54 protein-coding genes and 6 pseudogenes (2 of these 60 running past the window's edge) are annotated in these 57,671 nt (G+C 48.6%); 44 read left to right on the forward strand and 16 right to left on the reverse strand.

From position 1 onward, the window contains the following. The 3 genes and pseudogenes from etsA to D5398_RS16830 form a co-directional block, all read left to right on the forward strand. A protein-coding gene (gene etsA / locus D5398_RS16820; protein WP_120508652.1) for a macrolide efflux RND transporter periplasmic adaptor subunit EtsA crosses the window boundary here: on the forward strand, positions 1-590 show its 3' portion. Its footprint begins 598 nt before the window's first position; only the last 590 of its 1,188 coding nucleotides appear in the window; the start codon falls outside the window, past its left edge; the stop codon is at positions 588-590. After that, positions 587-2,044, forward strand: a pseudogene (locus tag D5398_RS16825) (ABC transporter permease); the annotation flags it as partial. The gene etsA and the pseudogene D5398_RS16825, both read left to right, overlap by 4 nt. Further along, positions 2,013-2,546: pseudogene (locus D5398_RS16830) on the forward strand (efflux RND transporter permease subunit); the annotation flags it as partial. The pseudogenes D5398_RS16825 and D5398_RS16830, both read left to right, overlap by 32 nt. Before the next feature lie 65 nt (positions 2,547-2,611). Here the strand turns inward: D5398_RS16830 and D5398_RS16835 are convergent. After that, positions 2,612-3,004, reverse strand: a complete 393-nt coding sequence (locus D5398_RS16835) for a nuclear transport factor 2 family protein (RefSeq protein ID WP_119825047.1) — start codon at positions 3,002-3,004, stop codon at positions 2,612-2,614. A 94-nt stretch (positions 3,005-3,098) separates the two neighbouring features. On the opposite strand from D5398_RS16835, the gene D5398_RS16840 reads away from it, so the two are divergent. Continuing rightward, entirely contained in the window at positions 3,099-3,857 is a 759-nt protein-coding gene (locus D5398_RS16840; protein ID WP_120508718.1) for an AraC family transcriptional regulator, read from the forward strand. Here the strand turns inward: D5398_RS16840 and D5398_RS16845 are convergent. Next, on the reverse strand, positions 3,849-4,883 hold the full coding sequence (locus D5398_RS16845) for a LacI family DNA-binding transcriptional regulator (RefSeq protein ID WP_120508653.1): 1,035 nt from the start codon (positions 4,881-4,883) through the stop codon (positions 3,849-3,851). The two genes, D5398_RS16840 and D5398_RS16845, sit on opposite strands and share 9 nt — an antisense overlap. Positions 4,884-5,232: 349 nt before the next feature. On the opposite strand from D5398_RS16845, the gene D5398_RS16850 reads away from it, so the two are divergent. From D5398_RS16850 to ssb, 7 genes are all read left to right on the forward strand, one after another. Continuing rightward, positions 5,233-5,553 (forward strand): PTS sugar transporter subunit IIB, encoded by a 321-nt coding sequence (locus D5398_RS16850; RefSeq protein ID WP_120132376.1) that lies wholly within the window; start codon positions 5,233-5,235, stop codon positions 5,551-5,553. A 125-nt stretch (positions 5,554-5,678) separates the two neighbouring features. Beyond that, the gene (gene chbC, locus D5398_RS16855) at positions 5,679-7,037 is read left to right on the forward strand and encodes a PTS N,N'-diacetylchitobiose transporter subunit IIC (RefSeq protein WP_120508654.1); all 1,359 of its coding nucleotides are present in this window, start codon (positions 5,679-5,681) and stop codon (positions 7,035-7,037) included. Positions 7,038-7,100: 63 nt separating this feature from the next. Then, positions 7,101-7,448, forward strand: coding sequence for a PTS N,N'-diacetylchitobiose transporter subunit IIA (gene chbA / locus D5398_RS16860; RefSeq protein WP_119825055.1), 348 nt, complete (start codon positions 7,101-7,103; stop codon positions 7,446-7,448). A gap of 14 nt (positions 7,449-7,462) precedes the next feature. After that, a complete protein-coding gene (gene chbR / locus D5398_RS16865; RefSeq protein WP_162940779.1) occupies positions 7,463-8,299 on the forward strand; it encodes a transcriptional regulator ChbR in 837 nt (278 codons plus the stop codon). Between the two features lie 65 nt (positions 8,300-8,364). Then, the gene (locus D5398_RS16870; protein WP_120508656.1) at positions 8,365-9,708 is read left to right on the forward strand and encodes a 6-phospho-beta-glucosidase; all 1,344 of its coding nucleotides are present in this window, start codon (positions 8,365-8,367) and stop codon (positions 9,706-9,708) included. A 44-nt stretch (positions 9,709-9,752) separates the two neighbouring features. Then, complete coding sequence (gene chbG / locus D5398_RS16875; RefSeq protein ID WP_120508657.1) at positions 9,753-10,511, forward strand: chitin disaccharide deacetylase; 759 nt, start codon at positions 9,753-9,755, stop codon at positions 10,509-10,511. Between the two features lie 1,450 nt (positions 10,512-11,961). Continuing rightward, complete coding sequence (ssb, locus tag D5398_RS16880) at positions 11,962-12,474, forward strand: single-stranded DNA-binding protein (RefSeq protein WP_120508658.1); 513 nt, start codon at positions 11,962-11,964, stop codon at positions 12,472-12,474. Positions 12,475-13,132: 658 nt separating this feature from the next. On the opposite strand, the gene D5398_RS16885 is transcribed toward ssb, so the two are convergent. Continuing rightward, the gene (locus tag D5398_RS16885; RefSeq protein WP_462938090.1) at positions 13,133-13,621 is read right to left on the reverse strand and encodes a transglycosylase SLT domain-containing protein; all 489 of its coding nucleotides are present in this window, start codon (positions 13,619-13,621) and stop codon (positions 13,133-13,135) included. A 466-nt stretch (positions 13,622-14,087) separates the two neighbouring features. Here D5398_RS16885 and traM point away from each other — a divergent pair, with 466 nt between their 5' ends. The 9 genes and pseudogenes from traM to D5398_RS16930 all read left to right on the forward strand — a co-directional run. Further along, positions 14,088-14,474, forward strand: a complete 387-nt coding sequence (gene traM / locus D5398_RS16890) for a conjugal transfer relaxosome DNA-binding protein TraM (RefSeq protein WP_120508660.1) — start codon at positions 14,088-14,090, stop codon at positions 14,472-14,474. Positions 14,475-14,658: 184 nt separating this feature from the next. Beyond that, positions 14,659-15,357 carry a hypothetical protein gene (locus D5398_RS16895; RefSeq protein WP_120508661.1) on the forward strand — a complete coding sequence of 233 codons (699 nt, stop codon included), beginning with the start codon at positions 14,659-14,661 and terminating at the stop codon, positions 15,355-15,357. A 125-nt stretch (positions 15,358-15,482) separates the two neighbouring features. Then, on the forward strand, positions 15,483-15,668 hold the full coding sequence (locus D5398_RS16900) for a TraY domain-containing protein (protein ID WP_120508662.1): 186 nt from the start codon (positions 15,483-15,485) through the stop codon (positions 15,666-15,668). A gap of 44 nt (positions 15,669-15,712) precedes the next feature. Beyond that, positions 15,713-16,078, forward strand: coding sequence for a type IV conjugative transfer system pilin TraA (gene traA / locus D5398_RS16905; RefSeq protein ID WP_120508663.1), 366 nt, complete (start codon positions 15,713-15,715; stop codon positions 16,076-16,078). A gap of 14 nt (positions 16,079-16,092) precedes the next feature. Then, positions 16,093-16,398 (forward strand): type IV conjugative transfer system protein TraL, encoded by a 306-nt coding sequence (traL, locus tag D5398_RS16910; RefSeq protein ID WP_415838496.1) that lies wholly within the window; start codon positions 16,093-16,095, stop codon positions 16,396-16,398. Between the two features lie 17 nt (positions 16,399-16,415). Next, positions 16,416-16,979 carry a type IV conjugative transfer system protein TraE gene (gene traE / locus D5398_RS16915; protein WP_120508665.1) on the forward strand — a complete coding sequence of 188 codons (564 nt, stop codon included), beginning with the start codon at positions 16,416-16,418 and terminating at the stop codon, positions 16,977-16,979. Continuing rightward, the gene (traK, locus tag D5398_RS16920; protein ID WP_120508666.1) at positions 16,969-17,703 is read left to right on the forward strand and encodes a type-F conjugative transfer system secretin TraK; all 735 of its coding nucleotides are present in this window, start codon (positions 16,969-16,971) and stop codon (positions 17,701-17,703) included. The genes traE and traK overlap by 11 nt, the downstream gene beginning before the upstream one ends. Continuing rightward, a complete protein-coding gene (locus D5398_RS16925) occupies positions 17,703-17,870 on the forward strand; it encodes a conjugal transfer protein TraB (RefSeq protein WP_244216777.1) in 168 nt (55 codons plus the stop codon). The genes traK and D5398_RS16925 overlap by 1 nt, the downstream gene beginning before the upstream one ends. Continuing rightward, positions 17,821-18,471 (forward strand): annotated as a pseudogene (locus tag D5398_RS16930) (ketose-bisphosphate aldolase); the annotation flags it as partial. The gene D5398_RS16925 and the pseudogene D5398_RS16930, both read left to right, overlap by 50 nt. Positions 18,472-18,971: 500 nt before the next feature. Here the strand turns inward: D5398_RS16930 and metK are convergent. Then, positions 18,972-20,117: a methionine adenosyltransferase gene (gene metK / locus D5398_RS16935; protein ID WP_120508668.1), complete on the reverse strand. Its 1,146-nt coding sequence runs from the start codon at positions 20,115-20,117 to the stop codon at positions 18,972-18,974. Between the two features lie 758 nt (positions 20,118-20,875). Between metK and D5398_RS16940 the strand changes: the two genes are divergently transcribed. Both D5398_RS16940 and D5398_RS16945 read left to right on the forward strand, forming a co-directional pair. Beyond that, the gene (locus D5398_RS16940; RefSeq protein ID WP_120508669.1) at positions 20,876-22,174 is read left to right on the forward strand and encodes an MFS transporter; all 1,299 of its coding nucleotides are present in this window, start codon (positions 20,876-20,878) and stop codon (positions 22,172-22,174) included. Between the two features lie 34 nt (positions 22,175-22,208). Then, entirely contained in the window at positions 22,209-22,478 is a 270-nt protein-coding gene (locus tag D5398_RS16945) for a metal-sensing transcriptional repressor (protein WP_120508670.1), read from the forward strand. A gap of 1,030 nt (positions 22,479-23,508) precedes the next feature. Here the strand turns inward: D5398_RS16945 and D5398_RS16955 are convergent. Beyond that, positions 23,509-24,345, reverse strand: a complete 837-nt coding sequence (locus tag D5398_RS16955) for a spermidine synthase (RefSeq protein ID WP_167467217.1) — start codon at positions 24,343-24,345, stop codon at positions 23,509-23,511. 309 nt (positions 24,346-24,654) lie between these two features. On the opposite strand from D5398_RS16955, the gene D5398_RS16960 reads away from it, so the two are divergent. Then, entirely contained in the window at positions 24,655-26,085 is a 1,431-nt protein-coding gene (locus tag D5398_RS16960) for a glycoside-pentoside-hexuronide (GPH):cation symporter (protein ID WP_120508672.1), read from the forward strand. A 14-nt stretch (positions 26,086-26,099) separates the two neighbouring features. Continuing rightward, positions 26,100-27,665, forward strand: a complete 1,566-nt coding sequence (locus D5398_RS16965; protein WP_120508673.1) for a glycoside hydrolase family 43 protein — start codon at positions 26,100-26,102, stop codon at positions 27,663-27,665. A 77-nt stretch (positions 27,666-27,742) separates the two neighbouring features. On the opposite strand, the gene D5398_RS16970 is transcribed toward D5398_RS16965, so the two are convergent. Further along, positions 27,743-28,540: a helix-turn-helix domain-containing protein gene (locus D5398_RS16970; protein ID WP_120508674.1), complete on the reverse strand. Its 798-nt coding sequence runs from the start codon at positions 28,538-28,540 to the stop codon at positions 27,743-27,745. A gap of 168 nt (positions 28,541-28,708) precedes the next feature. Here D5398_RS16970 and cfa (D5398_RS16975) point away from each other — a divergent pair, with 168 nt between their 5' ends. The 11 genes from cfa (D5398_RS16975) (at position 28,709) to D5398_RS17030 (ending at position 40,528) form a co-directional block, all read left to right on the forward strand. After that, positions 28,709-29,848, forward strand: coding sequence for a cyclopropane fatty acyl phospholipid synthase (gene cfa, locus D5398_RS16975; protein WP_238485433.1), 1,140 nt, complete (start codon positions 28,709-28,711; stop codon positions 29,846-29,848). Between the two features lie 85 nt (positions 29,849-29,933). Beyond that, complete coding sequence (locus D5398_RS16980; protein WP_120508676.1) at positions 29,934-30,359, forward strand: hypothetical protein; 426 nt, start codon at positions 29,934-29,936, stop codon at positions 30,357-30,359. 562 nt (positions 30,360-30,921) lie between these two features. Beyond that, a complete protein-coding gene (locus tag D5398_RS16990; RefSeq protein WP_120508719.1) occupies positions 30,922-31,353 on the forward strand; it encodes a PACE efflux transporter in 432 nt (143 codons plus the stop codon). Positions 31,354-31,469: 116 nt separating this feature from the next. Beyond that, positions 31,470-31,814, forward strand: a complete 345-nt coding sequence (locus D5398_RS16995) for a hypothetical protein (RefSeq protein ID WP_119823167.1) — start codon at positions 31,470-31,472, stop codon at positions 31,812-31,814. A 34-nt stretch (positions 31,815-31,848) separates the two neighbouring features. Further along, positions 31,849-32,991: a cyclopropane fatty acyl phospholipid synthase gene (gene cfa, locus D5398_RS17000; protein WP_120508678.1), complete on the forward strand. Its 1,143-nt coding sequence runs from the start codon at positions 31,849-31,851 to the stop codon at positions 32,989-32,991. A 416-nt stretch (positions 32,992-33,407) separates the two neighbouring features. Then, complete coding sequence (locus D5398_RS17005; RefSeq protein ID WP_120508679.1) at positions 33,408-34,073, forward strand: tetratricopeptide repeat protein; 666 nt, start codon at positions 33,408-33,410, stop codon at positions 34,071-34,073. Between the two features lie 571 nt (positions 34,074-34,644). Next, positions 34,645-35,253 (forward strand): helix-turn-helix domain-containing protein, encoded by a 609-nt coding sequence (locus D5398_RS17010; protein ID WP_162940780.1) that lies wholly within the window; start codon positions 34,645-34,647, stop codon positions 35,251-35,253. Between the two features lie 328 nt (positions 35,254-35,581). Beyond that, a complete protein-coding gene (locus D5398_RS17015; protein WP_120508681.1) occupies positions 35,582-36,328 on the forward strand; it encodes a fimbrial protein in 747 nt (248 codons plus the stop codon). A gap of 51 nt (positions 36,329-36,379) precedes the next feature. Beyond that, positions 36,380-36,883 carry a CS1 type fimbrial major subunit gene (locus D5398_RS17020; RefSeq protein ID WP_244216779.1) on the forward strand — a complete coding sequence of 168 codons (504 nt, stop codon included), beginning with the start codon at positions 36,380-36,382 and terminating at the stop codon, positions 36,881-36,883. Positions 36,884-37,004: 121 nt separating this feature from the next. Continuing rightward, positions 37,005-39,749 (forward strand): TcfC E-set like domain-containing protein, encoded by a 2,745-nt coding sequence (locus tag D5398_RS17025; RefSeq protein ID WP_162940781.1) that lies wholly within the window; start codon positions 37,005-37,007, stop codon positions 39,747-39,749. After that, positions 39,746-40,528, forward strand: coding sequence for a DsbA family protein (locus D5398_RS17030; RefSeq protein WP_120508683.1), 783 nt, complete (start codon positions 39,746-39,748; stop codon positions 40,526-40,528). Before D5398_RS17025 ends, D5398_RS17030 begins: the two co-directional genes overlap by 4 nt. A 185-nt stretch (positions 40,529-40,713) precedes the next feature. Here D5398_RS17030 and D5398_RS17035 read toward each other — a convergent pair whose 3' ends face one another. The 3 genes from D5398_RS17035 to D5398_RS17045 are packed head-to-tail and all read right to left on the reverse strand — an operon-like array spanning position 40,714 to position 43,507. After that, positions 40,714-41,427 carry a DUF554 domain-containing protein gene (locus D5398_RS17035; protein ID WP_120508684.1) on the reverse strand — a complete coding sequence of 238 codons (714 nt, stop codon included), beginning with the start codon at positions 41,425-41,427 and terminating at the stop codon, positions 40,714-40,716. Then, positions 41,424-42,011 carry a UbiX family flavin prenyltransferase gene (locus D5398_RS17040; RefSeq protein ID WP_120508685.1) on the reverse strand — a complete coding sequence of 196 codons (588 nt, stop codon included), beginning with the start codon at positions 42,009-42,011 and terminating at the stop codon, positions 41,424-41,426. The genes D5398_RS17035 and D5398_RS17040 overlap by 4 nt, the downstream gene beginning before the upstream one ends. Next, positions 42,011-43,507, reverse strand: coding sequence for a UbiD family decarboxylase (locus D5398_RS17045; protein ID WP_120508686.1), 1,497 nt, complete (start codon positions 43,505-43,507; stop codon positions 42,011-42,013). The genes D5398_RS17040 and D5398_RS17045 overlap by 1 nt, the downstream gene beginning before the upstream one ends. A 186-nt stretch (positions 43,508-43,693) precedes the next feature. Here D5398_RS17045 and D5398_RS17050 point away from each other — a divergent pair, with 186 nt between their 5' ends. Further along, positions 43,694-44,584: a LysR substrate-binding domain-containing protein gene (locus D5398_RS17050; protein ID WP_120508687.1), complete on the forward strand. Its 891-nt coding sequence runs from the start codon at positions 43,694-43,696 to the stop codon at positions 44,582-44,584. A 263-nt stretch (positions 44,585-44,847) separates the two neighbouring features. On the opposite strand, the gene D5398_RS17055 is transcribed toward D5398_RS17050, so the two are convergent. Next, positions 44,848-46,143 (reverse strand): porin, encoded by a 1,296-nt coding sequence (locus D5398_RS17055; protein ID WP_244216780.1) that lies wholly within the window; start codon positions 46,141-46,143, stop codon positions 44,848-44,850. Positions 46,144-46,821: 678 nt separating this feature from the next. On the opposite strand from D5398_RS17055, the gene D5398_RS17060 reads away from it, so the two are divergent. From D5398_RS17060 to D5398_RS17090, 7 genes and pseudogenes are all read left to right on the forward strand, one after another. After that, positions 46,822-47,283, forward strand: coding sequence for a PTS sugar transporter subunit IIA (locus D5398_RS17060; RefSeq protein ID WP_120508688.1), 462 nt, complete (start codon positions 46,822-46,824; stop codon positions 47,281-47,283). A 167-nt stretch (positions 47,284-47,450) separates the two neighbouring features. Beyond that, on the forward strand, positions 47,451-48,188 hold the full coding sequence (locus tag D5398_RS17065) for a (Fe-S)-binding protein (protein WP_120508689.1): 738 nt from the start codon (positions 47,451-47,453) through the stop codon (positions 48,186-48,188). Further along, positions 48,179-49,603: pseudogene (locus D5398_RS17070) on the forward strand (LutB/LldF family L-lactate oxidation iron-sulfur protein). Before D5398_RS17065 ends, D5398_RS17070 begins: the two are co-directional and overlap by 10 nt. Beyond that, a complete protein-coding gene (locus D5398_RS17075) occupies positions 49,596-50,285 on the forward strand; it encodes a LutC/YkgG family protein (protein ID WP_120508690.1) in 690 nt (229 codons plus the stop codon). Before D5398_RS17070 ends, D5398_RS17075 begins: the two are co-directional and overlap by 8 nt. 106 nt (positions 50,286-50,391) lie before the next feature. Then, positions 50,392-50,862: an ECs1072 family phage-associated protein gene (locus D5398_RS17080; protein ID WP_120508691.1), complete on the forward strand. Its 471-nt coding sequence runs from the start codon at positions 50,392-50,394 to the stop codon at positions 50,860-50,862. Between the two features lie 294 nt (positions 50,863-51,156). Beyond that, on the forward strand, positions 51,157-51,429 hold the full coding sequence (locus D5398_RS17085) for a hypothetical protein (protein WP_120508692.1): 273 nt from the start codon (positions 51,157-51,159) through the stop codon (positions 51,427-51,429). Positions 51,430-51,855: 426 nt separating this feature from the next. Continuing rightward, a pseudogene (locus tag D5398_RS17090) lies at positions 51,856-52,080 on the forward strand (IS110 family transposase); the annotation flags it as partial. Between the two features lie 67 nt (positions 52,081-52,147). On the opposite strand, the pseudogene D5398_RS17095 reads toward D5398_RS17090, so the two are convergent. Then, a pseudogene (locus D5398_RS17095) lies at positions 52,148-52,309 on the reverse strand (IS630 family transposase); the annotation flags it as partial. Between the two features lie 155 nt (positions 52,310-52,464). On the opposite strand from D5398_RS17095, the gene D5398_RS17100 reads away from it, so the two are divergent. Beyond that, positions 52,465-53,154 (forward strand): helix-turn-helix domain-containing protein, encoded by a 690-nt coding sequence (locus D5398_RS17100; RefSeq protein ID WP_119824764.1) that lies wholly within the window; start codon positions 52,465-52,467, stop codon positions 53,152-53,154. On the opposite strand, the gene D5398_RS17105 is transcribed toward D5398_RS17100, so the two are convergent. The 5 genes in view from D5398_RS17105 to D5398_RS17125 are tightly spaced (at most 17 nt apart) and all read right to left on the reverse strand, a layout consistent with a single transcriptional unit that may run on beyond the window. Continuing rightward, complete coding sequence (locus tag D5398_RS17105) at positions 53,137-53,733, reverse strand: bifunctional 4-hydroxy-2-oxoglutarate aldolase/2-dehydro-3-deoxy-phosphogluconate aldolase (protein ID WP_119824762.1); 597 nt, start codon at positions 53,731-53,733, stop codon at positions 53,137-53,139. The two genes, D5398_RS17100 and D5398_RS17105, sit on opposite strands and share 18 nt — an antisense overlap. Then, on the reverse strand, positions 53,723-54,616 hold the full coding sequence (locus D5398_RS17110; protein ID WP_095925583.1) for a 2-dehydro-3-deoxygalactonokinase: 894 nt from the start codon (positions 54,614-54,616) through the stop codon (positions 53,723-53,725). The genes D5398_RS17105 and D5398_RS17110 overlap by 11 nt, the downstream gene beginning before the upstream one ends. Continuing rightward, positions 54,613-55,509, reverse strand: coding sequence for a dihydrodipicolinate synthase family protein (locus D5398_RS17115; protein ID WP_120508693.1), 897 nt, complete (start codon positions 55,507-55,509; stop codon positions 54,613-54,615). The genes D5398_RS17110 and D5398_RS17115 overlap by 4 nt, the downstream gene beginning before the upstream one ends. Next, a complete protein-coding gene (locus tag D5398_RS17120) occupies positions 55,503-56,666 on the reverse strand; it encodes a mandelate racemase/muconate lactonizing enzyme family protein (protein ID WP_120508694.1) in 1,164 nt (387 codons plus the stop codon). Before D5398_RS17120 ends, D5398_RS17115 begins: the two co-directional genes overlap by 7 nt. A gap of 17 nt (positions 56,667-56,683) precedes the next feature. Next, positions 56,684-57,671 carry the 3' portion of an MFS transporter gene (locus D5398_RS17125; RefSeq protein WP_120508695.1) on the reverse strand. Its footprint extends 335 nt past the window's final position, so the window shows 988 of its 1,323 coding nt (coding positions 336-1,323); the start codon falls outside the window, past its right edge; its stop codon occupies positions 56,684-56,686.

Consider the following 57,671-nt stretch of genomic DNA (forward strand, 5'->3'; position numbering starts at 1 on the left):
CCCAGCAAGGGCAGACGGTGAACTCCAGCCAAAGTGCACCGACGATTATCAAGCTTGCCCGACTGGATGTGATGACCATTAAGGCTCAGATCTCTGAGGCCGATATCACCCGTATTTTCATTGGCCAAAAAGCGCGCTTCACCATTTTCTCGGAACCGGACAAAGAGTATGACGCGATACTGCGCACCGTTGAACTGGCGCCGGAATCGGTAATGAAAGACGACACCCTTGCCAGCAGCGGTTCGGCATCAGGCTCAGGCACCTCGAATGCGTCCGTCTACTACAACGCGCTGCTGGACGTGCCCAATCCGGAAAACCGGCTGCGAATTGCCATGACTGCTCAGGTCACGCTGCTTGCCGGCGAAGGTAAAAATACGCTTCTGGTGCCCATTCAGGCGGTGCATAAAGCAGACGGGAATGAGCAGCAGGTGCAGATTTTGACAAATAACGGCAAGCTTGAAACCCGACAGGTAAAAACCGGAATAACCAACAGCGTGGATATTGAGATCCTTGATGGCGTTAAAGTCGGGGAAAAGGTGGTGCTGTCGCAGCCAGGTGAAAAAGCACCCGGGGAAGGGTTCGTGCTGTGAGTAATATTATTGAGCTTAACGGTATTAACCGTACCTACCGTAATGGTGGCCAGACGCTTACCGTCCTCAAAGAGGTGAGTCTGACGATCGCAGCAGGTGAACTGGTGGCGATTATCGGCGCCTCGGGGTCGGGTAAATCGACCCTGATGAACATCATGGGTTGCCTTGATGTCCCCGACAGCGGGGATTATTACATTGGCGGGCAAAATGCCGCAAAGCTTTCACCGGATGAGCTTGCAAGAATACGCCGGGAACATATCGGTTTTATCTTCCAGCGCTATCATTTGATGCCAGACCTCAGCGCACTGGGCAATGTTGAGATCCCTGCCATTTACGCCAACAGCGGACGTGACCAGCGTCGGCTGCGAGCCGCAGCACTGCTGGGCAGGCTGGGGCTGGAAGGGCGGGAGCATCATAAACCCGGTGAACTATCCGGCGGTCAGCAACAGCGCGTCAGTATTGCCCGCTCGCTGATTAATGGCGGAGAGATCATTCTGGCGGACGAACCGACCGGTGCGCTGGATTCACAGTCAGGGCAGGAAGTGCTGGCCATCCTCAGCGAACTTCACCAGCGGGGTCATACCGTGGTGATAGTGACCCACGATATGAAGGTGGCGCAACATGCTCAGCGGATTATCGAACTGCGCGACGGCGAAATTATCTCAGACAGCGGCAGTCGCTTGACCACTACGGAAAAACTGCCGCCTCCCAACAGGACCCGGCAAAGTCGTTGGCAAAGTTTTCTCGATCGTACACGTGAATCGCTGGGAATGGCGCTGAAAGCGATGAACGCACATCGTTTACGCACAACCTTGACCATGACCGGAATTATTTTCGGCATCGCTGCCGTGGTCACAGTGGTGGCGCTCGGTGAAGGCGCGAAGCAGCGGACGCTGGAGAATATTAAAGATCTGGGCACCAACGTGGTGAGCATTTACCCCGGGAGCGATTTCTTCGACGACAGCGCCGAAAGCATTCGTACTCTGGTGCCTGCAGATGCTGCAGCACTGGCGAAGCAGGGGTTTATCGACAGCGTAAGCCCGGAAGTCAGTGTCTCAGACACCATTCGTTTTCGCGGAAAATCCGCAACCGCCTCAATCAATGGCGTTGGGCGAGATCACTTCCGCGTTAATGGCATCGAGATTTTGCAGGGGGCAACGTTCAGGGACGATCGTAACGCCCTGCAGGAAGTGATCATCGATGAAAACGCCCGCATAGCGTTATTTGATGAGGCGGGGTTAAAGGCGCTGGGGCAAATTGTATTCCTCGGTTCCGTTCCTGCTCGCGTTGTGGGCATCGCTAAGAGCAATAACCGTAGTTATGCACCTAACCGTATTACCGTGTGGATGCCCTACAGTACAGTAATGTACCGAATGGCAGGTACACCGGTACTGACCAGCATCAGCGTCCGGCTGAAGGACAATGTGGCTAACGAGGCCGCTGTCAGTGCGATATGAGCAACTCCCCCGTAATGAAGATCCGGCGTTTACCATTAAAACTGCCGTGGTGTCTGCCAGCTGGCCGGGGGCAAGCGTGGAGGATACGGTTAATCTGGTCACCGATACGCTGGAGAAAAAACTGCAGGAAACGCCTTATCTTGATTTTGTGCAAAGCGAAACGCACGCCGGGCAATCGGTCATTTTCATCAATCTTCGCGATGACACGCCGCCTTCAGAGGTCGCGGGTATCTGGTATCAAGTACGCAAAAAGATGCAGGATATCGCGCCGTCACTGCCCGCGGGTGTGCGGGGCCCATCGGTGGATGACGAATTTGATGACACCTTCGGCACCCTTTATGGCTTTACTGCAGAAGGTTTCACGCCGCGTGAGCTTCGTGACAAGGTCGATGATATCAGCCGCAGTCTGATGTCGCTGCCGGATATGGGAAAAACCAGCCTGCTGGGCGTCCAGGAGGAGAATATTGTTCTCGAATTTTCACCGGCACAGCTGGCGGGTAACGTATCAATTAAGCCTGGTTATCGGGTGGTGGTCCCCACCTCTAAGCAAAGAGTGGGGGACCGTTAATGTCTGCCCCCAAGATCGCGGTCGCCTGATGTGCCGTGAATCATCCGGGTGAGTTCTTCGCAGCGGATGATCTTTCCAGATGACAACGTGAAGCGGGCAAAAACTTCAAATTCACAGTGTTCACCCTGAATTTTTGCTGCCTTGACATGATGGTGTGTAAACACCGTCTGATCTTCCGTGACGGCAGACAGTACAGAGATGTTTATTTTTGTGGTGTGTGATTTAAGCAGCGCCATATGCTCAATAAATTTGCGGTAATCGAGCTGGTGACCATCGACCACCTGCTGATAGCCCGGATCAAAGTAAAGGGCAATTTCATGCTCGCTGTGTTCCGGGCTGCAGACCACGTTTTGCAGTGCATCAATGACTGTCTGAGTTGTCTTTTTCATCGGTTCCTCCATTTTGAGAGCAGAAAGAGTACGGGAAGAGTGGATGAGGCTATTATCCGTATCTGGACAAGATATACGGTTAATCGGCCATAAGATGAAGATTGAAAAATTCGACTACGACAGTCTGCATTCGACGCCCTGGCATAAACACGCATCCGGTCAGCTGTACTGGTTGAGTCATGGCATTCTTGTCATTGAAACGACGTCAGTACAGTGGACTGTCACACCGGGATCACTGGGATGGTTTCCCGCTGATGTCAGCCACAGGGCCTGGGTTCCGGCAGGCGTGAAAGGTCAAAGCCTTTACCTTGAACCAGGTTTCTGCTCATCGTTTCCCACTCATCCGGGGGTCTATGGGGCAGATGCCTTCGTGATGGCAATTTTGGAACGCCTGTGCCGGGAAGGTGATTTTTCTTCCCCTACGGAATATCAACGTCATCTTCTCAAATTATTAGGCTTTGAAATTGCCGGAGGTCCTGACTTGCCGCTTCAGTTGACGTTGCCCGTCGATCGCCGGGCTCGTAATGTCGCGAATGAATTACTGAAAAACCCGGCATGCGCGCTGGACCAGACACAGCTTGCCCAACAATGGGGGCTCAGCGTTCGCAGCCTGAGTCGTTTGTTTACTCAACAAACCGGCCTCAGTTTTAGCCAGTGGAGACAGCAGGCAAAAGTTGTCACTTCATTACAATGGGTGCTTGTCGGCTTGCCGGTTAGCGAGGTGGCGTTAAGAAGTGGTTACAGCAATGTCAGTGCTTATATCGACGTCTTCCGGCAACGCTTTGGAAAGACGCCGGGGCAGTTTCAAAATGCCCTCCTTCGCACGGAGAGTCGACAAAAGCCATCAGGCTGATTCCCTGATAACAAGCCGGTATCCCATATCCACAATCGGCTCTGCAACCGCGATGCCTTCAATCTTATCCGCCAGCATATCCGCAGCCCTGATGCCTAAATCCCATTTATCCACGCAGACGGTGGTAATGGCAGGGCGGTTGTGTGCAGCAAAATTCAGATCCGCAAAACCGATCACCGAGAAATCATCGGGGACTCGTAAGCCATGCGCTTCAGCTTCCATAATGGCGCCCTGGGCCAGGGTGTCGGAGCTGCAAATGATGGCGTCGAACCGGTGCCCGCTCTCAAGCAACTGGCGCAGTGCCTGGCGTCCGACTTCCATATTCGCGGGGCGTGAGACAATCACTTCTTTTATGTCGTGCTCAGGAATTACCCGCAATACGCTGATCGCCCCGTTTTTACGTACCATCGCGCGGCGATCTGAGGCGCAGATAAAGCCAAAATGCGTAAACCCTTTCGCGGCGAAGTATTCACCGATAGCATTGCCCACTTTTTCGTGCGAGAAGCCAATGAGCATATCAATCGGCGTCGGCGTCAGATCCCAAATCTCAACCACCGGAATATTGGCGTTCAGGATGATTCTTTTCAGCTCTGACGTGTGATGAATACCGGTCAGCACGATGCCATCCGGCCGGCGGGAAAGCAGCGTCGAGACAATATCGGTTTCGTCTTCCGGCTCGTAGCCGACAATACACAGCAACATGTGATAGCCGCGCGCCGCCAGCTGGTCACTGATCGCCTGTACGGTATCGACAAACATATTGTTGTTTATCTGCGGCACGACGACGGCAATGAGTTTGGTGCGGCTGGTCGCCAGTCCGCCTGCCAGCATATTCGGAATGTATCCGGTGCTGTTGACCGCTTCCATCACGCGGGCAATCGTTGCGGGGCGCACAACTTTAGGATTATTTAAGGCGCGGCTGACTGTCATCGGAGAAAGTCCGGCAGCCTGTGCGACATCTTCGAGCGTAGCCGTACGGGAACGGCCTTTTTGTGATTTTATTTTATTATTCAAAACGTTGTTCACTGATATCCGGGTGGCCGATACGAGAATGTTTGCGCAAACATTGTCAGTTTCTCATAACAGAACAGGCAAAGGTAGGGTTAAGTGTTAATTCATTGTTGCGTCGTGGCCCGACGAAATCTTATTTATTCCCGCGAATTATTTGCCCAAAACGTGAAGGGAGTCATAGGGGCTGGTCAAGGAGAGACAATTTCGGTTAGTTAAGAATTATCCCCTGCCAAAGCGATGCCGTATACTCGACTCAAGCAGAGACAACAGGTCAGATTCATCAGTGGGTTTTGGAAACATTCTGATGGGTTAACCAGGAACCGTTGTCTGCGCTGTAATTTATCCGGGATATGAGGGTTTCATCATGGAAAAGAAAGTCATTTATTTGTTTTGTTCCGCCGGAATGTCTACCTCGTTGCTGGTTTCTAAAATGAAAATCCAGGCCGAGAAATACGAAGTACCGGTCATTATCGAAGCATTTCCTGAAACACTGGCTGCCGAAAAAGGCTCTGCCGCCGATGTGGTTTTACTCGGGCCGCAAATTGCCTACATGCTCGACGAAATCAAAAAGGTATTGCCGGGTAAACCGGTTGAAGTGATCGATTCTGCCCTCTACGGCAAAATTGATGGATTAGGTGTACTGAAAGCAGCAGTGGCTGCGATCAAAAAAGCAGCAGCGCAGTAATCTTATTTTTCCTTATTGTTAAATTGAACGTCTTTATATTGAAATGTTTAAGTCAAAGAGAACTCCAGTCAAAGAGCGAATTTCATACCCTGGCCGCCGGATGGCGGCATTAAAGGAAAATACCAATGAGCAAAGCCATTGATTCACTTGAAAAGATACTTCTTCCTTTTGCCGTCAAAATAGGTAAGCAGCCGCATATTAATGCCATTAAAAATGGTTTTATAAAATTAATGCCGCTGACCCTGGCGGGCGCCATGTTCGTATTAATTAATAACGTATTCCTGAACTTCGGTGCCGGTTCTTTCTTTTATTCTTTAGGCGTGCGGTTGGATCCGTCAACCATTGAAACGCTGGCCGGATTAAAAACGATTGGTATTAATGTCTACAACGGCACATTGGGTATTATGTCGCTGATGGCGCCCTTCTTTATAGGGATGGCATTAGCGGAAGAGCGAAAAGTCGATTCGCTTTCCGCAGGCTTATTAGCCGTTGCTGCTTTCATGACCGTCACCCCTTATAGCGTGGGTGAAGCCTATGCGGTCGGTGCAAACTGGTTAGGTGGCGCGAATATTATTTCCGGCATGATAATCGGTCTGGTTGTCGCCGAAATGTTTACCTTTGTTATTCGCAGAAACTGGGTGATTACGTTACCCGCAAGCGTTCCCACGTCGGTTTCCCGTTCCTTCTCCGCATTAATTCCGGGCTTTATTATTCTGTTCTTCTTCGGGGTCATTTCCTGGTTGCTGGGACTGTACGGTCATAACTTCCACCAGATTATTATGGATTCTATTTCCAAACCTCTGGCGGCTATGGGCAGCGTAGTGGGCTGGGCGTATGTGATTTTCAACTCCCTCCTGTGGTTCTTCGGTGTGCATGGTTCACTGGCGCTGACCGCGCTGGACAACGGCATCATGACCCCGTGGGCGCTGGAAAACATCGCGTTGTATACCGAATACGGCTCTGTCAGTGCGGCGATTGATGCCGGTAAAACCTTCCACTTCTGGGCCAAACCGATGCTGGATTCTTATATCCTGCTGGGCGGTTCCGGGGCGACGCTGGGTCTGATTATCGCCATCTTTATCGCATCACGCCGTGCAGATCACCGCCAGGTGGCCAAGCTGGCACTGCCTTCCGGCATCTTCCAGATTAACGAGCCTATCCTGTTCGGTCTGCCGATTATTATGAACCCGGTGATGTTTATCCCGTTCGTACTGGTTCAGCCGATACTGGCCGCGATTACACTGGCGGCTTACAGCATGGGGATTATTCCACCGGTGACCAACCTTGCGCCGTGGACCATGCCGACCGGTCTGGGCGCATTCTTTAACAGTAACGGCAGCATCGCCGCCCTTTTCGTGGCCCTGTTCAACCTCGGTATCGCCACACTGGTTTATATGCCATTCGTTATCCTGTCGAACAAAGCGCAGGCGATTATCGAGGAAGAAGAAAGCGAAGAAGACATTGCCGCAGCACTGAAATTTTAATCTGAACGGGTAGCGGCAGGGCAATCTGCCTGCCGCTACCCGGCAAATCACGGAGAGATAAAGATGATGGATTTAGACAGCATTGTGGATACCGAAAGCGAAATGCAGGATCTCGAAGAAGTGGTGATGGGGTTAATCATTAACTCCGGACAAGCCCGCAGCCTGGCGTATTCAGCACTGAAAAAAGCCAAAGAAGGCGATTTTGAGCAGGCGCGTGCGGTCATGGCGCAATCGAGAATGGCGCTCAACGAAGCGCATCTGATACAGACCAAACTGATTGAAGAAGATCAGGGCGAAGGCAAAACCAAAGTCAGCCTGGTGCTGGTTCACGCGCAGGATCACCTGATGACGTCCATGCTGGCCCGTGAACTGATTGCAGAACTCATTGAGCTTCATGAGAAAATAAAATAACGTAGGGAACCATCATGCAGCCATCGGTACTGAGTATGGAAATCAAGACAGCGCGCGAAAATCAACTCTTCGACGGTCAGAATTTCCACATGTTTATCTACAATAAGGTAGAGAGCATCTCCGGGCTGCATGAGCACGACTACTACGAGTTCACCCTTGTCCTGACCGGCAGGTATTTCCAAAACGTTAACGGTAAACGGGTGTTGTTAGAACGTGGCGATTTCGTTTTCATCCCGCTGGGTTCCAATCATCAAAGCTTTTATGAATTCGGTGCCACGCGGATTTTAAATGTCGGGATCAGTAAGGCGTTTTTCGAACAGCATTATTTATCTTTATTACCTGCCCACTTTGTTGCCTCGCAGGTGTATCAGATAAAGACGGAATTCCTGACTTATATTGAGTCTGTCATTGCCTCACTGAATTTTCGTAACGGTGAGTTCAATGAATTTCTGGAAATGGTGACGTTTTATATCGTTAACCGGTTACGTCATCACCCGGAATCTGAAGTCACTCCTGATATTCCCGGCTGGCTGAAATCGGCCATTGAGAAAATGCATGATAAAGCGCGGTTTGGTGATAAAGCATTATCGAATATGGTCGAGCTTTCCGGAAAATCGCAGGAATACCTGACCCGCGCGACGCAGCGACATTACGGTAAAACGCCGATGCAGATTATTAATGAAATCCGCATTGATTTTGCCAAGAAACAGCTGGAGATCACCAACTACTCGGTCACGGATATTGCATTTGAATCCGGTTACAGCAGCCCGAGTATGTTTATTAAAAACTTTAAAAAGCTGACTTCTTTTACGCCGAACCATTACCGGAAGAAGTTATGCAGCATTAATTAATACCGGATCATTCAATAATATTTCTGTCTTAATTTGCAGTGCATGATTATTGCACGGGAGTTCCTATGAGTAAGAAACTGAAAGTCGTCACTATTGGTGGCGGGAGCAGCTATACCCCGGAATTACTGGAAGGCTTTATTAAGCGTTACGACGAGCTGCCAATTACTGAATTATGGCTGGTGGATGTCGAAGGCGGAAAAGAGAAGCAGGACATTATTTTTAACCTTTGCCAGCGTATGGTGGAACGCGCCGGTGTGCCGATTGTGATGCATAAAACGCTGAACCGCCGCGAAGCGCTGGTGGATGCCGATTTCGTCACCACGCAGCTGCGCGTCGGCCAGTTAAAAGCGCGTGAGCTCGATGAACGTATTCCGCTGAGCCACGGTTATCTGGGGCAGGAAACCAACGGGGCAGGTGGCTTGTTTAAAGGGCTGCGCACTATTCCGGTGATTTTTGACATCATTAAAGATGTCGAAGAGATCTGCCCGGACGCCTGGGTGATCAACTTCACCAACCCGGCCGGTATGGTCACTGAGGCGGTATTCCGTCACACCCAATTCAAAAAATTTATTGGCGTCTGCAACATTCCTGTCGGCATGAAAATGTTCATTCAGGATGTGCTGAAACTGACTCCGCAGGACGATTTGTCCATCGACCTGTTTGGTCTGAACCACATGGTGTTCATCAAAGATGTCATCGTGAACGGCGAATCACGCTTTGCTGAACTGCTCGACGGCGTGGCGTCGGGTACACTTACCGCCGGTTCGGTGAAAAACATCTTCGACCTGCCGTTCAGCGAAGGCCTGATCCGCTCGCTGAACCTGCTGCCGTGTTCTTACCTGCTGTACTACTTTAAGCAGAAAGAGATGCTGGCGATTGAAATGGGTGAATTCTACAAAGGCGGCGCGCGTGCCACCGTTGTGCAGAAAGTCGAGAAACAGCTGTTCGACTTGTACAAAAATCCAGACCTCAACGTGAAGCCCAAAGAGCTTGAGCTGCGCGGCGGAGCTTATTATTCCGATGCGGCCTGTGAAGTGATCAGCGCGATTTACAATGACAAGCAAACTGAGCAGTACGTCAACTTCCCGCACAACGGGCATATTGATAATATTCCGGCGGACTGGGCGGTCGAAATGACCTGTACTATCGGGCGTGACGGCGCGAAACCGCATCCGCGCATTACGCATTTCGATGAAAAAGTGTTGGGGCTTATCTACACCATCAAAGGTTTTGAGATTGCCGCGAGCAATGCTGCCATCAGCGGTGAGCTCAATGATGTGCTGCTGGCGATGAACCTCAGCCCGCTGATCCATTCCGATAAAGATGCCGAAATACTGGCGCGCGAAATGTTGCTGGCACATGAAAAACTGCTGCCGAATTTTGCAAAAACCATTGCCGCGTTAAAATAACCCGCCGCCTTCCCGTAAGGGAAGGCGCTCCGACAGGGGTGTTTATGGATAAATTACTGATTGTGAATGCGGACGATTTCGGGCTCTGCAAGGCGCAAAACTACGGGATCATTGAGGCGTTTACTCACGGCGTGGTGCGATCCACCACCGCGATGATGAATGCGCAGGGCATTGAACATGCTGCGGCACTCAGCAAAGCCTGTCCGCAGCTGGGCGTCGGGATGCACTTTGTATTGACGTTAGGCCGTCCGCTTTCGCCCATGCCAAACCTGACCCGTGAGGGCGAACTGGGGAAATGGATCTGGGAAATGGCCGAGGCCGGAACCTTGCCGCTGGATGAAATCGCCCATGAGCTGGAGTGTCAGTATGGTCGTTTTATCGAATTGTTTGGCAAAGCGCCGACACATATCGACAGTCATCACCACGTGCATATGTTCGCGGCAATTTTCCCGATAGTGGAAGCTTTTGCGAAAGAAAAGGGCATTCCGGTGCGTATTGACCGCGACGAAATCCGCAAAGGTGAAATTGCGCTGTGTGGCGTGAAAAGTACCGACGGTTTCGACAGCTCGTTCTATGGTGATGCGATTTCAGAAGCGCTGTTTCTGCATACTCTGGACAACGCGACACTGCGCGGCGACCGTTCTGTGGAAATCATGACGCATCCTTCATTTATTGATAACACGATTCTGGGGAGTAAATATTGCTATCCGCGTCTGGCGGAGCTGGATGTGCTGACCTCAGAAACGTTGAAGTACGCCATTACAGAACGCAGATTTCGCCTGGGATCGTTTAACGATTTATAGGTTGTCGTGCAGCAAGGCCGTCGTGGGCACATTGCTCAGCGCGGCCTTTTTTTAGCATCATCGCCGGTTCGGTACTTTCGGCATCTCGGATAAGTGGGGTATTTAACGTTCAGTAATTTGATGTGGACTCAGGCGGCCTTGCCGGCCGGATTGACCACGGGCTGCTCTGTGACTTCATTCCATTTTAATCCAAGGAAAAACCCTGCTGAACATCATCAGCACGTGAGTACTGCTTACTCGAGCGGCAGTGACAGTAATACTTTTTACTTAGGACCTATCCCAGAGTGAACTGAATCTTCTGAATATCTTCTGATACGGATAACAAAAGAAGGGGGCCGCGAAGGGCAAGACATCTTAAGGTGAGTTTTTGTGCCAGCGAGCGACAAATCTTAATCGTGTCTTGTTAACCGGTTACCTTCATTCACCCTGCCCACTAAAGCGGGTAGGGTCTGTTCCCTCTAACGTTCGTTCGCATGTATGCCTGGCAGCCACCCGTGGTATCGGTCTTTTTTTAGATGTCTTGGATGCGCGTAGCGAGCGGAAGGGGACTGAATTTTTAGTTAAGGCGATAACGTCATAATTGCCAGAGTTGTGATCAGGATCTGCACCAAAACTTTGAGTGCGAGCGTTTTATGATCAAGCATAGGTGCTTCTCTCGCTATAGAGATTCACTATAATAATAATGCAATCTGTACCCATTTAACCGTTCACTGACCTCCTACCCATGTCATCTCCCACCAGTGAACGGTTCTTTATCCTCGAGTCTGACATCCCCTTATCACCGGCACAACGCCGCGCTCTCGCGCGACTTGTCATTATGCTGCCGCCCGTTTGGTTTTCGTTCAACCTGCCTTTTCGCAGGTCCGGGCGGGTATGTTCTGTGCATCTTTTTCTTATTTACTGACGGTTTTTTCTCGCGTTGTCGTTTGTGGCTTCGCTATTTACGTCCTGGTGTCCCCTGACGGGACGGGCTGTCGTGCACCGAGCCAGCGCGCTGTCTTGGCCCTGCGGGCTTCCATCCCTGACGCCCTTAATGCTAGCAGCGGCCGATGGCCACGCCGCATTCACTGGCCTGCGCAGGGCTTCAGGCCGCTTTTGCGCAACCACGATTCGGTGCCGCTCGTCGTCGTTGCGAAGGTATCTGCTCCGTCCACCATGATGTGCTCTCCCGCTAAGTCCCTCTCGCCGGGGCTGAAGAAAACACAGTCGCGGTCTCCTCCTCCAGGGTATATGAACTCCCCCAAAACTTTTTGCAGGCAAAAACTTTTGTATCCGCCCTGGACGGTTTACCTCGTCCGTGTTTCAGGCGCCCACGCGGCGAAGGAACTCAGCAGGAGATATGACAAAACCGGGCTGGCCTGAAGCCGGATACCACAAAACTTCAACACCGCGGCTCCAGAATCTAACAGAAGATATGGGCTGCAAAACAGATGAATGAAGGAGATAAATCATGGCAGAACGTGGCGTAAACAAAGTGTTGTTGATCGGCAATCTGGGGAAAGCACCTGTCGTTCGCTACATGCCTAAGGGCGGGGCGGTCGCTAACCTTTCTCTGGTCACCTCTGAGCATTGGCGTGACAAAGCGACCGGTGAGCAAAAAGAGAAGACAGAATGGCACCGCGTGGTAGTGTTCGGCAAGCTGGCTGAGGTGGCCAGTGTCTACCTGACCAAGGGGGCAAAAGTGTATATCGAAGGGCAATTGCAAACACGCAAATGGCAGGATGAGCTCGGCGTCGAGCATGACACCACGGAAGTCATCGTCAAATCGCGCGGTACGCTGCAGGTGCTGAGCGATCTCCGACAGGGCGGCCGCCCGTCGGACAGTCAGGCATCCGCGCTGGCGACTCGGATGGCACAACCAGTGGCAAAAACCCCTCAGGCATCCAAAGGCAATCTTCCGGTGCAAACCACTCCCACAGGACAATCGCCGCATGCCGTAGATTTTGATGATCTACCGTTCTGATGCTGACACCTGGAGCCGTATGCCCCGCGAAAGCGGGGCATACGCTAACCGAGGAAGTGCGGAGACTCATCATTCTCCTGTTTTTGCAAAGGCGGATGACATGATATGACCAGTAGAGAAGTATTAACGATTGCCAGAATGCACGCGATGATACTGGCAGCAAACTGGAACAGTGCGCGGGGAGGCTCACCGCTGTGTCCAGGGATAGGGTGCTGGCCCGCCAACTGCAGTAGGATCTCGGGCCTAACAATGATTTCGTCGGCTGTGCGCTCGTCACCCAGACTGTCGCCGCGCGCCGCATACCCTGTCGTTAACGCACGTCTGATTTAAGAAGGCGTAGCAACGACCCATTTAAGTTACGCCGACAATTTCACGTTCCTCTCAGGAAGGGATAAATTTTACTGAACGGATTGTTGTCATTGCGGATCTCCATCGGAAAGGGTATTTGAATTTTGCATCCTGTTGTATTCGCGAAAAACTTCATCAAGTTCGTTAGTTTTGTTCGTTTAAGATGTCCGAAATATATTCAGACGTTTCTTTTAATTGTGGCTCCTGTTCGATAAAATTTTCCTTATTAGATGCGCCATGCTGTGACCTGTAGATGTCCGAGATCTGTGGGGGATTGATATAGTCCTCACCCTGAAGGACAGGGAGTATGTTAATGAGGCCCTAAATTTACTGGGGGCGATATGATACTTTTTTCATGCTTAATTACGGTATAAGTGGCATAGACTTTGGCCGCATAATTGAAGCGTATTTTGGCCTGCGCTCTATTCTTTTTAAATCCTGCGTTATAAGCACCGACAGAATTCCAATTCACCCCCCATCGGTTAAAGGCAATAGCCAGATAATAAGCGCCCGTGTAAATATTCAGACATTCGTTATTATATAAAGCATAGGGGGTGATCCCAAGCTGTGATAAAGAGAAAAAGTTATGAGAGTGGATCTGCATCTCACCGATGGCGTAATTATCCGGACCGACGAAATTAATGGCATGGGGCTTCATTGATGATTCGCGCAGCGCGATTGCACGAAGTAGATCAGGGTCAATATGGTAATCCCTGCCTGCCCTGTCAAAACAATCCGTGGCGTAGACGTTCATGCTGGTCAAAAAGGTAAAGCATAATAATACACAACGCATTCTTATTTTCCTTTCTTCAGGCTGTGCCTGATCCTTACAATTTTTCCCATGGGTTGCCAAGCGCGGTAATTCATAAATCCAACGAAGATGTCAAAAATTTTGGAATATATTTCCCAGCTCGAGTGGTTTCACACCCCACGCAAAATGATTATCTTAGTGGTTACTGCTAATTTTCAATGGGTTAATTATGAGATATTGCGCTCACTTGCATTGTGATACGTTATTCTGACTTGCCAGAGACTCTATGCCAAGTTGTGGCAGAGGCTAACAAGAGTTAGTGGTGAATCGAATTTTCAAAATCAGTAATTTGTGAAAGCTTGACTCTAGGGTTAAGTCATGTAATAACCCGTCCGTTGAGTTGTATTTAACGTGTAACTGTTTTCGAGTTGAACCTAGAGTCATATTCCAAGATGAAAGATAAGTAGCCTATTAAGGTCAGTGCAATTGATTTGAAATGAGGGGATATTTAATCATGGCCAGAATACAAGCGTATGTCAGCGATGAAGTGACCGAAAAGATAAACCTTATTGTCGAAAAGAGAAGAGCCGAAGGGGCAAGAGAGAAAGATGTTAGCTGTTCAAGTATCACGGCGATGTTAATTGAACTCGGCCTGAGGGTGTATGACGCGCAAATGACAAGGAAAGCCTCTGATTTTAATCAAATGGCGTATAACAAAATACTTCTTGAGAATGTTTTGAAAACACAATTTGCGATGTCGAAACTGCTTGGCATAAATTCGCTGAGCCCACATGTAGCGAATATTCCTAAATTCGAATATAGAACGATGGTGCCTAAAATTATTGATGATGTACATGAAATTATTTCTGGTTTATTTCCTGCCGAAGAGCTTGATGAATAGACCACCTACTGAACGAGTTTCTCCAAGCGCTCGGCAGAAATACATCGTCAAAAAAACTGGGCAGGGTCTTGGGTCACGGCTTCTGAATGACGTGTCGATAGGCTCACCCCATTTGATCAGGTCGAAAAACATGCTGCGTCCCTTATGTTTTGACACTCTCCTCTGATTGTAAAGGGCGGTTTTTATGTGTGCATATGCACGAGAACGGGATCACTCGTTATCATTTCACCAAACTGACTCACTGAATTGCCTGAAGGAAGCCATAAACTATTTATCTTATCCTGTTTGTATTCATAATAATAATGGCATGTTTGTCCTGCATAATGAGTATTTTGAAAACGAATTACTGAAAAATCACAATACCCCCGCTGAATGGTTTTCTCATCTGCCGCAGGAAATAAGTTATGCACTGTCCCGGGCAGAGCTGGAAACGTTAAGCCATATTGAAATGATGACGCTTTTAGATTCGGTGAATATCGTAGGCGAAAACTGGAGTGTGCATTTTCAGATACTTTCAGTTCACAGGGAGTTATTGTGCATGTGGCATTTTAATAAAATAAAACACCGGCAGAATGCGATCTGCTTAGGACGCTTTTCCTATAAGCGAATGGAAAGTTTGGTGATGGACTTTCGCGAACGCTGTGGTCTTAATCACTGGAATGTACATAATCTCCATGTGTCAGGTCTGAGTCACGAGTCTATCTCGAAAATTCTTTCTATCTCACCGGGGACATCAAGAAATATTATTTCAGATATCCATGCATCTTTTAATACCAATTTAAGGGATGAACTCATCATCTCAACCTTTGCGAGTGGGCAAAATATCACTATATCTAAAAATGTGGCGCAATTAATTAAAAAGCATGTAAGGAAGTTGTTATAAAACTCATGATGCCCTGTCATTGTCTTTTTACGAGCAGGATGGGATTATTTTGATAATGAGCAAGGGAAAGGGAGTGACAAAATTTGGTTCAGAGGAATTCGCGACCTGCATTAGGTAATGCGGTAATGGTCAGATTAGATGACGTTACCAATACCCGCCTTATTAATGCTAAAAATCGAAGTGGTCGAAGTAAGTCTAATGAGATGGCCCTCAGGCTTAAAGACCATCTGGAAAGGTTTCCTGATTTCTATAACTCGGAATATGCGGAGGAAATGCTAAATCCTAAACTCAACGGCCATCATGCTAAATAGATCATCCATTATCAATAATAATTCAGAGAGTTGAGGGCGTTATTATGAACACCTCTTTAAAGGTTCAAGCCACAGCGGTATCGGAAAACACACGTTATTCTTATCCCCGTTTATTTCTTCTGAAAAAATCACTTATTGCCATGAAAACCCTTCTGCCTGCCGCCGTTCTGGCAGCATTTTTTCCCGATGTGGTCATTGCGGCCGGTGCCGGTAAGGACTTAATGCAATCGGGTGATGCGTCCGTGAAGGCCACATTTGGCAGTGACTCAAGCATTGTTAAATGGGTCGTTCTGGCCGAGGTCCTGGTCGGTGCCATCATGTACATGATGACCAAAAACGTAAAATTCCTCGCGGGCTTTGCCATTTTGTCGGTCTTTATTGCTATCGGCATGTCCGTAGCCGGCTATTAGTGAGGAAAATGCGTATGACGGACGGCGAACTCAAAAAATACCGTTTCCCTGCGACATTGAGCAATCAGACTCGCTGGTTCGGACTCTATCTCGATGAGCTTTTACCCACCGCAACCTGTCTTGGTTGGGGGCTGCTTACCGGTAAACAACTTTTTGGTTTGGGGGCGGCAATATTGTCGTTCTGGGCAGTCAAAAGACTTAAAAAAGGGCGGGGCAGTACCTGGCTGCGCGATTTAATTTACTGGTATATGCCAACGGCCATGTTAAGAGGTGTATTCCACAGCGTCCCAGACTCCTGCTTTCGGCAATGGGTTAAGTAACTTTTCAAGGAGTGAACATGGAGCACCGTGCCCGCCTGAGTACACACCGCGTGTTAGCCATCGGGTTTACCTGTATGGGCGTATTTTTATTACTGAGCCTTGTGACAAACATTATTCAGGGGACAAATAACCATCGCTTGCAGAATGAACAAAAAGTCGCCGTAACGCCCATGTTATTTGATGCGCCGTTTGCGGTCTCTCAAAATCAGTCCGATGCGTCATATCTGCAACAACTGGCATTGTCCTTTATTGCCTTACGCCTGAATGTCACCCCGGAAACCGTGGAAGCGTCGCACGCCGTGTTATTGGCTTTCGTGAAACCCGCCGCCCAAAACGAACTGAAAGTGACACTCGCTGAAGATGCAAAGCGCATTAAAGCCAATAACGTCAACTCTGCGTTTTATCAAACCAGTGTAAAAGTGTTCCCTGCCAGCAATCGGGTCGATATCCGAGGGGAGCTTAAAACTTGGATTGGAAATTCCCAACCGTATACGGAGTTGAAACATTATGTTCTGGAACTTAAGCGTGAAGATGGGATCACTTGGCTGTCACGTTTTGGGGAGGTTGAACATGAAAAGTGATAAGTGGGGGCGGTGTGTCGCAGTGGCCTTGTCTCTTGGCCCTTGTGGTGCATTCTCTGCTGCGGTGAGCGTATCTCCCACTCTTGTGCCATTGAATAACGGGGGGCAGGTCAGTCTGGTTGTCAGTAATACCGATCCCAACCTGTTGCGCGTGGCAGGCGACCGCGTGATCGCCATTAACAGCCTGGACGGTGAACTGACCCGTGAAGAAAAAACTGACAGCGGTGGCGTGGTGCTCTCCACACTCAAGAAAAAACCTTTTACCTTCATAATTGAAACTCAGCGGGGACTCAACATCTCAATACAGGCTCGCCCTCACGCAGGGGCAGGCTGCACGATTGAGCTGGTCAATAAACGGGTTAGGGCAGAGGAGGACGCAAAAGTTTGGGAAGAGTCAGCACCCTATCAGTCCGTACTGGTTATGCTCAATAGAGCAGTACGCAATGGCTCCCTTGCACAAGGTTACCAGTCCGTTTCCGTCAGAAATGAAAGCATCTCAGTACCAGAGGGTTTGCAGGCGGTGCCTGAAAAAGCTTGGGTAGGCCATCATCTTAAAATCGTTCGCTACACGCTGACCAATTTGCTGCCCCATCCGAAACCCATTGAAGAAGATAATTTCTTTCAACCCACTACTCGCGCCGTGATGTTCGCCGAACCCATGGCGCAGATTTTGCCGGGTGGGCGCCTGCAACTCTATGTCACGAGCTCCGAGGAAACGGATTGATGAATATCAATAGCCTCGTTAAACGTAAACAACTTCTGTGGTTGAGCCTGGTAGCCGCAACGGTCGGTACAGCCATTGCCGCCGGATGGTATTTATCAGATATCGACAGACCCGTAAGCCGCTCATCAGCACAACTTGCCGTTGGCATTGCACCTGGATCATCATGAAGAGTTAGACGATATCCGCACAAAAGTCACGGCTGGGGTGCGCTCGGTAATGATCGATGGTTCACATTGCGCGTTTGAAGACAACATTCGCAAAGTGTCAGAGGTGGTGCGTTTATGCCAAAGATATGACGTCAGTGTGGAAGCCGAGCTGGGGCGACTCGGCGGCCAAGAGGACGACCTGAATGTCGACAGTGCAGACAGCTTCTTTACCGACCCCACTTCAGCGCGCCTTTTTGTCGAACGTACCGGGATTGATTCTTTGGCCGTGGCAATTGGCTCCGCGCATGGGCTATATCACGGGGAGCCGCATCTTGATTTTGCCCGTTTAGCACAAGTTCGTAAGGTCGTAGACGTTCCACTGGTATTACATGGCGCATCGGGTATTCCGGAACACATGGTACATGAGGCGATAGAACTCGGGATATGCAAAGTGAATGTGGCCACAGACCTGAAAATTGCTTTTGCCGATGCGGTAAAAGATTACTTTACTGAACATCCAGAGGCGAATGACCCTCGTAAATATATTACCCCGGGTAAGGAGGCGATGCGTAAAGTCGTTCTGGAAAAAATACGCATCTGCGGTAGCGAAGGCAAATTGTAGGCTGCATTCCCCCGTGATAAAAACGGTATTTTAAAAAGGGTCAACCTGGCTGGCGGATCCTTAAGGAAGCATATTTTCAGTCAACATTTTGCAAGTAAGGTTTTAATTCTGCCACTACCTCACGATGAGGAAGAAAAACATCATGATGAGTTTTGGCTTTAAAGGCGACTAAGACGGCGATAAAGGTGTTCGTCTTTGCCGCCTTAGCCGACGTAACCCCATCCCGATACTCAGAAATCAGCCCAGCGCTGCAATTTCTTTAATGAATAAATATTGCCACTGCACTGACGCGATTATTAACCCTCAAAACGTGTTGACGCTGAACGGTAGGGGAGTACTAGGTAGGGAGGGTGAATGAATCGCTTTTCTTCCTGTAACTCCCCATCACCTGACAATGTTTGTTAGAGTTTGTTAGATCTTAATGCCCTGCGGTCTTTACTCGCGGTGTGCTAAGGACTTCAGGGCACAGAAACGCAACTCAATATCGCGTGCCATTTTCTTCATAAGAAACAACGTAATAACTCGGCTTTGTCTGTCTGTTCCCAACTGAAGATGTCCCGTCCAAAATGTCCGTATGCCGCTGTTTGTTGATAAATAGGACGTAACAGGTTCAAGGCGCGGATCAATCCATAGGGGCGTAAATCGAAGAATTCACGAATCAGCATGATGAGCTTCTCATCGTCCAATTTTCCTGTGCCAAAGGTTTCCACCATAATGGAGGTGGGTTCAGCAACGCCTATCGCATAAGAAATCTGAATTTCACAGCGGTCGGCAAGGCCCGCGGCAACAATATTTTTCGCCACATAGCGCGCCACGTAAGCCGCTGACCTGTCTACTTTTGAAGGATCTTTTCCGGAGAATGCTCCACCGCCATGACGGGCCATGCCACCATAAGTATCCACAATGATTTTACGCCCGGTCAGACCGCAATCTCCCATCGGTCCCCCTATGACAAATCGCCCGGTGGGATTTATAAAGTACTTGGTACTTCGGGTAAGCCATTCCTCTGGCAACACAGGTTTGATGATTTCTTCCATTACGCCTTCGTGCAGGTCGGGCTGAGAAATACTTTCATTGTGTTGGGTGGAGATAACCACGGTATCAATACCTACGATCTTTCCGTTTTCATAAACAAAGGTGACCTGGCTTTTTGCATCCGGTCTTAACCAAGGTAAAACACCACTTTTACGGACCTGCGCCTGGCGGGCCATTAGTCGATGGGCGTAGGTAATAGGAGCAGGCATGAGCACATCCGTCTCATTAGAGGCATAACCGAACATCAGGCCTTGATCTCCAGCCCCTTGATTCCTGGCATTGTCATGATTTATGCCTTGGTTGATATCCGGTGACTGTTTCCCAATGGCGTTTAAGACGGCACAAGTATTTGCATCAAACCCTGTATCGGAATGGTTATAACCAATATTATTGATGGTTCGACGTACAATACTTTCAATATCAACCCAGGTGTCGGTGGTAATTTCCCCTCCTACTAACACCATACCTGTTTTTATCATCGTCTCGCAGGCGACATGCGCTTTGGGATCCTGCGCAATAATCGCATCGAGAATAGCATCAGATACCTGATCTGCTATTTTATCGGGATGTCCCTCTGATACTGACTCCGAGGTAAAAAGTTGTTGTGTCATATAAAGTCCTCAAATAATTAATTCATTTTCTAGATATAAAAACGAGACGACCCAACACGCTCTGTAGCCAGAATATATTCTTCTGACGAGAGTGCTCGCCATCTTTTAAGAGAAAATTTGGGATTATCAATAGCTTTTGATTCATGTCTGATGCCCGCTGTCTTTTCGGATATCAAGAAAAATGATGTTTAAGTGTCTTTTTTATCTATAGGTATCATGTTAGCAATATCAGTTTTGGGTTGTTTTGAGTTACCTGTTATAAATAAGTTAATAATTAGAAACTCCCATCAGGACAAGTATAAAATATTTACTGATTGCGCTCTCCGATATTCGTTCTAATTAATAGGTTGCGCATCTCATTTTAATAAGTCCATTTTATAAATGGGCGCGTATTTGTGTTGAGTATTACAAATAACGTTCATGAAGTATGGTGAGAAGCTGCCAAAGTGTATCTATTAAGAGACATATTAAGCGACGTAAGCTTTGAGAGCATGAAAATGCAGCTAATGAGTCGGTCATATCAGTATGATTATTGAACGTTGGGGGGTATCTAACCAACCCCTGTTACCTGGCCTCCTCACTGAACAGTGGTCTCGCTAAATGTTAAGAATATCCTTCGTGATGCGCATTATCCGGACATATGAAATCAGCTTCCTATCCTCCCCCTTAGGATATCGCTTGCCAGAGTCTTTCCCCTTCCTTATGCTTTTCATATCCCCCCAGGGGGGATGTTGTCTGCTCATAATTGAGGAAAACGCATGCTAAGTATTCTTTATCATCGTGTGTATCGTCACCTGTTTCTGGCACAGGTTATCGCCCTTATCGGCACGGGGTTAGCTACTGTCGCATTGGGGTTATTAGCTTACAATCTGGCAGGAGAAAGAGCGGGCGCCGTATTGGGAACTGCCCTGGCAATCAAAATGAGTGCTTATATTTTGGTTGCGCCCATCTCCGCCGCTTTTGTGGACAAATTTCCCCGCCGCACCTTGCTGGTCACGTTAGACTTGATTCGAGCCGCGGTCGCAATTTCACTGCCTTTTGTCACTCAGATCTGGGAAATCTATATTCTGATTTTTATTCTTCAGTCGGCATCGGCAGCATTTACACCGACCTTTCAGGCCACCATTCCAGACATTTTGCCAAATGAACGTGAGTACACGCAGGCGCTCTCACTATCCCGTCTCGCCTATGATCTGGAAAGTGTCATCAGTCCCATGCTTGCCGCCGCACTATTGACCCTCATGAGCTTTCATAATCTGTTTGCGGGAACCGCCATTGGCTTCCTCGCATCTGCCGCCCTTGTTGTCTCAGTCACGTTGCCCAGAATGCAGGTGTCAGCTGTGAAACGATGTATTTACGAGAGAACGACCCGGGGCATGCGCATTTTCCTTAAAACGCCACGATTACGGGGATTATTGGCGCTGAATATGGCGGTTGCAGCAGCGAGCGCCATGGTCATTGTTAACACCGTCGTACTGATTCAAGCAGATTTCGGCCTTACACAGCGTTCAACGGCGATCGCGCTGGCCGTTTTTGGCCTGGGTTCAATTATCGCGGCATTACTGTTACCACGCTTACTCGATAATATGAGTGACCGAACACCTATGCTGGTGGGGACAGTCATCCTGGTGGCGGGACTTGGATTAGGTGTCTTACTCACTAGCTACACGATGCTTCTTGCTCTTTGGTTTTTGCTGGGCGTGGGCTATTCCTTATCTCAGACACCCAGCGGACGTCTTTTACGGCGCTCTTCCACTTCGGAAGACCGGCCGGCGTTATTTGCAGCCCAGTTCGCATTATCACACTCGTGCTGGCTGCTGACATATCCGCTGGCCGGATGGATTGGGGCCGAATTTAGTATCCAGGCTTCATTTATTGCATTATCCCTGGTCGCCGTTACTTCACTACTTATTGCGGTTATCATTTGGCGACCAGAGCATGAAATTGCCTCGCAATTACACAGCCATAGAGACCCCGAAACCCACCAGCAAAAGTTTCATGAACATAACTTTGTCATTGATGATGAACATACGTCATGGCCAAAGTCATTGAAATAAAACCCTTAATCTCTCAGACCAAACAGGATCCCGTATGACTGTACATACGTCCCACCCCGATATCATTAAACGACTTAAGCGTGCCGCAGGCCATCTGAAAAGCACCATTCAAATGCTCGAGGATGAAAAACCCTGTTTGGACATTGCCCAACAGTTGCATGCCGTAGAAAAAGCGATAACGAATGCGAAACGTACATTAATACATGATCATCTGGACCACTGTCTTGAAACAGTGCTCCATACCGATCATCCCGAACAGGATGGCGCGCTGAGTGAATTTAAAACGATCACGAAATATCTTTAACACCAGTGAGATGCCCCTGACTTCGCTTCGGGGAATGCCGGCGGTGACGGGTATCTGGTGGTGGTGCAAGACGGAATGGACAATTTCACTTCTAAGGGTAGGCAGCAAAGGCATTTTGGGAACTGGGTACGATAAGCGCGAGCTTAACCCTTCAATATGGCAGGGTGGCCCCTTACATTTTGTTCGCTTTTAGTGCAGTATCTTGAGCTTAAACCCTTTGTTGAAGTGTTCGGTTAAAGGAGGCGGTCTTATGAAAGTGTCTCACATCATTGCTGCATCAGTGGCTTTAGGTTCGCTTAATGCCCATGCCTTCCAGTCCCGGATTACTCAGGATTCAACATTGTCTTCTGCTCAAGTCAGAAATGTTGAAGACCGTATCACCAGCGAATTCTATAGTGTAAAACATGCGGACTCTCAGTTAAGTCCCTTGGGGACATGTGCAGCCACACCCGTACCCGGGTGCAACTGTCCTTTCTGCACTCAGCTACGAGCAGTAAAATAGTCACATCTCGCGCGCGGACGGAAATCGGTATTTTTGCGTAAGTTGCGGGTTGAGAACCGTAAAAGGGGAGTCTTTGCTTCAGCAGTTAGCATGTGCTATCTGACACTTCCTGTGCCATTTTTTCGCTTTAGTCATTTCCCGCATCATTTACCTCTGCGTTTCCCTTCTGTTTGACCTTTATATGCTCAGGGCTTGTCACGTAGCGAAGTGATAGGTGAAAACGATGGCTGATCATCGAAATGCATAAAACCGGATGATTGAAGGTCCTGTTTCTTCATTATTGCCTAATGCGTCCGCCACTTTCCCTTATTTCTAATTTCCCCCATTTCCATGATTTGGGCACGAAATAGTTGAAACAAGAAGGGGCTGAAAAGTTTCATGGTGACAAGATGGCGACAGCACATCGTTTGTCAGGTTGTGCTTCGGTCAGTGTGGATTTTCAGCAGCTTAACGGGTTATATCATCTTCTAAAAACGTCCCTCAATCCTGAACCTTAAGGACATGTTGTCAAACCGAAACCTGCGCCCCTCAATTTAATCGGACTGAGTCGAATGAAGAACCATCACGAGGCAACGATTCGAAGAGAGAGGTGATGTTTAGGGAAAGGTCATCCGACTCGGTAACACAGCCAAGACGGGATAACAGCGATTTTGCCTCAACTCTTCTTTCGCTTACCGTTTGCGGGTGAGGTTGTTGGGCTGCATATATGACGACATTTCCACTCGGCACGCGGCAATAAAGTACCTCATCAAATACTTCGCGCAATGCGCAATACATTACACTTCCAACCTTGGGGATTTCGTAATAATTCAGGACCAGCCAGCCCTGATCACTGAGCTTATTCAGACACAATCTCAGAAAAGTTTCAGTGCCCTGACGAGGTTCCATCGAAAAGGCTGAATACAAATCTGAGAAAATAAGGTCGTAGCGAGGCAGATGTTGTCGGCGTAAATAATGTTCTGCATCTTCAAGGTGATAAGCGATTTTTCCCGACTCGGGCAACGTAAACCAGTCACGTGCCACGGATAACACTCGCGGTCTCAACTCCACCGCGTCGAAGGCGAGTTGCTCATTAAGAAAATAAAGTGCTCGCAGTAAAGCACCGCCGCCAAGCCCGAGGAGAAGGACGGTCTGCGCAGGCGTAAAAGCCGTCGCCATCAGCATGGCCTTACTGTAATTATGGACAGGCACGTTAACGTCTTGTTTGGACATTTTGCTCTGTTCATTAATGCCTTCAAACCGCAGGATCCGATAATCGTCTGTGTCTGCGACGATGATGTCCCCATACTCATCGGTTACCTGGAAAACGATTTTCCCCTGGGGTTGAATATTGAATTTGTTTATAAAATCATCCATTTTCGACATATCTGTCCCTATCATTTTAAATTACAAGATAATGAAATTATGCCCGAATACGCCGGGTTTTTCGCAGGTTAGATCGATGGCTGCAAAGGCGTGACTGAAAGAGTCCCTCCAGGCGTCGGATATCTTAAGACATGCAGTAGACCTGACCCCAACACGTCGTCATTCCTTCACTTCCCCTCATTGTGACTGGCCTCCCAGTTGTAAAATTTCATAAACCACAAATCAAATATGGTTAAATTTTACGCACTCGCCAAAAGTTAATATACCAATTCCGAAAAGCTGTTCTACCTAATGGTATGGAGTCAGAGTATGGCTGACGTTAAGAAATTGACTTTTATCGAAAAACTGGGTTTTGGTATGGGGGATGCCGCATGCGGCATCGTTTATTCTTCCGTCACGATGTTTCTTACTTACTTTTATACCGACATTTACGGAATTTCTGCCGCCGCCGTCGGGGTCATGTTTCTGGTGACGCGCATTCTTGATGCGGTCAGCGATCCGCTAACCGGGATCGTTGCCGATCGCGTGAAAACACGATGGGGACATTTTCGCCCCTGGCTGATTTGGTTTGCCATCCCTTATGCAGTATTGGCGGTCATGACCTTTACCACGCCTGACTTCGGGCACTCCGGCAAGCTGCTTTACGCCTATATTACCTATTCGCTGCTCATGCTGTGTTACACCTTTATCAATATTCCTTACTGCGCCCTGGGCGGCGTCATCACGAGTGATGATAAAGACCGACTGTCGGCACAATCGTATCGTTTTACCATTTCATCACTGGCAGGATTACTGGTCTCTGTCGGGACACTGTGGCTGGTGGACTATTTTGGTAAAGAAAACCTCCAGGCCGGTTATCAGGCCACAATGGCGGTGATGGGGGCCATCGCCATATGCATGCTGGTGTTTTGTTTTTGTTTCACCAAAGAGCGAATTACTGCTGAAGATACCCGCGAGGCGTCGGTACTCAGTGACCTGAAAAATCTGCTGGGGAATGACCAGTGGCGCATCGTTGCGATTATTACCTTTTTCTCCAGCATGGCGGGTGTAATGCGCAGTTCTGCAACGCTGTATTACGCAACGTACCTGATGCTGGATAAGGGGCAAAGCGTGGTGAGTGGCACAGCGATGAAAAGTACCTTTATCACCACCAGCGTCGTCGGGACGATTTTTGGGGCGATGGCGGCAGGCTATTTTGCCAAACGTTTCAGCACGTTGGGGATGTTTAAAAGTATTAACCTGTTGCTGGTCGTGGCAGGAGGTGTGATGTTCTTTGTACCACCAAAATTTCTTCCCGTGATTTTCCCCCTGTACTTCATCATTGGTTTTTTACACCAAATGTATCAGCCCTTTAAATGGAACATGATGGCTAATGCGGCAGACTATGGTGAATGGAAAACGGGAAGACGTATCACGGGCCTCTCATTTTCAGGCAACTTGTTCGCATTAAAACTGGGCATGGCCTTTGCTGGCGCTTTTGTCGGGTTCTCACTCGGCTGGTTTGGCTATCATGCCGGGGCGGAAACACAAACCGCGCTGGCGACGACAGGCATCATTGGCCTGCTGACGGTCGGCCCTTCCATTTCGTATCTGATCCTCTATTTCCTTGCACGTTTCTACAAACTTGATGATACGACCATGAAGAAAATTCAAACCGATTTGGCTTCTCGAAGTGCAGAAATCAGCCGTGAGCAAGAAAACAACGCCGGAGGTCTTGCACCAGTGATGGCCGTTAAATGAAGGAGGAAAACTGTATGGAACTAATCAGCACATCCGGATGGGTACCGGACTGCGGCGAGGGGTTATACCAGAACCCTGTTCTGTATGCAGACTATTCAGACCCGGATATTGTTTGTGTGGAGAACGATGTGTACATGGTGGCCTCCAGTTTTAACCATATTCCGGGGCTACCGGTCCTGCATTCTAAAGACCTGGTCAATTGGACCCTTGTGAATCACGTCGTGCCACGAATCAATAATGTGCACTACGACCAGGTTCAGCCGGGTAAAGGGATTTGGGCACCCAGCATTCGTTATCATAACGGTCTGTTCTGGGTATTTTACAGCATGCCGGACGAAGGCATTTTTATGTCTTTTGCACAGGATCCGACGAAAGAGTGGAGCGAGCCGCATTGTATTAAAGCCGTGAAAGGTTGGATCGATCCCTGTCCGTTTTGGGATGACAATGGCCGCGCCTGGCTGGTCCATGCGTTCGCCTACAGCCGTTCCGGTATCAAACATCAGTTGCAGCTTTGCGAAATGGCTCCCGATGCGACATCTCTTCTGGATGAAGGCAGGATCCTCTTTGATGGCACCATCTCGCACCCGACACTTGAAGGCCCCAAAGTGTACCGGCGCCATGAGTGGTATTACATTTTTGCGCCTGCTGGGGGCGTAGAAAGCGGCTGGCAGACGGTATTACGGTCGCGTCACATCACCGGTCCCTATGAGGCACGTGATGTGCTGCATCAGGGCAACTCAAAAGTGAACGGTCCGCATCAGGGTGGATGGGTAGAGCTCAAAAACGGGGAATGCTGGTTTATGCATTTTCAGGAAGCTGCGCATGCGGGGCGTATTGTGCATCTGCAACCCATGCGCTGGCGGGAAGATGGATGGCCCGAAATCGGGGAAAATATCAATCGTGAAGGGCTCGGGCAGCCGGTAATGATTCATCAAAAACCCGCTATCCATTTACCCGTAACCCCCTGCATTCCCCAGACCTCGGATGACTTCTTAAAGGGTGAGTATGGCCTGCAGTGGCAATGGCAGGCGAATCCGCAAGATAACTGGAGGGTTTCATCCCCCATGGGATTGCAACTCACGTGCTGTCTTCTGGGGCCGCGAGGTTTGTATGATACACCGCAACTTTTATTGCAAAAGTTCTCTGCGCCGGCTTTTACCGCGATAACGCGTCTTGAACCGCATTTCCACCATACTGGCGAACAAAGTGGTTTGATTGTCTATGGCGAAAGGTATGGTGCAGTTTCTGTATGTCAGCAGGAGGAGGCCAGGGTGCTGGTATTCGATTTCGGATGGATGAGCGATAAGGGTGTGCTGAGCCAGAAAAGGATCCTATTGGAAACGTTGAAAGAAGTTAAGCCGGTATTTCTCAAGGCAGAAATTTTTCCACGCGGAGTTTGTCACTTTGCATTCCGGCAAGATGACAGGGATGTGTGGAAGGGTATCAGTCCCCCATTTTCAGCCTCGGCAGGAAAGTGGGTCGGCGCGAAAATTGGCATTTTTGCAGCCTCAGCGACGGAGAATTCAGCCCCAGGCTATGGCGCATTTTCGTATTTTCATATCAGCGGGATGTCGTCCTAAATATCAGAGACTGCCGAGTAGGTCACCAGGGTGCGTTGACCACCCTGGTGTTTCTGCCGGTCATTTTCAGACCACGTTTAACTCTGCCCTGCGTACTCGGTAGGAGCCACACCTAATATGGTTTTAAAGGAATAGCTAAAGGCGGCTGTGCTTGAATAGCCCATTTCAAGGGCAATAGTGGTAACACTTTTATTCTGCTTGAGCATAATCACTGACTCAAAAATGCGCATCTTTTGCTTCCAGAGACTGAAAGATAATCCTGTTTCAGTTTTAAATTTTCGGGAAAAGTTACGGGTGGACATTCCCACTTTGGCGGACCAAATTTCGATGTAATGTTCTGCGCCGGGTGATTCCAGGATGGTACGACACATCTCATTCAGGGCAGGATTTTTCGGCCAGGGAAGCACAAAGTCCACTTGTGGTAAATTGAAAATGATATCCAGTAGTACACTGACCAGTTTCCCGTCTTTGCCATGCTCGTCGTACAACGCAGGAATAGTTTCTGAGGCATGGTGTATCAGCTCTTTTGCCACATCACTGATCGTGACCGCCTGGCACATGGAGATAGTCTCGTCTAAAAGTTCCGTTTCAATATCCAAACTTTCCAGGAAAACATCATCCATCGCCCATACGGCATGTTCCATATAAGCGGGGATCCAGATACCGTAATGTGAGGGAACAATCCAACAATTATCAGCAGTTTCCAGACGCATATTCCCCTTCCGCGCAAAATGAAACTGTGCAAATTCATGCAAATGAGGTGACACACAGGTGTTTGACTCAATTAAATAAGAGCGAAAATGAACAGGGCGGGGTCCCTTAGACATTGAATAGTGCTCTGGTGAAAGCCAATTTCGGTTTGTGAAGGTTTTCATTGCTCATTTCCCAAGAACATCTTTCATAGACTGCTTATCGATATAGATTGGCCTCTTATAATAATACATATGCCGTGATTATAGATAATAATAATTCGCATGAAATGTCATGGTCGAAGAAAAGCATCAGCCTTTATAGAAACAAATTCTTGAATAATCGGAAAAATTTTGAAAGGTATTTATTCAATTGCGCAAGAGAGTCAGCATGACTCACAGTATCTCATGGGTAAAGCCTTTCTTGAGCAGGCAGATATCCAGATAGAGGGTAGTCGACCTTGGGATATCAAAATATGCCACCCAGGCTTCTTCAAGTGCATTATGCAGCAAGGTCTTTTGGGGTTGGGTGAAAGCTATATGGATGGCTGGTGGGAATGTGAACGCCTGGATATATTTGTCTATAAGTTCCTTTCCGGACAATTAGACGAAGCTTTGCCCACGCATTTACACGATATTTTGAAGTTCTTTAGTGCCAAACTGTTAAGTATCAGATCTGATGAGAGCAATTTTAAACGGGGCCACAACGACTATGAAATCGGGGGTGATATTTTTGCCGTCATGCTCGATTCTTATATGCAGTATTCGTGTGGTTGCTGGCGTCAGGCCTCTTGCTTAAACGAAGCTCAAACGGCCAAATTAGATATGATGTGCGAAAAGCTTCAGTTAACGCCGGGTATGCGTGTATTAGATATTGGGTGCGGCTGGGGAGGGACGGCTGAGTACATGGCGCGCCATTATGACGTCTATGTGGAAGGGATAACTGATTCAACAGAGCAGCAGAAAATAGCTCAAGCACGATGTGAAGGACTTAATGTAACCATCATGTTGGGAGATTTCCGCGACCCATTTGATGACCAATTTGACCGCATTATTGCTCTGGGCACGCTTCAGAATATCGGTCTGAAGAGCTACCAGACTTTTTTTGAATGGGTCGCTAATTGCCTGAGGCCAGATGGACTTTTCCTTTTGCAAAGTATCGGCAGTGGTCAGTTGGTTAACCATATCGGCCCATGGATTAACAAGTATATCTTTCCAGGAGGATGTTTACCCTCAGGGGAGCAAATCATTCATTCTACCCAACTGTATCTTCACATTGAAGACTGGATTAATTTGGGAGAGGATTATGATAAGACATTTATGGCCTGGGAAAAAAGAGTAAACACTGCTTGGCCTGAATTGAGACATCATTACTCACCCAAGTTTAAGCGAATGCTTGATTATTATTTATGCTCCTGTGCCGGTTTTTTGCGGGCCAGGAAGTTAAATATGTGGGAAGTCGTCTTTAGCCGAAATGATGCTAAAAAAATTTGAAGTTAAGTGCGTGATGGGTTCTGCAATCTTTTTACGCTTCTGGGTATTTACATACAAAGTTTATTTTTACTAAGTAAGAGATATTATGAAATTCACGACGTTATATTCAACTATTATTATCGCCGCTCTGACCCTGTCCGGCTGCTCCAGTTATAATGCTCTGCACCTGAGTAAGCAGCAGTTGCCGGAGGTTTCAAACCCGACATCCACGCCTTATACCTATTACAAAATTGATCCGCCACTTTACAACGGGGATGTCGTGCAATATGAGTTGCAAAACGGATCAAGCGGCACACTGACAGTCAAGAAAACCACCCCTCAGACCCTCATCAGTGACAAGGGGCTTGTGATTAATTTGTCGGACCTTGCCTCACTTAAGCGCAAGGACATCTCGAAAGGGAAAACTGCCGCCGCTGTCGGCACGGGAGTGGCCACGACAGTGGTCGTTGCTGCGGTCGTATTTACTGCAGCAGTAGGTGCAGGTTTTGCCGCGATGTTATCCGCAAGCTAATGAAGGCAATGAATAAGCGAGCATTTTGTAATGGTTTAAACGTGTGTTGAGGCAATGGTTTTTCATGTGGCTTGTTAATGAGTAAGTATCTTTTAGCCGGCATATCTTTGTTATCTATTTTTTCAAATATGACGGCTCTCGCAGTTGAACCCTGTCTGTTTGTCGTTTGTACGCCTGGCAATAGTTTCTCTGATCAGATCAAAGTCCTCGACGATGTCTTGCTCAACATGAGCGTGGGTGACACCAGGGAAGATTGCGGACTCGGGCGGGGCGAGGTCTGTAGGGTACGGAAAATAACGGTGGGGCAGCAAAGGGGGGATATGCGTTTAGTTAATTCCCTAAATGTACCCGTTAAACACATTCCTTACTGTTTACTTCGTTTTCATCCTGTGTACAGAGAGGTCAGCGATGATATATCCGCGGCCAGGCTTCATAAGTATTTCAACGGGATCCATTACTGGCTGCATCTTCGGGGAAGAATTGAAATGATGGTGCATTCATTACATTGATGAGCAAGAATGGTTCTGGTCCGGATATTTGCGTTACGTTGGAGTCGGGTAAGATGAAAGTGGAATTGAATAAGAGTACAGCCGAGAGGGTTTTTCATGCCGTTCTTTTTGAATTGCTGGGGAATGTTGTCATCGCTCTCTTTCTTTCAAGCCTCCTTAAGGTGTCTATATTACAATCCGGCAAACTATCTGTGACCTCTGCGGTCACTGCAACAGTTTGGAACTACGTGTTTAATAAGTGTTTTGATGCAATTCAAAAACATTACTTATTCGAAAGAAGCTTTATCGTGAGGATTTTGCATGCCGTGATTTTTGAACTCGTACTTGTTCTTTCCCTCACCCCTGTTGCGATGTTCCTGCTCCAGTTATCTTTAGTAAAGGCTTTCATGGTTGAAATAGGGTTAATATTTGTGTTTCTTCCCTACACACTACTCTTTAACTGGTCTTATGATTATATACGTTGGCGTTTTGTGGTAAGTGAATAAACAGGCTTTTTGATACGGAGAAGCTATAACCGGGTTTTAACTTTTTTAAATGTAATACTTGTAAAACTGCCATTATTAGAATTAATTTTTTTGGTGAAATTTATGAGGTTGCCTATATGAATGACTTATCCATTCTTAAACAAAAAGCCAGCGTGCTGGAGAGGAAAGGGCTATTTCGACGAGCAATATTAGTCTGGCAGGAAATTTCTCTGGGCCAAACATTTAGCCAGTATGAGAGAGAGTTGGCGTTAATCCACTTAAAACGCCTTTCAACCATCATTGATAAAAAAGCCGCCAGGCAGAGAGAAGGTTTAAAGATCTTTCCTGATAGATATAAAAACATCGCAGAAGATAAAGATAAAATAATCCAATTGCTTCATCAAGGGGTCAGCGCAAAGGAAATACAACACCTCACCCAGCGCTCACGAGATTTTATCTATAATTGCAAAAGAAATTCATGATTTTGTATAACGTAATATATTAAAAGGCACGCGCATGAAGAAGAAGATGATTTTACCGAAGGACTTTAATCAATGGCAAAGAATCTGCCGGGAGCTTCTTAATGAAGCGGGTATCGAGATTGACGGGGATAAACCCTACGATATTCATGTTAAAAATCCAAAATTTTATAAGCGCGTGTTAAAAAAAGGTTCTCTGGGTCTGGGTGAAAGCTATATGGATGGCTGGTGGGAGTGCTCCCAATTAGATGTCTTTTTTACAAAAATCATCAATGCTGATTTGCAATCCCGTGTGCCTGAAAATTTGAAGGACATTATTCGTGTTGCAGGCGCACGATTCATCAATTTCCAGTCCAAAAAAGGGGCGTTGAAAGTAGGTAAAGAACATTATGATCTCGGTAATGATCTTTTCTGTCTCATGCTCGACCCCTGGATGCAATACTCCTGCGGTTATTGGAAGAATGCAGAAAATGTCTACCAGGCCCAGCAGAACAAATTGAAGCTGATTTGTGAAAAGTTAAAACTAAAACCAGGAATGAGCCTACTGGATATCGGTTGCGGCTGGGGTGGGCTTGCCGCATACGCGGCTGAACATTATGGCGCCAAAGTGACAGGAATTACGATATCAGCAGAACAACAAAAAATGGCCCAAACGCGTTGCTCCAGTCTGGATGTTGAAATCCTTTTGCAGGATTACAGGGAACTTGACAGAAAATTCGACCGCATTGTCTCTGTCGGGATGTTCGAGCACGTGGGGCCTAAAAACTATGCAACGTATTTCGATGTCGTAAACAGAAATTTGAAACCTGAGGGCATCTTCTTATTGCATACCATTGGCGCAAACAAAACCGATTTCAATGTCGATCCCTGGATCAACAAGTATATCTTCCCAAATGGATGTTTACCTTCTCTTGCTCATATTGCCGCGGCAAGTGAACGGCATTTTGTGACGGAGGACGTTCATAATTTCGGTCAGGACTATGATAAAACATTAATGGCATGGTGTGAGCGTTTTTTAGCGTCATGGAATACCATTGAAGATAACTACTCAGAAAGATTTAAACGTATGTTTGTTTATTATTTAAACTCCTGCGCCGGTGCCTTTCGCGCTCGTGATATTCAACTCTGGCAGGTGGTCTTTTCAAGAGGGACGATGGGAGGCTTGACCGTTCCACGTTAATAAAAATGCACTATCAAACCCGCATAATGAGGTTAACCATTCACACGGTAAAACCAATAACGGACCTTATGCTTTTTATTTATGCCAGTACTCAAATTGTCACTCCCTGCTGAAACCTACCATTTCGATAGTGGGTGAATCAGAACACAACCATCGAAGAAGGGGCGGAGATTTCCGCCCTTAAATGGATGACTTTTTTGACACAAAGGCCACAGAAATAGTTAACCAGGCCCGCAGAAAAGTAATTTTTTAACAACTTCATTAAAACAATGTAGACATGAATTTTCGGATCACGGTGAGGACTTTTTCTTGGATGCAGTAACTGATTTATGGCTGAGAAATGCCACATGAGATATCAAAATCAATAAAACGTGATGGCTTTTTGAAACATCCCCTCCTTTTTGCACGGAGATACCATGTTTTATCGTTATGTCGTTATCTTCGTCATCATTATTTTGTGGTTAGGGTGTTCGATCAGCAGAAAAAAAACCAATATGATTGCGTCACACGCCACAGCGGCTTTCCATCGGGTCATTATCCCTGGGGGAGCACCGCAGACACGTGATGATTTGGTCGAACTTAGAACCGATCTCAAAGAACGTCTACATACCCATCCCACACAATTAAATTGCTGGATTTCTTTAGGGCAGGTGGGCATCGCGCTCAATGATTTTGACACTGCATCCGAGGCATTTGCGTCTGCCTATCAATTAGACCCAAGAAACGTTGTCGCCAGAATAGGCTACGCCGAAGTATTGGCCCATTCCGCGGATCCTATAAAAAACCATCAGGCGCAGCAGCTTCTGAATAATTTTATCGTCATAAGCCCTGACAAAACGGAATCCCTCAATATGCAAACGATGAGGGGTATTCAACAATGCCATACCCAAAAAGCAATTATTGCCTGGAGGATTATGTCTCACTTCGAGCGGTTAGCAAGCAGCTCCCAGCTGATAATTGACAATCTTGTTTTGACCAAAAGAGTGCTGATTCTTTTACCGTTGAAATATTTTATTCATCCTGTTGCTGATATTCCCTGCCTACCTCCACTGTCTGCCATACACCAAAAGAAACCTGAGTAAATTGCTTTCATTTTTACAACCTAATAACACGCGAAGTGATCACCTCCCCACTCGTCGACTTCTGCGTGAGTGGCCGCTGGAAAAGGGTGCTGAATGCGCAATAAACCAGCCAATATCTGCCTGCCTGAAACATGTATTTACTGGACTTTTCAATATGAAAACTTAGATAATTGTTAATTAATCCTTAAAATTCAAACACATAAATATTTCATTGATCTAGATCAATAAATGATAATCATTCGCATTGTCATTATCGATCGATAGATCGATAATGATAGCCTGTGCCTATCATATTTCAAATAACGATCGTTTATGTTGATCAATTCATATTTCATGTTGTAGTATCTCAACATCGAAATGAGTAATACGGTTTATCGTCTGTTTGTGAAGGGAATAAGATTGAATGGTGATATGAGAATTAGCTTTTTGGTATTTACCTCGTAGCACCACTCCTTACAGATTTGGCTTTTCTGGGTGTGAGAGGGAAAAGTCTTACACAGAGATAAACTATAAAAGTGAAGGTATGGAATCAAAGCAGGTATATCCATTACATTCAGGAGATGTAGGTTTTATGGACGAGAAAGTAACTTTTATAGGAAGACGTAGCCTTCATAACTACGGTGTTTATTTACTGGCAGGAACCTATGCTTTTGAAAAAGGCAGGCTGCTGAATGTATGTGACATTGATAAACAGAATAAAATTCGCGGCATTGTGGGGGTTCGAAAAAGTAGCCATGGGCTTGTTATTTTTTGTCCACCCAATGCTCAGGACCTGGCCTCCTGGTTGCTCATTTTTCTTCAACTTTGTGATTTGCAGATAAACCATCTCGTCATTTTTTTGGAAGACAAGCAACGTATTCGAGAGGAACTTATTTCTCGACTCTTTTCCTGCCGAATAAGCGTGATTTATGACAATGATACCGTTCGTAATACGCAGGGAGCGATCCTGGCTGAAAATGGTGAGGGGCATTTTAACCGTCGACAGTCAGGATATCGTGATGAGAAATTGTCTGTGCGTGAAAGATCTGTGCTGAAGGGGTATTTATTGGGGTTAAAGGCTCATGAGATTGCCTATACTTTAGGTCTTTCGCCTAAAACAATATACAGCTACTACCATAACTGTATGGAAAAAATGGGCGTGCGGAATATTCGAAAACTTTCACTGTTATATAACTTGTAATGGGTAGCAAACCTACAATTGATCTGCTGGGAAGCATCTCTCTATAATGGACATTCAGAGAGGCATACCCCAATGGTTTATGTTGGATGGAGTAAGTACGCGCCTTTATAATGCGTGTTTGAATATTGTTTTTTAAAATCGACTCATTGATTTTAATCAATGCGGCCACGCGTTGTCTTTTTATTGTAATTATTTTATTTTTGCCTATCAGTATGGGCTAATTAATTTTTCCGGAAAGCATTCTTTTTTTTGAAGAATGTGTGAAATTCATTAATTATTTAATTGAGTAATATATTCTATTAAAGCTTTTTCAATCATGGATAGAAAAATGAAGAATATTCCATCAATACGTTATCTTCTTAAGTTAATCGTTGGCGCTGCCTCTATTTCAGCTTTTTCAGCGTCCGCAGGCATGACGGTTTATCCGATGGAAACGGCTGTTGGGGAAACGGGTTCTGCACAAATTAGGGTGATGTCTCAGGACGATAAGGTTCAGTTTATTCGGATCACGGTGAAAAAGATTACCGAACCCGGGACAAAGAATGAAAAGGAAATTCCGGCCGGCGTTGCCGACCAAAGTGCCCTGGTTGTCACACCTCAAAAATTGGCCCTGACACCCGGTGGAGAGCGGATTGTCAGACTGGTCTCTCTTTTTCCACCTACAAAAGAAGCCACCTGGCGCGTCTATTTCGAAAGTGTGTCAGAAGAGGTTTTCGATGGGCATAGTCAAACAAGCGAGCCCGTGCACAGCTCCGCCGATGTGGGGGTCAGTGTGGTCTGGGGAGCGCTCATTCATGTCGCCCCGGTCAACCCCTGGGTAAGCTTGAAATATAAGCCTGCCTCTGACGTCATTATTAATGAGGGAACCGTACGCGTACCTATTAAAGAGTTCGGGACATGTACCTCGGGTAATAACTGTGTTTGGAAAACCCTGAAAGCCACAATTTATCCAGGCACGGAGGTTCATCTGCCAAAAATGATTTTGACTGCCGGCAAGACCTATCGGATTAAATATTTTGATTGGATAAAAAATAGCAACCAGGAAATCGAATTACCTGCCACGCAGGTGAAATAACCCCCTTTCGGAGAAAGGGAAATTAGCACGACTCTACTAAGGAAAAATACCATGAAAATGTTGCCAACAATGGCACTTTGCTCTGCCGCTATGCTGACCGCTTTTGCCGCAAATGCCTTCCAGGCCGATATTACTGTTGTCGCCGATATTGACCCGACAGTGTCTATTACCGGTGGCGATGGTACGGCTTTGCCAGATACCCTGCCGATGCTTTATAAGCCAGGGCGCGGTCTGGATCCGATCAATAAACAAATTAAGCTGTGGTCAAACTCCACAGATAAAAACCTCACCGTGGCATTGGCATCAAATCCGCTTCTGACTTCTCCAGATGCAACCAAGAATATTCCGCTCAGCGTCTCGCTTGACGGAAAGCCGCTTGGCACGACGGCCACCACGTTTGAATATGCGTCAACCTTCCCATCCGGTATTGCGAATGGTTCACGTGTCATGCCACTGGTCATCTCCCAGACCACGCGTGAAGTGGTGACAGAACAAGGCAAGTACAGCGGTCTGGTCAGCATTATCGTCTCCCAGGCGACCACTCCAACGCCGTAATAATTTATTCCATTTCACGTTTTATCCATACAGGCGGGGATCTTTCCGCCTGTATTTTTGGGAGACCACAGGGATGTATAGCTTCAGGAGAGGTCCGTGTTTATCAGTCTTAGCCGCTTTGGTGTTAGCGGGCATAGCGGCCAATGCACATGCTGGCGTAAACGTTCCGCCGGGTTTTGAAGATTTGGCTCGGGGGCAGCAGCTGTGGCTGGATGTTTCCTTATACGGTGAACCGATGGGATTGTTTCAGCTCAAAGTCGATCTGGACAACGTCACATTCCAGAAACCGGACGATCTGATGGCAGTCATCAAGGAAAAGTATAATAACGACCCGGCACTTGCGAGGCTGCTGGCCATGTCCCTTCGTGCGCCGCTTAAGCGTAATGACAATTTGTCATGCAAGACGACCGGGAAAACCGAAGGGTGTGACTTTATCGCTACCAAAACGGTGGCCGTGATTTATGATGAAAACAATGCAAAGCTCAGTCTCTTTCTGCCTGCGCATTATCTTCCTCGTGAACAAATCCCCGACATATATTATCAGGCTACCCCTGAAAGCAGCCGGGCCCTTATTCACCAGCAAAATCTTAACTTTGTCGCTGACCAGGACTTTCAGTCCGCCTCGGTCCAGGGTAATGGCACGCTGGGGGTCACACAAAATGGCTATGCGAACCTTGACTGGTTGTGGCAGGGGCAGCGTTATCGCACGGAAAGCCAGCAACATGCGCAGGTGAATAACGCGTATTTCCGGCAGGACTTCCTCAAACGCATGTACGTGCAGGGCGGTGTCATGGATTCCCGTGACATCTTCAGTAACGCAGGCGGCAATATCAATCTGAGCTTATTGCCTATTGGCCGGATCCAAGGGCTAAGAACAGGCTCAACCCAAGCCTGGGTTAACCAAAGTCAGGTTTCACGGGGAACCCCCGTCACGGTCTTCTTATCGACAGACTCACGTGTCGATGCGTACCGCAATGGTCAGCTGTTGTCCTCTTTTTATCTTAAGGCGGGCATGCAGAAACTCGATACGCGCGCCTTTCCGACGGGCAGTTACACTGTCACGCTCAGGATTTATGAAAGTAACCAGCTGGTCAGAACGCAGACGGTACCCTATACCGGGACGGGTGACCCGCAACAGAATACGTTTGAGTGGTTTCTCCAGGGGGGACGCCTGGACACGGAAGAGGGCTATCAACGCGATGGTAACCCGCCTGTCATCCAGGGAGGTGTCAGGATCCCGCTATCCACCGGGCTGTCACTGACACTTGGCAGCACCCTCTTAAAAGACGTTCAGTATTATGAGGCAGCCGCCGACTGGAGCCATGGTTTCAGCAGTGGCCCGCTGGACGGTTTGCTCACCTCCCGGGCCAGCTTCCTCTACGGCAGTGATGGCTCACGCGGGAATATGCAGCAAGTGACTTACAGTGACGGCTTTTCCCTGAGCTTTTATCGTTCGGCGATGATGGCCCCGGACTGTGATAGCTCAGGCGACAGTCAGCATTACGGAAGCTACAGCGGTTGCAGCGAAAGCACCAGCCTGACGTTCTCCGTCCCCGTCCATCAGTGGTATCTCAACTTAGGCTACTCCCTGGAAAATAACCAGGGGCGGTATGTCTATCGTAACCAGCTGCCCGTCGACGACGAGGGCGTTCGTGACGGCGCACCTTGGGACAGGATCTACTTTTCTCGCTATAGGAGCCAAACGTGGCAGGCCGGTGTCAGCCGGTATTTCTCAGTGGCGGGCATCAATATCAACAGCAACCTCAACGCATTCGTCCGTAACAACACGGGATACACCGCCAAGGACAAGGGGATATTTCTGAGCATGAACATGTCGTTTAATGGAAACAACGGTATCAATGGCAGACACAGTACCTCTTCCTTAGGGGCGAGCTGGCAGCATAGCAAACGCGACGAGGACCGGCTGGGATACAACATGGCGTACAGTCGTTACCTGGATGAAGGCGGAGAAAACGAACTCGGTGCCGCCGTGAGTGGGATCAATACCGACTCGTCTACCTTATCGGCCTATGCCCGCTCTGGCGGACAATTGGGAAATGGTTCACTGACGGTAAGCGATGCCTGGAACCGGGATTACGGTGGTCATTCCCTTAGCACGAGCGGGAATTACAGTTCGTCAGTGGCGCTCGGTCAGGGCGGATTTTACTGGGGACGCTGGGGAGATGGCACGCCATCCTCAGCTTTTACCGTCGGCGTTGATACACCAGAGGATGAGGGTGAAGGAGCAAGAGTGAATGTCGCCGTGGACGGCAGTGGTCAGGCGGATGTCAGGGGAAACAGCCGGGCCCTCTTTACCGTACCCGGTTTTCGGGAAAGCACGCTAAGGGTGACCGAATCCGTGGGCGTCACCGAAGGGGCGGGCAGCGCAATTAATCGCGGTGCCGGCACGCGTTCTGTGTTCATGCAACCGGGGAGAATGTACCGCCGCGATGTCGGCATCACCACCCATTACACCTGGCTGGGCAGAATGCTCGACAGTGCCAGCCGCCCCCTGGAGGGCGGGATCCCGCTGAATGTGGCGTCCTGGACGCCGCTCGGGCAGGGGGGATTCCTGATGGAAACAACACAGTTGCTCAAGGTGGTGTTTGTGATGAAAGACAGCGAGTTCTGGCGGTGCGGTCTTAAGGTGAAATCCATGCGTGACGTGGTGCGCTGGACGGGCACCTCGCTGTGTACCAACACGACGATGGCGAAGCTGACCGAGGGTAAAGAGTTTTACTGGAGGGGAATGAATAACCGCGGCATACAGCGTCGGGTAGCCCGCTTTCAGTCACGCCGGAGAAGAACGTCAGTCATCCTGCACCTGCACCTGCACCTGCACCTGCACCTGCCGCGGGCGCCGTGATTTATCCTTCTGAGGACGTCGCAAAGGCTGAAGGGAAGACACCATGTCCTGTTGCAGCGAACAAATTTACTGCCTCACAGCAGGCCGAGATTGAAAAAATCATGTCCGACTACCTGGTTGCGCACCCTGAAATTCTGGTCAAGGCGGGGGAGACACTGCAGGCACAGCAGGCGGCGCAACGAAAAGTGGCGATGGCGCAGGCGGCGTTCGAAAATTATACCGAGCTGACTGCCGACCCCGATACCCCATCCTATGGACCTGCGGATGCAAAAGTGGTCGTGGTGACATTCTTTGATTATCAGTCTGTCTGGAGCCACCGATTGTCTTATGAAATCGACAGAGTGATGAAGTCTAACCCTGATGTCCGCGTCGCGTTTAAGGAATGGCCGATATTGGGGGCGCGCTGGCCGGCTTCTGTCGAAGCGGCACGAACCGGGCTGCAAATCTGGTATCAAAAGGGGCAAAATGCCTATCTGGATTACTACCATGGCCTGTTTGCTATTGGGCACACGGAAGGAGAACTGACGACAGCCGATATCCGCAAAGTGAGCTCGGAAGTGAAGCTCAACACTAAGAAAGCGAAGGACGTGGACGCCGTACTGGAAAGAAACGACATACTCTCACACAAGGTCGGGTTTAGCGGGACGCCCGCCGTACTCGTGATGCCGGTGGTAGGTGGAGATGTGAACACCATCACGGTCATACCGGGCTATCCGTCAGAGGGCGAGCTTCAGGCCGCGGTGAAGCTTGCACGGGAAGGGAAAAAAGTGGTGAATTGACGGCGTTTTGTCGCCACTACCTAGCTTAGGAAAGCAACCGCCAGGAAGCCCGCTATCTGCTGATGGCAAAGCTTCCTGGCGAGTGACGTCACCCCCCTTACACAAGATGTGTTTGTGAGGGTAAAAATTCTCCTCCACCCTTAGAAAAGGAACAGGGCACAATGACGGCGACCCGCCTGTTGTGCTTAAAATACGCTACTCCAGATATGCGAAATGGGCATCGCAAGAACCAGAGCGGGCAGCATATTTGCCACGGGGAACACCTTGATGCCGCAAATACGAAAACCAGTGGCCACCATCAATACCCCGCCCACGGCTGAGAAGTCCGCCTGCATTTCCGGTGAGGTAAAGGGAAGAATAAAGATGGCCCCGTAGGCCAGCACTAACTGAATGATCAATTGAGGGACACAGATTAACGACACCGCTACACCCAGGGTCGTAGCAAAGATACCGGCGGTGAACAAATCGAGAAAGGATTTTGCAATGAGTACACTGGCATCACCGGTCATCCCTTCATGCATCGAACCGAAAATACCCGTTCCGCTGGCACAAAACAGCACGATGATCGCCACATAGCTTTGCAGAAATTTTTCATCCGATTCGCCTGCGCTCGATTTCGAAAACACCGACGCGATGCCCCGTGCCTTTCCGCCCAGAATGGCAATGCCTTTTTCGAGATAAATTAATTCACCTATCAGTGCGCCAAGAATGATGGAAAGCACCATTACGGGCATGTGACTGACTTTCATCACCAGGATCACACCCATGCACATCGATGCCACACCAAACATGAGAGGCATGGAGACGCGCAACCGTTCAGGTAATCGCGTGCCCAGTACTGCGCCTACCCCCCCTCCGATGAGCACGGCAGAACCATTGATAAAGGGACCGATGATCATATTATTTTATCCTTTTGACTCAATGAAATATCTTTCCCCCAGCGTGGCATGCCCTCGCACTCAACATTCAAAAGGCTAAGCGCGCGTGCCGCACTGTGGCGTATGATTTCGTCAACACTCTGTGGTTTGGCATACAGGGCAGGAACAGGGGGGAAAATGATCCCCCCCGCCTCTGTCACGTGTAACATGTTACGAATATGACCCATGTGAAGGGGCGTTTCTCGCACCATGAGCACCAACTTGCGTCTTTCTTTCAGAATGACATCAGCCGCTCTGGTCAGCAGGTTGGGTGTGATCCCGTTGGCAATCGCCGCCAGCGAGTGCATGGAGCAGGGCGCGATGATCATACCCATCGTTTGGAAAGACCCGCTCGCTATGGCACACCCGATGTCTGTATTGGAGTACACCACATCGGCGAGGGCATTGACGTCTTCCTCACTTAAGGGGGTTTCATGCTCCCGATTTATGTGCCCGGCAGCGGAAATCACCAGATGGCTTTCAACATGCATCTGACGCAGCAGGCGGAGCACTTCCACCCCGTACCGAAAACCCGAGGCACCGCTAATGCCGACAACGACCCTCATCAGCCCCCCTTACTGTCTGAAAAGCCCGGAATGAACCTGTCCACATCCACTTCAAGAAACTCGCTACGGTGGAAGCTGCCTTTCATCGCAAACGGCACGGTACAGTCAAAGATCGCTTTGCAGGCAATGCCATGTGCTCTGATGGAAGGACTGAAGGCCGGATCTGAAGACGGATCAAGTGGATGGCAACGTACGCCAGGAATGAAAATCGTACTCACGTCACCCTGATATCGTGTGGTCATCGCCCACATCACGTCGTTCATATCAAAGATCTCAATGTCTTCATCCACCAGGATCACGTGTTTGAGCTCTGAAAATGCGGAGAAGGCGAGTAATGCAGCCTGGCGCTGGCGACCCTCATCATTCATGGTGCTTTTCTTGACCTGAATGACAGCCAGGTATTTGCCCGTGCCTGGAGAAGGGCAGTGGACGTTCTGCACAAATCCTGGCAGTGCACGTTCAACCATGGAAAGAATGGATGCTTCCGTCGGGATCCCCGCCATGTTGGTATGCTCATCACTTGGGCCAATGCAGGTCTGTAAAATAGGGTGTTGGCGGTGGGTGATCGCTTTTACCTTAATGACCGGCAATTCGGCCTTGGCTTCGCCTGTGTACCCCGGGAATTCAGGCATGGCTTTGCCTGTATTGGTGTTCTGGTCTTCCCGTATGCGGACATTTGGCAGTAATTCACCTTCAATGACCACCTCAGCATTGGCGATCGCGCGGGCGTTCACGCTGACGCATTGAGAGAGCTCTACCGCCTGCCCCCGGAGTGCACCGGCGATGGACAATTCATCGAATCCCAGCGGCGTTGTTGGCGGTTCGAAACAGGCCGCAATTTCAATCGCCGGATCCACGCCAATACTGATGGAGATAGGCATAGGTTGATTGCGGGACTCATATTTCTGACGGAAGACATCAAGATGACGACCCGGTACAAAATACATGGTGATTTCGTCTTTGCTCTGTACACATAGGCGGTGGATGGTCACGTCGTGCTCACCGGTATCTGGGTCAGCCCCGTAGCACATTCCCAAGGTGAAATAAGGACCGGCATCTTCTGGGGTATTGGTCGGGGCGGGCAGAAGTTTTAAAATATCAAAGTCCGGATCGCTTGCGAGGTGAACCACCTCCTGGCACTTGGCATCCTGCGGCGCAATAACGACAGGGGGGATGGGATGAGCCACTGAATCACGCAGCGCAAAAGCCAGCTTTTCCGGGGTGGTGCCCAGCATACGAGATACCCGTTTGCGGGAGGAAAGCAGCCCTATCAGCACGCGCATATCGGTATAGCCTTTAATATTATTAAATATCATAGCAGGACCCAGCTTTGTTGGCCGCTTACATGTCCCATGCGCCCCAACATAACGATATATCCCTGAGAGCTCTGCAATAGGATCAACCGGTTCATCCGTGGAAATCACTTCATTTTCATATTGACTGAGTAAGTCCAGTGCGGAACGTAAATCTGTTACAGGTTTCGGGCTAATATTCATTAGTTTTTCCTTTTGTGTTAAATGAATGAAAAACGAAACAGGTAAATATATATTTATAGAGAGAGGTTGCCTGTATGCTTAATAACATCCACTTGGACTGTAAATTCTTTGTTTGCATAAGGATAATAATCTTTTACGTGTGATTGATAAGAGTTCTTTATCGTCGCTTTTTAAGAGGGTAATAGTATGGAATACAGGCACTTAATCTCGTTCTCTGTGCTTGCTGAAGAGTTGCATTTTGGAATTTCCGCACAAAAGTTGAATATTACTCAGCCTGCGTTAAGTCAATATATTAAAGGAATGGAAAGTGAACTTAAAATACAGCTATTTAAAAGAACAAACAGGCAGGTCGCCCTGACAGATGAAGGGAGGCAATTGCTGGAGCCAGTACGGTTGTTAATTAAAAACTATAAAAACGTTAAAGACGTAGCGCGAGGTTTACAGGCAGGAGAACATGGGATCCTCAAACTAGGCTATGTGGGTTCCTCTATTACCGATCCTGTTTTGTCGGTGCTGATACAAGGTTATAAAAAAGAATTTGGGAATGTAAAATTAATTTTGGAAGAGCACAACGTCTGTGACCAAATAGCACTGCTAGTAGATAATCTCCTCGATGTCGCCGTGGTGAGAATGCCCATATCACAACATGAACACTTAAAGTATTGCACGATTTCTACCTGTCCACTCATTGCCGTGCTGCCTGAGGATCATAGGTTGGCTCAAAACGGCACGATCCCACTTGCCTCACTCTCGTCAGACCCTTTCTTCATTCAGCAAGATCCTCCCGGCGTAGGATTAGGGTGGTCTACATTGGATGCGTGTTTTCAGGCCGGATTTACCCCCCAAGGCGTGAAGCTGACGCAGGATGTTTCAACCGCAATTGGCATGGTCTCCATGGGCATGGGGGTGACATTGGTGCCGCAAACACAGAGCACCGTGAAAATCCCCAACGTGACATATTGTCAACTTGAAGGAGAACCCACGCTGACCACGCTGTCGCTGGTCTGGTCATCACGCACTAAAAACAAGTTAGTTGTTGACTTCATCCATTTTGTGAAGGAAATCCTGCGTGTATGACATGACTTCGCGGCTTAAGATCTTCTTCTGGTTGTCCGATAAAGGCAGCGTAGGGCGCGATCACGCTCAATCCTGGGGAGAGGGTACGCAGAGCGTTTGGGTCATAAAAGGTATGTACGGGACAGGGTACGTATAGAGTGGTTCAACGCGATATCAACCACCGGCTGGCGTCGTGTCTCTTTCATGATTTGCCTGCCTTCGTTGTCGCGGGCGACATGCCGAAAACAGGCAATGACGGGAGGGGAATGAAAATTTTTGGCTTATTAGATGAAGATACGCAGGCCAACAGCCGTCAAATGGTCATCGGTGTTCCAGTCTTTATTGTCGTTACCCCATGCTTTTTCGTAACCGTACTCAACATAGGTCACCGCATTTTTACCTAACCAATAATCGGTACCGAAAACGGCAGATTCGAAATGCTGCCCTTCCATTGCGTCTCCCCCTTTTAACCAACTGTAATCTGCATACACGCCCCATTCCGGGGTGATCTTGAACTGAGAATTATACTCAAGGCCAAGGAGGGTTTCCTGGGCGTTGCTGGTTGTTTGGTTATGTCGATAGCTGCCGAGCGTTGCGGCCTTTACATCATTAACTTTATTAACATACCAGGTAACCTGGGCGCCGTTAGACCAGGCATGATCGCCAACGTTCGCCGTGTATTTGGTGGTGGCCCCTACCGAGTAGGTATTCCCGTCATACGAGGCACCGTCGTGATCGGTATAGACATAGCAATGCCCGCTGCTGACTAACGTGCAATCCGTCACCGTGCCGCTATTGACGGTGTAATTGTTATAAGCCACCGCGCCTGATACAGAGATCCCATTATCCCAAAGATATTGCCCGCCAAGCGCCGCCCCCCCATGGACATTCGCAGAACCGTCGCGATAGGCATCATGTAATTTCGGACCGTCACCGTAGTCAGCAAAACCAATACTGTCTACCGTATCGTTTCCTTGTCCCATCAAGCCGAGGGTGAGATGGTCATCGCTGTAATAATAAATCGCGGCAGAGTTAATGATGTCGGTCGACATGCCGGCGGTGTTGTGTTTACCCTTGCCGCCCCACGCATAGGTGGTATCAACCCCCAGCGCCCAGTCGGTCGGTGCGTATTGCTTACCAAAGGTGACAATACCGTATTCATCACTCCCTAAACCGGCATAAGCCTGGCGGGTGTAGACATCGTTGCCCTGGTCATCCGTGGCGGAATCTAATCCATGAATGCCGGTTTCATAATAGCCTAATGAAAAACTGTCTCCGCCGTTGAAATCAAAATTATGACGTACCGCTACCCCTAGCCGGGAGTCGTTGTTTTGAATGTCATGCTTTTGAGAGTGTTTCGAATCCGTTTTCCCAAACATACGGACCGAGCCCAGTACACCGACTGACGTATCGGCATCACTCCAGACTGTCTCCCCTTTCGTCTGGGTGGCGGTATATGCCGGCGCGGCCTGTAAAGGCGTTTCGTTATCTGCCGCCATTGAGGCACCGTCGGCGAGGACACCGGTCGTGATCACTAATACCAGGGGGGCGTAGCGTTTCATGTATTTTGAATGGACCATTGCTTAATCCTTCTCTGTAAAAATGTGCCTAATGAAATAAAGAGATGAAGTGAAAGTTAATAAAAAAGGTTGAATGTAAAATCTTTTCCCTGCAGTTCATGAATAAGGGCTAACACGACTGAATCATTCTGTAGACGTCATTATTTCTGCCAATTAAAAATGAAAAGGCATATGAGACATCAATCACAGTTGATGATTTTTTATTTAAAATAAAAGCTCTGTTGAGAATGCGTTTAAATTTAAGTTAAGCCTCCTAATAAGATGAGAGGAAAGGGTGTGGGATTATTGTCATTAAATTAACCGCAGGTATTATTATATAAAGACAAACTGTTTCGATTATCGGCCTTGACTATCTAAAAGATGGAACTTCTGCACAATTTTACAATATGATTCAATTGACTTAGCGAAGGCGGGTAATTCCATAATGAAAATGAAAGAAAGTGTGATATTCATTCAGGTGTTACCTGGATCACTTATTTCACCTGCATGGAGTCATAAGATTTTGAACATTATCGCCGCCTGGTGGTGGGTATGGAAATTGCCGAAGATAGGTGGGAGATAACGCGTCTTATTATGTAACCCCATGATGTATAGATAATTTTAACCCTCCAATATTTTTTTGGGTTTTCTTTTATAAAAGATGCACATGTCGCGGATGAGGACTGTGAGGATCACGGTATGTTTTTAGGTAAAGAGACGATTTTTCTGGATAAAAACTTCTCGGGTAAGGAAGCTATATTTCGGTTTCTGGCTGTGCAAGCCGAAAAACAAGGATGGACTGAGGATGCAGCGGCATTAGAAGCAGATCTGTGGACAAGAGAAAATGAATACCACACAGGATTTGATGGGAAAATTGCCATGCCTCACGTGAAAACAGCCAACGTAAAAGAGTCCGGTGTCATGTTTATAAGGTTGCCCAAATCGATAAATTGGGAAGGTCACGATTCGGGCCTGATAAAACTCGTCTGTGCCATTTTTATTCCTGAAAAAGGGGCGCGGCGCTTACATCTGCACATTATAAACGAGCTCATGTGTCAGATCATTGATGATAAGTTTCGCCAAATTTTATTAGAGGCGATAAATGCCCAGGAAATATTCAATTTCATGAGCGACCGGATTACGGAAATGGATGCACTTTAAACTCCTCTGTGTGGCTACGCGTAATCAGAATCGATGCGATGTGCAAATAACAGGGTCAGTAAGGCCCACGTTAAGAGTGCGCGTTTCCTCGGGTGAGAGAAAATTAATGTAATCCGTTGGGGGAAACCCATACCGACTGCCCCCGTTGTCTTCCTGAGGAGGGAAGGATGAATGTCAATTTCTATGTCACCTGCTTAGGTGATGTACTCAAGTTCCGGACGTCCCGAGATTGTGTGCTCTTGCTTGAAAAGTTGGGCTGTCATGTCCATTTCCCCGACAAGCAAGGATGCTGCGGGCAACCGGCGCTTAACAGTGGTTATACACGGGAATTCATTCCCGCTATCAAGTCGCTTATTTGCGCGCTCGAGGAGAATGAATTTCCCATCGTCTCGCCCGCAGGTTCGTGTGCCTATGCCATAAAAAGTTACCCGAACTACCTTGCCGGCGAACCTGACTGGGCGGCAAGAGCCAGGCGTGTGGCCGCGCGAATGCGGGATCTAACCTCGTTCATCGTCAATGACCTGGCAATACAGGATGTGGGCGCACGCCTTCAGGGGCGCGCCGTTTACCATCCTTCCTGCAGCTTGTTTCGCAAAATGGGGATCAGGGAGGAACCCCTGATCCTGCTTAACCACATCCAGGGACTCGAGCTACTCCCCTTATCACACGCAGAGACCTGCTGCGGTTTTGGTGGCACTTTCTCGGTCAAGATGGCGGATGTGTCGGGGGAGATGGTGAAAGAGAAGGTCAGCCACATTATGGCCGCAAAACCGGATTTTCTCATTGGGGCTGATATCAGCTGTCTGATGAATATTGGCGGGCGGTTGGCCCGAGAAGGGCACTCGGTCAGAGTCATGCACATTGCCGAGGCGTTGATGTCTTGCGAGGAGAAAGCATGTCGGTAAAAACCAGTCATTTACCTTATGAAACCCTCATCCGGCGTCAGGTGGAAGACGCCGGCATGCAGACTGCTATCGCCAATGCTCAGGATACCATCAGTGCCAACAGGCAGAGAGTACTCGATGAACTGGGGGATACCCAAAGCTGGCGGGACAGGGCGGCGCAGCTACGTCATTACGTTTTGGAGAATCTGGATGCTCTTCTTTAGCAGTTGTCTGAGAACGTGACGCATCACGGCGGGCATATCTTTTTTGCAAAAACGAAAGAAGAGGCAACGGACTATATCCTTGGGGTTGCCCGCGAGAAACAGGCCAAAACCGTCGTTAAAGCCAAATCTATGGTCACAGAAGAGATCGGTCTTAATGATGCCTTTGCCGCCGAAGGCATCCAGGTAACCGAAACCGATCTTGCGGAATACATTTTGCAAGTGGCCCGAGATGCGCCCTCACACGTTGTCGTGCCTGCCATTCATAAAGACCGGCACCAAATCAGGCAGCTTTTTCATGACCGACTGGGTTATGAAGGCTCTGAAACGCCGGAAGAGATGACCCGCTTCGTTCGGACATTTATCCGGGGTGAGTTTTTTAAAGCCGATATTGGGATCACAGGGTGTAATTTTGCCGTGGCAGAAAGCGGCTCCGTCTGTCTTGTCACCAACGAGGGCAATGCGCGTCTGTGTACGACTCTGCCAAAGACTCATATAGCGGTGATGGGGATGGAACGGATCGTCCCCGAATTCCGGGATGTCGATATCATGATAACCCTGCTGGCGCGCAACGCCGTGGGCCTCAGGCTGACAGGCTACAACACCTGGTTAACCGGCCCTCGTCAAACCGATGAGAGTGACGGTCCGGAAGAATTCCATCTGGTCGTCGTAGACAATGGGCGCTCAGCAGTGCTTGGTTCCGCGTTTAATGACATTCTGCGGTGTATTCGTTGCGGTGCCTGCATGAATACCTGTCCTGCATATCGACATATTGGCGGTCAGGGGTACGCGTCGATTTATCCCGGCCCCGTGGGTGCCGTACTCACCCCACTGCTTGAAGGGTATCAGGATTTCAGCTTCCTCCCACACCTCTGTTCGCTGTGTACCGCGTGCGATGCCGTTTGCCCGGTCAAGATCCCCCTCTCAGCCTTAATCCGTAAACACCGTGAGGAAATGGTCAAACAGCATATCCCGCCAACGAGCGAACGGATGGCCATTAAGGCATTCAGCTTCCTCAATAGTCATCCGAGCCTTTGGAAAATAGGGATGGTGGCCGGGGCGCCAATGGCGCATTGGTTTATCCGCAAGGGGCGTGCTCCCTTGAATATCGGGGTACTCCGTGAATGGACCCGGACAAGGGATCTCCCGACCGGCGACGGGGAAAGCTTCCGGAGCTGGTTTCGCGATCATCAAAAGGAGCGCAAAAATGACTGAAAAAATAGCATTCCTGTCCCATCTGGCATCGCAGCTCGGGCGCCCCCTGCGCACCGTGCCCGCTTCCCGACCTGAGCCGGTGAACCGGTTGCCGGAAACTCGCCTGACCGGGATGACCGCGGAGGACCTGCTTGCTTTATTTTTAATTCGCTCAGAACAGGCCGGTAACCGTAACTGTGTCACAACCTCAGCGCTGCTCACGGGGCTGGTGGCTGACCTATGCCGGGAATATGGGACACCGGTGGTGCTAGCAGACATGGACGGGAGCGGGCTGCCTGACTTTCGCTCAATTCTTCAACCGACGCACCATATTGCTGTTCAGTCACCTTCTGAAGGTAATAAGAACACCCGTAACGCGCGCAATGCCAGGACGGGCATTGTCTATGCCGAGTACGGGCTGGCAGAGTCAGGAAGTGTGGTGCTTTTTTCCTCGCCGCGACAGAGCCGTAGCTTAAGCCTGTTACCTGAAACGACGCTGTTTATCGTAAGAAAAAGCGCACTTATCCCGTCGGTTGCCCAGTTGGCTGCTCGGCTCGATGCGATGGTGGAACTGGGCTTAGTCCTGCCGTCCTGCATCAATATTATCAGCGGCCCAAGCTGCACCTCAGATATTGAACTTATTAAGGTGATCGGCGTTCATGGCCCAGCGAACTCGGTCTGTGTCGTTATCGATGATGAATGAGGCGTGGGTATGGAAGCCGAAGTCAACGCGATGACAGATTTTATCCCCTCTCTTTCCTGCGTAAGTGCGAAGGATTGAGACGCTAATGAGCAAGAGGACGTAACCTATGGGCATTTCGATGACAGACATGGCAACGCTTTTTGAACAAGTGCATAAAAATGTCAAACACTCAGTGGGCATCTCCGAAAAGGTCAATTCAGACCAGGACGTGAAGGCTTGCATTTCTCACCGGACGCTGATGATATTTAAATTAGACCTTATCTTATTTGCTTACAAACAGAAAATGGATGAGCACAGGTTTATTCTTTATGGCAGAAATGCCTTAGCCTCATACCTTTTCACTCATTACAAGGTTCCGTTCACGGAGGCTAAATCGCTTTCTTTGCATGATGCACTCACCCTTATTTTACCGGATATAAACGGCGAGGAAATTTCGCAAAAATTAATGACTGCTTTACTGAATATCGACGGGGTGACCTTTCATTTTCATGAAACACAAAAACATTGCGTTAATAAAATTATGTTCGATGACAGTGAGTGGGATCCCGAATTGTGCGATGCGTTGTTTTTGAAATAGGGTGATATTGACGTGGGATTAACGTTTCGAGAATACGCAGTTTCAACACTTTTTCGCTTTCAAACGGTTTGCTTTCATTAGACGTATTCTTTCAACAGGGGGATTGTCCAAATTGATTCAGTATGCCACGCACCCTCATTGAAATTGGGACAGCATTTATTTGTCATTATGGGGCGGGGCAGTTTGGCGGAAATTCCGTATCCAGACAATCACCCCGCTGTGAAAATAGGTTGCACCATTCACATGTACAGCGAGTCCGTGTATTTAATGAGTTAATGATAAGGGGTAGTGAATATGACTAAAGAAGAAGTGGAAAAACATAGGGTAGTCGCCGAAGCTGTACTCGAGAAATGTTATCAGTCATACCAAGACGCAAGACTGGCTTTACACCTAGCTATTGAAAAGGAAATTGAAGATCCGGATGAAAATACGGAATACGATAGTCTTCATGAGCAAATGATGGGAGAGTTATGGGAGGCTGAAAGAAGTGCTAAGGCAATCTATGAGGCGCAAAGGACGGTTGTCGAGCGTCTTCGAACACGGTTGGAACAGTGGCAACCACTATAACGAATGTTCTTCATCACCCATGCGATTTGAACACAAATTTCAGCGTTCACCTGTCTCAGGCACAATAGAAAAGAAACAAAATCTGCCTACGCGCAATGGAATGAATGCAACCCTTTTATGTGATGAAAGAGCGTGTGGATAAACTAAAAGTATTTGCTTAGTGACAGGCAAGTGAGAACGATATGGCACAAGGCCAAACCTCACCATCGTGGCGACACGAAGCGCGCGGATGAAATCAAAGTGATTGATTACGTTTGACATACTCCACGCCCTAAATGAACTGCACCCCAAAAGTTGGACACTAACTGAGTAAGGTGCAATTTATGGGGTGCAGTTCATAAAGGGCGAGGTTTTACGCGCAACTTGATAACTCTCGTCATTTTTTCGCCCCACCTTCGCCCGGTCTTCGTTCTAGGTTACCTCTAAGTTAAGTTACTCCAGCAACTGGTTGAGCAGCGCCGTCAGCTGGTTGAAGATAAACGCCGTTTTGTGAACCGGATAATCAACACACATAAACAGTATTATCCTCAGCCCTTGGAGTGGTTCTCACATCGGAGTAGCTTACTATTGTGTGAGCTGATTACACGCTGGCCCAGTCTGCAACAACTGAAACGTGCCAGGCGCGACACGATCCGCAACTTTCTCAATGCCAAAGGTCGGAAGGACGGGGCATGACTGCACACTGGGTAAACCAATTTATCCACCCTCCAACGGATTAACGGGCGGCGCAAAGTATTCTGGCGACGTCGGTGACCGTCATTCCCTGATGCAGCATCAGCATGGCAATGAGATGTCCGGCATGATTTTTATCGAGGGTTTGCTGTGCTTCTTAACGCATCAACAGTCGTTCTTCATCAGGGATAGCTGCTATGATCGGCATCTCTCAGTCCGGTTGGTGGTTTGTTTCTTTTTGGCGATTAATCAGATCGCACAATCCGGGCTGAGTTCCCTCTAAGTGATCTACTATTGTTCGAGGCTATTTAGCACCGTTTAAATGGGGGAGATAAATATCACTTCCCATTATTGAGGTATGAGATGAACAACACAGTTTATGATGCATTTCGTTGTTTGAAATTATTGTCCTCCGGAAATCGTGCTTTAGGTATCAGGGAGATGGGGCGGACTTTGGAATTGGATTCAGCAAAAGTCACTCGGTTGATGCAGACTTTATTGTCACTGGAGATGGTGGAGCAAGATAAACGAAAAAAATATAGCCTAGGGATGGGTATCCACCAGCTCTCTGCCCGTGCGATACATAACTCAACCTTTTATAGCGCAGTGTTGGGAATGCTAGAGGAAATTGGTAGTCACTCTGTTTCTATTGTTGTTGGTATATTAAGCGGGAAGAATGTGACGTATTTAATCCATACCCGTGGTGGGAAAAGTATCGCCCGTGCTATCGGAAATTACGAGTCCTATCCGATTCATGATTCAGTCATTGGCATCAAACTACTCTCTGCCATGAGTGATGAAGAAATAGTCGCTCGTATTGGAGTCCATGACCACAATTTGTTGAAAAATGATATACAAGAGGCAAGGCGACATCAGGTATTTGAAAAAGTATACAGCCAGACAGATTACCGACTGGCCTGTATTATTCCTGGCATGCAAGCAGCCATAGCATTGTCTAATATTCAGGGTGACAAACTCAATATTGATAGTTTTCGCCAATTTTTAATGACTGCAGCACAGAAAATCAGTAGAGAATCATTTCCCATTCTGTAGTAACTGCTGGCAGCGTTCAGCCGTAGTCGCCACACTTTGCCCACAACGGTAGAGTGCAGAACCAATTCCTACGCTGTCGTAATACTGTAAATAATCGGATGCATTTTCAATATCAACACCACCCACTGCGCAGAAGTGGCTTGCTTGTGACAGCGGGCCCTTGATCAATTGGGGATAGTTAACCGGCAGCGCCGCAGCAGGGAAAATTTTCAGCACATCCACTCCCATCTCACAGGCCGAGAATATTTCGCTACTGGTAAAAACGCCGGCACAGATATCCAGACCATGACGCTTTGCCGCAGTGACAACACGGAAATCAAGATTGGGCGTTAAAATAAATCCTGCTCCGCGTAAGGCACTGGTTTCTACCTGCTCAGGCGTGAGCACCGTCCCGGCTCCCACTCGCACCCGTTCGCCAAACTGGTGACTAATCTGTTGCACACTCTGATCCCAGCCTGGGGAGTTGGTGGTGATCTCCACCGTATTGATGCCATATTCCAGCAGACAGGCGACATGTTCTATCGCCTCCTCTGCGGTGATCCCCCGCAGAATGGCGACGACTTTTGCACTATTGATCATCGCGAAAAACCTCATTCAGTCCGGCAATGATTGTGGTTTCAGCTTCAAGGGTGGTGCAACTGACAGATAGCACATCGCAGGCCTGGCGATACAGTGACAACAAGGTGCGATTGCCGATAAAGCAGATACTTTCACTCTCTTGCTGCCCGGTCAGGATTTCGTAGCCAATCAGTAAACCTGAAAGGTAGCTTGCGGCATGGCGTGGCTCTATGGCACCAAGAATATATCGCCCGCGGCTACGAAATAGCTCGGTAATAATATCACTGGCAGGGTAATCAAAAGATTGCGCAGTGTTGACCCCGTCGATAAATGCCGACGTGGAATCGATTTGTTCGGGCAGACCTTTACCCACCACTGAATGGTTAACAACGAAATGATAAAGTTCACCGGTCATGAGGGTGCGTAAGCTCTCAACCTGCTGTTTCGAGCGATCAACGGTTATCCATTTACTGTGCGTCCCCACGGCGGCGAAGCGGCTGGCATCGGTTAACGTTAATGCGCCCGCGAGTTGCATCTCCTCACCCCGGCACACTTCATTAACGCGGCGGTCGCATATACCCGGGCGCAAAGTGAGGGGATTGGAGAGTACACCCTTAAGCTCGCGACCTTTGCCAAGTAAGGCGGCAAAACTGAGTGGCAGCTCCAGGTATCCGGCATCGGCAATGCCGATATTACTGCCAATCATGCCACACAGAATAACAGGGAGCTGTGCGTCCCAAGCATCCTTTAGGCGCAGCAATTGCTGGCGCAGAATATCAGGCAACTGCTCGCGCTGGCATTTTCCCACCCCGCACGTGTCTTCAACCATGCGTGTGACGACGCCATTACGTACACTCAGCGCGCGGAAATTACTGGTACCCCAATCTACGGCAATGTAGTTCATTGGCTCGCTCCGAAGACTGCCAGTGGCAATGCAGCAGTGAGATTTTGCAGTTCATCCCGTGTGATATCATCTATTGGTTTTGCCGGTTCGCGAACGTAGTCCGTGGCAAAAATGCCAGCTTTATGCAAAACGGTTTTGTGGATGGCTACGCCAATACCCGGTTGAACCCCATAACGCAGGAAGGGAAGATAGCGATAAAATTGCGCCTGTGCTTCCTGTTCATTGCGCGCAAAGGCCCGCAGAATGGCATTGATCACATCGGGAAACTCGCAGGCAGGCATGGTGCCAATCACGCCGCGGCGAAGCTCTTCATATAAGAAGCCGGCATTGAGCCCACCAAACAAGCCGACGCTATCACCGAGGGCATTTTTGAGCGCTGTGATTTTGAGAGTGGTCGGCGGTTGTTCAACTTTAATGTATTTGATTGCGGCAAACGCCTGGCAGAGCTTGACCAGCGTGGTGACCGGTATCGTCACCCCGGTCATCATCGGCGCATCCTGGATCATTATTTCTATATCGCAGGCATGACAGATGTCGCGATAAAAATGGAAAATCTCATCCGGGCCGGGTTTAACCACTGAGGGTGGGTTGACCATCGCCACCTGAGCGCCCCATTGCTTAACGCGATTAATATCCTCGATGGCAACGGCTGAGCTGGCTCCTCCCGCAGCAGCGACCAGCGGCAAGCTTCCGGTCAGTCGTTTTACACAATGGAATAGCGCTTCTTTCTCTCCACTGGTTAGCGCATAGCCTTCTGAGGCATTGCCAAACAGCGCCAGGCCGTCAATACCCTGGCTCAACAAGAACCGCACCAGTTTTTCAATTGAAGTAAAATCAACGTTACCTAGCTTATCAAATGCCGTTGCCAGAATTGGCACATTACCCTTTAACATGTTGCCCCCATGTCATATTCACGAACACGTTCTTCATTAATTTCAATACCCAGACCGTGGCCTTCAGGTCTTTGGTAATGTCCCTGCTCACACACCAGTGGTGTGGTGAGTAGCTGATTAGCAATGGCAAAAACCGGCGGCTGGTACTCCAGCATAAAGAGGTTAGGGATCGCGGCCGCAACCTGGATTGAAGCGGCAATGCAGGGACCTAAGCCGACGCTAAGATGAGGCGCAACCTGTAGATTCCAGGCTTCAGCCATGGAAGCAATGTGCATCATTTCACTGATGCCGGTACGGCCAACGTCTGGTTGCAGAATATCGGCAGCGCGTTGCTCGATGAACGGCTTAAACTGATAGCGAGTGCGCTCGGTTTCTCCGATCGCGATAGCGACGGGACTTTTCGCCCGCAATTCACGGTGACCCGCAATATCTTCAGGCAGGAGCGGGGCTTCAAGGAAACCGACTCCTAATGGATGCAAGGCAGCTGCCAATTCAGCGGCTTGCGCCACACTGTAATTCCAGTGGGCATCGAGAAAAATATTAGCGTCGTTGCCCAACGTTTCACGAATCCCGCTCACATTTTCGATGTCTTCCCGTACCCCATAGCCCAACGCCAGTTTGAAGGCATTAAAACCTTTGTTTTGCCATTGCTTCGCCAGATGACAGCGGGCAGGCAGATCGGGTTCGGGCAACCCAGAGACATAGCAAGGAATTGTCTCGCGATAAGCGCCGCCGAGTAATTGATAGACCGGGAGTTGCAGGATCTTGCCTTTCAGATCCCACAAGGCAATATCCACCGCGGCGATAGCATCAATGTGATAGCCAGTAATATGGCCACGGTCGCGCATGGCATCGTACATTTTAGAGTTCAGTACCCCACTGGCGAACGGCGACTGGCCAATCAGTAACGGGGCAAAAAGATGGTTAATTACTTCGGCGATCACCTGAGGTACTACCGGTGCCAGCGCCTCTCCCCAACCGACATACCCTTCATTGGTCGTGATCTTAACCAGGCACGTTTCCATTTTTCGCGAATAGACACAGCGATACTCCGGGCGATAGTAATAATCGCTGTTGTGACCTTCAACACTCCCTCCAAGATAGGCTTGTTGTGGCGTAATTTTCAGCGGGAAACATTCAATATGGCTTATCTTCATTGCGACTCCTGGGCACATTAATCCAAAATTTTTCCAGCGGTTTCTTTAGCAAACCAGACGGCGATAAACGAGATTGCGGCAGTGATCATCACATACCATGCAGGGGATAAGGGGTCACCGGTTAGGGTGATAAGGCTTGCTGAAGCCAATGGTGTTACACCGCCAAAGACAGCGACAGTCAGGTTATAGGCGATGGCAATACTGCCGTAACGAATTGCGGTCGGGAACAGTTCGACCATAGCTGCGCCGCAACCCCCATTAAACATTGCGACAAAGACGCCGAGCATGCTCATCGCCGCAATGGACGAGCCAACTGATCCCTGGCTCATCACCAGCATTGCCGGGTAAGTCAGTAACATGAATCCGCCACATCCCATCAGCATCAGTGGCCTGCGTCCCCAACGATCAGATAGATAGCCGGTGAGTGGCATACAAATGGCGACGCTGAGCAGCCCGAGGGTGGTAATTAAATAGGAGTCGGTACGGCTGTAATGCAAATAGGTGGAGAGATAACCGGGCATAAAAGATTGCAGAACCCAGCTACTTACCGCTTTAACAATCACAAATCCTGTGCAGAACAGAAGGGCAGACATCGAGGTTGAAAGAGATGTGCGCAAAGGTGATTTTTCAATCTTTCCTGCGGCTTTAAGTTTATGAAACTCAGCGGAGTCCTCCATGTTACGGCGCATATACAGGCCACCCAGACCTAATGGTGCTGCCAGCAGAAACGGAATGCGCCATCCCCAGTCGTTCATCACTTCCTCACCTAAGGTATGGGTGAGTAAAAGAACCAACCCGGAACCGCAGACAAAGGCCAAAAAACTGAAGTTTTCACTCCAACAGGTCAAGGTGGCTCTGCGGTGGGGCTGTGCGCTTTCCGCAAGATAAGTAATCACGCCAGAGCTTTCGCCACCGGCGGCAAACCCTTGTATCAGACGGGTGAATACCAGTAAGACTGGCGCGATTATGCCTACCTGGTGCCAGGTGGGTAAAAGTCCCATTATA

The organism is Rahnella bruchi (assembly GCF_003614975.1).
Taxonomy (GTDB): Bacteria; Pseudomonadota; Gammaproteobacteria; order Enterobacterales; family Enterobacteriaceae; genus Rahnella; species Rahnella bruchi.

Bases quoted from the DNA above. Each gene is read 5' to 3' on its own strand.
- D5398_RS17045 (WP_120508686.1), bottom strand. From the start codon at position 43,507: ATGAATATTAGCCCGAAACCTGTAACAGATTTACGTTCCGCACTGGAC.
- D5398_RS17105 (WP_119824762.1), bottom strand. From the start codon at position 53,733: ATGATCAATAGTGCAAAAGTCGTCGCCATTCTGCGGGGGATCACCGCA.
- D5398_RS17120 (WP_120508694.1), bottom strand. From the start codon at position 56,666: ATGAAGATAAGCCATATTGAATGTTTCCCGCTGAAAATTACGCCACAA.
- chbC (WP_120508654.1), top strand. From the start codon at position 5,679: ATGAGCAAAGCCATTGATTCACTTGAAAAGATACTTCTTCCTTTTGCC.
- D5398_RS17010 (WP_162940780.1), top strand. From the start codon at position 34,645: ATGGACGAGAAAGTAACTTTTATAGGAAGACGTAGCCTTCATAACTAC.
- D5398_RS17075 (WP_120508690.1), top strand. From the start codon at position 49,596: ATGACTGAAAAAATAGCATTCCTGTCCCATCTGGCATCGCAGCTCGGG.
- D5398_RS16850 (WP_120132376.1), top strand. From the start codon at position 5,233: ATGGAAAAGAAAGTCATTTATTTGTTTTGTTCCGCCGGAATGTCTACC.
- traA (WP_120508663.1), top strand. From the start codon at position 15,713: ATGAACACCTCTTTAAAGGTTCAAGCCACAGCGGTATCGGAAAACACA.
- D5398_RS17040 (WP_120508685.1), bottom strand. From the start codon at position 42,011: ATGAGGGTCGTTGTCGGCATTAGCGGTGCCTCGGGTTTTCGGTACGGG.
- D5398_RS17085 (WP_120508692.1), top strand. From the start codon at position 51,157: ATGACTAAAGAAGAAGTGGAAAAACATAGGGTAGTCGCCGAAGCTGTA.
- D5398_RS16955 (WP_167467217.1), bottom strand. From the start codon at position 24,345: ATGTCGAAAATGGATGATTTTATAAACAAATTCAATATTCAACCCCAG.
- D5398_RS16970 (WP_120508674.1), bottom strand. From the start codon at position 28,540: ATGAAAACCTTCACAAACCGAAATTGGCTTTCACCAGAGCACTATTCA.
- D5398_RS16925 (WP_244216777.1), top strand. From the start codon at position 17,703: ATGAATATCAATAGCCTCGTTAAACGTAAACAACTTCTGTGGTTGAGC.
- D5398_RS16835 (WP_119825047.1), bottom strand. From the start codon at position 3,004: ATGAAAAAGACAACTCAGACAGTCATTGATGCACTGCAAAACGTGGTC.
- metK (WP_120508668.1), bottom strand. From the start codon at position 20,117: ATGACACAACAACTTTTTACCTCGGAGTCAGTATCAGAGGGACATCCC.
- D5398_RS17005 (WP_120508679.1), top strand. From the start codon at position 33,408: ATGTTTTATCGTTATGTCGTTATCTTCGTCATCATTATTTTGTGGTTA.
- D5398_RS17110 (WP_095925583.1), bottom strand. From the start codon at position 54,616: ATGAACTACATTGCCGTAGATTGGGGTACCAGTAATTTCCGCGCGCTG.
- D5398_RS17035 (WP_120508684.1), bottom strand. From the start codon at position 41,427: ATGATCATCGGTCCCTTTATCAATGGTTCTGCCGTGCTCATCGGAGGG.
- ssb (WP_120508658.1), top strand. From the start codon at position 11,962: ATGGCAGAACGTGGCGTAAACAAAGTGTTGTTGATCGGCAATCTGGGG.
- D5398_RS16990 (WP_120508719.1), top strand. From the start codon at position 30,922: ATGAAAGTGGAATTGAATAAGAGTACAGCCGAGAGGGTTTTTCATGCC.
- chbG (WP_120508657.1), top strand. From the start codon at position 9,753: ATGGATAAATTACTGATTGTGAATGCGGACGATTTCGGGCTCTGCAAG.
- chbA (WP_119825055.1), top strand. From the start codon at position 7,101: ATGATGGATTTAGACAGCATTGTGGATACCGAAAGCGAAATGCAGGAT.
- D5398_RS17065 (WP_120508689.1), top strand. From the start codon at position 47,451: ATGAATGTCAATTTCTATGTCACCTGCTTAGGTGATGTACTCAAGTTC.
- D5398_RS17020 (WP_244216779.1), top strand. From the start codon at position 36,380: ATGAAAATGTTGCCAACAATGGCACTTTGCTCTGCCGCTATGCTGACC.
- D5398_RS17115 (WP_120508693.1), bottom strand. From the start codon at position 55,509: ATGTTAAAGGGTAATGTGCCAATTCTGGCAACGGCATTTGATAAGCTA.
- D5398_RS17060 (WP_120508688.1), top strand. From the start codon at position 46,822: ATGTTTTTAGGTAAAGAGACGATTTTTCTGGATAAAAACTTCTCGGGT.
- D5398_RS16870 (WP_120508656.1), top strand. From the start codon at position 8,365: ATGAGTAAGAAACTGAAAGTCGTCACTATTGGTGGCGGGAGCAGCTAT.
- D5398_RS17015 (WP_120508681.1), top strand. From the start codon at position 35,582: ATGAAGAATATTCCATCAATACGTTATCTTCTTAAGTTAATCGTTGGC.
- D5398_RS16945 (WP_120508670.1), top strand. From the start codon at position 22,209: ATGACTGTACATACGTCCCACCCCGATATCATTAAACGACTTAAGCGT.
- D5398_RS17100 (WP_119824764.1), top strand. From the start codon at position 52,465: ATGAACAACACAGTTTATGATGCATTTCGTTGTTTGAAATTATTGTCC.
- D5398_RS16960 (WP_120508672.1), top strand. From the start codon at position 24,655: ATGGCTGACGTTAAGAAATTGACTTTTATCGAAAAACTGGGTTTTGGT.
- D5398_RS17080 (WP_120508691.1), top strand. From the start codon at position 50,392: ATGGGCATTTCGATGACAGACATGGCAACGCTTTTTGAACAAGTGCAT.
- D5398_RS17055 (WP_244216780.1), bottom strand. From the start codon at position 46,143: ATGGTCCATTCAAAATACATGAAACGCTACGCCCCCCTGGTATTAGTG.
- cfa (WP_120508678.1), top strand. From the start codon at position 31,849: ATGAAGAAGAAGATGATTTTACCGAAGGACTTTAATCAATGGCAAAGA.
- traM (WP_120508660.1), top strand. From the start codon at position 14,088: ATGGCCAGAATACAAGCGTATGTCAGCGATGAAGTGACCGAAAAGATA.
- D5398_RS16965 (WP_120508673.1), top strand. From the start codon at position 26,100: ATGGAACTAATCAGCACATCCGGATGGGTACCGGACTGCGGCGAGGGG.
- traL (WP_415838496.1), top strand. From the start codon at position 16,093: ATGACGGACGGCGAACTCAAAAAATACCGTTTCCCTGCGACATTGAGC.
- D5398_RS16900 (WP_120508662.1), top strand. From the start codon at position 15,483: ATGGTCAGATTAGATGACGTTACCAATACCCGCCTTATTAATGCTAAA.
- D5398_RS16995 (WP_119823167.1), top strand. From the start codon at position 31,470: ATGAATGACTTATCCATTCTTAAACAAAAAGCCAGCGTGCTGGAGAGG.
- D5398_RS16840 (WP_120508718.1), top strand. From the start codon at position 3,099: ATGAAGATTGAAAAATTCGACTACGACAGTCTGCATTCGACGCCCTGG.
- traK (WP_120508666.1), top strand. From the start codon at position 16,969: ATGAAAAGTGATAAGTGGGGGCGGTGTGTCGCAGTGGCCTTGTCTCTT.
- D5398_RS16940 (WP_120508669.1), top strand. From the start codon at position 20,876: ATGCTAAGTATTCTTTATCATCGTGTGTATCGTCACCTGTTTCTGGCA.
- D5398_RS16980 (WP_120508676.1), top strand. From the start codon at position 29,934: ATGAAATTCACGACGTTATATTCAACTATTATTATCGCCGCTCTGACC.
- D5398_RS16895 (WP_120508661.1), top strand. From the start codon at position 14,659: ATGTGTGCATATGCACGAGAACGGGATCACTCGTTATCATTTCACCAA.
- D5398_RS17050 (WP_120508687.1), top strand. From the start codon at position 43,694: ATGGAATACAGGCACTTAATCTCGTTCTCTGTGCTTGCTGAAGAGTTG.
- chbR (WP_162940779.1), top strand. From the start codon at position 7,463: ATGCAGCCATCGGTACTGAGTATGGAAATCAAGACAGCGCGCGAAAAT.
- traE (WP_120508665.1), top strand. From the start codon at position 16,416: ATGGAGCACCGTGCCCGCCTGAGTACACACCGCGTGTTAGCCATCGGG.